Genomic DNA, 57,671 nt, shown 5'->3' on the forward strand with positions numbered 1-57,671 from the left:
TAAAAATCCACACAAGTTGTTCTTCATAATCTCTTAATGATCTTCTTGCTGACTCGTCATCAGCAAGCTAGGTCGGCTATATTACGCTTTCTTTTCAGAAAGTCAACCAGTAATTTCAGATTATTTTTAAACTTTCTTTCTAAAACCAAACTCAATCAAGTCCTTGTTTTATCAGAAGTTTTAATCTTCATCACCGCCGATGGATGTGCATTCTACAGCATTTCACTTGCGTTGCAACACCCTTTTTTAAATTATTTCACCGCATGTCTCTTTTTTAAACAAACCAATGGCTTTTCGTATTATTATGAGTCCGTTTCACCTTATATTACCCGCAATTTAAATTAATTTATTATTCACACATATAGCCATATCCTGAAATGTTCCGAAAATTTAACTTAAAAGCCGTATGTTTCAGCGTACTTCTTTTCAGCAGTTCCTGTTTTGCTGAATCCGCATCCTCGCTGTACAGCACCGTATTTTCCATTTTAAGCTATGCCCAATGGAATAATGCCGCGCCTGCCATTTGCGTGCTGGATAATGCTTCGCTGGCCCAGAAATTTAAGGCCCACTCTCCCAATCCCGCTAATTTTAAAATTTCAAGCATTCATAGCACTGACATAAAAAACCATGAGTGCCAAGTTTTAGTGTTTTCAAGTTTCTCACCCCAAGCCGAGCAGCGGTTTCTAAATACTTCAGTCCGCTTTCCAGCTCTATCCATCAGCACCAACAATACTGAATGCGAATTAGGAAGCGCTTTTTGCATTTATAAGCGCAATTCAAACTATGCATTCAAAGTTAATTTAAGCAGCCTCTCCCAGGCGAAAGTCCATGTCGATCCGCGAGTTTTATTGCTCGGCAAAAACATGGAGGCAAATAAATGAAACCGCTATATAAGCCCATTACGCTGCATCAATTATTTACACGCTCCCAGCTGACTATTTTTGTGCTGACATTCAGCATTTGCTCTGCAATTTTTCTGGTTATTTCAACCTACACAATGAATGCTTATGCAAAAAGCAGCCTTAAAATTTTGACATCGGCATTGAATGAACGGATTCAGCCTGCGGTTGTGTTTAATGATCAGCTCACGATCAATCAAATTCTGAATGAATATATTCAGGAATACCCAATACGCACCATTGAAGTGGATACCGCTGATCATGATCTATTTGTGCATGTCCAGCAAAAAGACTTCCATCCGTTTTCCAGCCAATCATTTTTAGATCACTTGTTTTACAGCCAGCCGATCAATATGGATATCAGCCATAATCAACACAATTATGGCAAGTTAACGGTATACGGCAATTCCTCCGAATTGGTTGTGTTCTTCCATAAAATTTTGATTGCCTTGGCCATAGGCTTTGTTTTATTGCTGGGCACTGCATATTGGTCTGTAAATTCGGTCTATCAATACCTGATGCAATCCATCCGCACAATTGCCGAATCCGCCCAAACCATCAGTGTTAAAAAAGACTACAACATGCGGGTGTCCAGTTCAGACATTCAGGAACTGCAAGCCTTGAGCACGGCATTTAACGGCCTGCTCAGCGAGATTGAACAGTCCAACTACAGCCTGATGAATGAAAACGACAAACTGCTTCATCAGTCCAAGCATGATCCGCTGACACATTTGCCGAACCGCAATTTCTTTTATCAAGAGTTATTCAAGCTCTTTGAAGGTCAAGAAACCCAGCATGCAGCCGTTTTATTGCTGGACTTAAACGATTTTAAAAGCGTCAATGAAAAATTCGGCCATTTGGCCGGCGATGCAATACTTCGGGCTGTTGCTTACTGCATTAAACAAATTCTGCCTGCCGATGCTTTCTTCTCACGCTTAGGCAATGATGAATTCGCCATTATTATTCCAAACATCAATGTTTCGGCCGAAATTGCTCAGCATTGCCAGCAAATTCAAGACTGTTTCTCATCCACTTTTATTTTTGAACAGCATCAAATCTCTCTGAGCGCAGGCATAGGCGCAGCATTTGCTCATAAAGCCAAAACACCGGAAGAGTTAATTGCCAATGCGGATCACGCGCTGTTCAAGTCAAAGCAAGACCATGAAAAATGGTATATTTATCCTAAACCCGACCATAAATAGGCTTTTTATGTTAAAGAAAACAGCAGTCATTTGCTTAATTTTTACATTAAGCGCAGTGTTAAGCGCATGCATGAGTTTAGGGAACTTAAGCTACAAACAAGCAAAAATGCTGAAGAATGAAGGTTTTGTATTAACCAATGACGGATGGACACTGGCCTTGCCAGAACGCCTTCTGTTTAATTTTGATGATGCCCAGATCAAAAAGCACCAGCAAACCAACTTAATTTCACTGTCTAACCAATTGCACAAATACAATTTAGAAAAAGTAAAATTCGTGGGCCACACCGATAATATCGGTCAGGCCAGCTACAATTTACAGCTTTCTGAAAAACGCGCGCAAAGTGTAGCGAATATTTTCTTAAACAACGGCTTCAAGGCGAACAATATCCAAATTATTGGCCGCGGTTCTGAATTCCCTATCGTCAGCAATGACACCGAAGAGCACCGCGCTCAAAACCGCCGAGTGAACATCACCATCATTCCTTAAACGCTTCACGCATAAAAAAAGCCTCCAATCATTGGAGGCTTTTTTATAGCAAAAATTCTTTATCAGCGAACGCGTACTGAATACCACCAAATTTCAGGCATAAAAAAACCGCTTAACGCGGCATCTTTATTTGACTACTTCTTAGAGAAGTGGTCGGAGCAGTAGGATTCGAACCTACGACCCCCTGGTCCCAAACCAGGTGCACTACCAGGCTGTGCTATGCTCCGAATTGGGGTGAATGATGGGATTCGAACCCACGACAACCGGAATCACAATCCGGGGCTCTACCAACTGAGCTACATCCACCGTCACATCGCTTTCAGATTCTATATATCAAGCCCACCAAATGGCGCGCCTGACAGGATTCGAACCTGTGACCATCCGCTTAGAAGGCGGATGCTCTATCCAACTGAGCTACAGGCGCATGCTCGATGATACAAAATATCATGCGATTATATTGCCTTGAAGAATTGGTCGGAGCAGTAGGATTCGAACCTACGACCCCCTGGTCCCAAACCAGGTGCACTACCAGGCTGTGCTATGCTCCGATTCATCTCAGCTTTCGTATCGAACATCTCGTTCGGTACGGGGTGCATTTTAGGCGCGACGCCCAAGGACGTCAACACCTATCTTTAAAAAAAGTTAAAAAAACGCTTCAACCGCTTATTTATCAAGCATTTTACGCGTTTTTTAATCAATAATCAGCGTTTTAATCCAGCACTGAAGTTCAGCATGCGGTCTAAAGGCAATTTTGCCCGTTCAGCCAGCTCAGGATCGACGAATATTTCTTGATCGCCGCGCTGCAAAACCTGCAAAATGCCATCCAGCTCATTCATTGCCATCCATGGGCAATGCGCGCAGGAACGGCATGTCGCCCCTTCTCCGGCCGTAGGCGCCTCAATCAAGGTCTTATTCGGCACCGCCTGCTGCATCTTGTAGAAAATGCCGCGGTCTGTCGCCACAATTAAACGCTCATGCGGCAACGTCTGCGCAGCTTTAATCAATTGCGAGGTGCTGCCCACCGCATCCGCAATCTCCACTACCGATTCAGGCGACTCTGGATGCACCAGCACCGCCGCATCCGGATACAGCGCTTTCATATTGGCAATGCCGCGCGCGCGGAACTCTTCATGCACAATGCAGGCGCCATCCCAAAGCAGCATGTCCGCGCCGGTTTTCTTCTGAATATAGCGCCCTAAGTGCTGATCCGGCGCCCAGATAATTTTTTCACCCAAGCTGTCCAGATGCTCAACAATTTCAACGGCGCAGCTGGACGTCACTACCCAGTCGGCACGCGCTTTCACAGCGGCAGAAGTATTGGCATACACCACAACCGTATAATCCGGATGCGCATCGCAAAACTGGGTAAACTCATCGACCGGGCAGCCCAGGTCTAAAGAGCAGGTTGCTTCCAGCGTCGGCATCAGCACGGTTTTTTCCGGCGATAGGATTTTAGAGGTTTCGCCCATAAATTTGACGCCAGCCACCACTAAGGTTGTTGCTGGATGATCCCGCCCGAAACGCGCCATTTCCAATGAGTCAGACACGCAGCCGCCGGTCAGCTCCGCCAATTCCTGCACTTCAGGATCACAGTAGTAATGCGCCACCAGAACAGCATTGCGCTTTTCTAGTTCCGCCTTAATCAATTCAAATTTTGCAAGCTTAACTTCTTCAGTTAAAAGATGCTCCTTCACCTCACCCAAACGATCTAAATGCGCCTGCACAATGGATTTTGCTTCATTGGCAATTAAATTATTCGCATCATTCATAACAAGAACTTCTCTATCCTTATCGTCCAATCTCTAGAATGGACTTGACTCAACTTACTGATCAGCAATGGCTCATGGCTTTTTGACCAGTCATTCAAAAGTTTCAGCTGCAAAAAAGCCTCACGATGGAGGCTTAAAAATTAATGGTTAAGAACGGTAATCTGCATTGATCTTCACATAATCATAGGAAAGATCGCAGGTATATACCGTATCTTTTGCGCTGCCGCGCCCTAAATCAACACGGATGGTGATCTCCGCTTTCTGCATCTCGGCCGCGCCCGCTTCTTCGGTATAATCTGCAGCTGCGCCGCCATCTTTGCAAATCTGCACATCACCCAGCCAAACCTGAATATGTTCAACATCCAAATCAGGCACGCCGGCATAGCCGATGGCAGCCAAAATACGGCCCCAGTTCGGATCTGAAGCAAACAGCGCTGTTTTCACCAATGGCGAATGCGCAATGCTGTACGCCACATCGCAGCATTCCTGTGTATTGCCGCCGCCCTCTACAGTGACGGTAATGAATTTTGTCGCACCTTCACCATCACGTACAATCAGCTGTGCCAAACGCTTCATAATGCGCGTCAACACGTCTGCAACAGCGGCATAGCGCGGATCATCCTGCGAGGTGATCTCCACGCCGCCAGCCTGGCCTGTCGCTGCAAAAATGCATGAATCGTTGGTTGAGGTATCCCCATCAATGGTGATGCGGTTAAAGGACACATTGACCGCATCCTTAAGCAGCTGCTGCACCAGCGCGCGGCTGATCGGCGCATCTGTAGCGACATAGCTCAGCATCGTCGCCATGTTCGGGCGGATCATGCCTGCACCTTTAGAAATGCCGCTCATGCTATAAGTGATGCCATCCAGCACAAACTGCTCAGATGCGCCTTTCGGTGTAGTATCCGTGGTCATAATGCCCGCAGCAGCATCGGCCCAAGCATTGTCATTCAGTGAATCCAATGCCGGCTGCAAGCCTGAAAGCAAACGGTCAATCGGCAATTGCTCGCCAATCACGCCGGTTGAAAACGGTAAAATTTCTGAAGCCTGCACACCGGCCAATTCAGCCAGCTTGGCGCAGGTTGCTTCAGCATTGGCCATGCCGATTTTGCCTGTGCCGGCATTGGCATTGCCGGTATTAATCACCAAGTAACGCGGATTGCCTGCTTGCAGATGCGCTTTAGACACATGAACTGGGGCAGCGCAGAACGCATTTTGGGTAAAGACGCCCGCAGCTTGAGTATCTTCTGAAAATTCAAAGATGACTAGGTCACGTCGGTTCTGATAGCGGACATACGCTTCTGCCGAACCAATTTTTACACCTTTCACCGCATGCATGTGCGGCATAGATACGTCACCAACTGCCATTTTTCAAATTTCCAATTCAGTTTGATAGAAAAAATACAGCTTAGAGCAAAATACATAAAAAATCGAGCGTCAGCCTAGTTTTAAGCCGTTTTTATTGCGCCGGTTATTTCCATAAAAAAACCAGCCTGCCGGCTGGTTTTTTACATGTTCATGCAATGCATCACTGCATCTATCAGTTGCGCGCCAATTGGCCTGCGCCATCCAAGAGCGCCTGTTTTGCGCGCTGCTGACTCGCTTCAGACAATGCTGGATTGGATGCCACAATACGGTCTGCATTGGCTGAGTTTGCCGCAGCAATTTTTGCAGTCTGCATGACGATTGGACGGTTTGGATTTGCAAAAGTGTAGCGGATGCCGGTACGCGGGCTGGCAACAGTCACTTGGCCGTCAGCGCCCACTTGAACTTGCGCGGTCTGCGCACCCATAGCCTGCTTCACTTTTTCCGGTGTCGTCGTTTGGGTATTCGCAAATGCACATACAGGCATTGCAAGCATCGCAATCATGAACGGCTGTAATACTTTTTTCATTGTCTGTTCCGTTTTCCAGTTCTCATTCAAACACTAAATAACACTTAATCCGGCGAACTGCAAATACAATTCGCAGCCATCCAAATCCTGCTGCAGCATCCATCACGGCCAAATGGCCCTGATGGATTGAAACAGAACTTAGATTTTACCGTGGCACTGCTTGTATTTCAGGCCTGAACCGCAAGGACATGGTGAATTTCGGCTTTCCGGTGCGATAATTTGATCATTGGATACCGGAGTAAACTGCGCATCCACTTCAGCAGCAGAAGAATCTTCAGCCAATAAGCTGTCAAATTCAGCATGCGATAAGTTCAGCTGCATAGCGTCAGCCTGAGCCTGCTTCTGCGCTTCCATTTCCGCCAGCTCTTCAGCAGTCGGCACATGAACACGCGATAGATCGGTTACAACATCCGATTTGATGACCGCCAGCATATTCACAAACAAGTTGAAGGCTTCTTTTTTGTATTCCTGCTCCGGGTTCTTTTGCGCATAGCCGCGTAAATGAATGCCCTGACGCAGGTAATCCATCGCCGCCAAATGCTCTTTCCAGTGACGGTCCAATGCGTTCAATACAAAGTAGCGTTCCAGCTGAGCTGATGACTCTTCACCCATCTGCTCACGGCGCGCATGATAGCGCGACAGCACTTCATCGGTAATGCGTTCGACCAGGCCCTCTTCATCCAGACGGCGGTCCTGCTCCAGCCATTCATTGATCGGCAGATCAATCGACAAATCTTCACGCAGCGCGGCTTCCAGGCCTTCGATATCCCATTGATCATGAATAGACTCTGGCGGCACATAAATTTCAATCACGCCTTTCATCACATCACGGATCATTTCTTCAATGTATTCCTGCAATGAATTTTCCGCCAGCACATCATCACGCTGTGAATAAATAATCTTACGCTGCTCGTTGTTGACGTCATCGTATTTCAGCAAGTTTTTACGGATGTCGAAGTTGCGGGCTTCCACTTTGCGCTGCGCATTTTCAATTGAGCGCGACACCATTTTATGTTCAATCGCTTCATCTTCTTTAAGCCCCATTGCGCGCATCATGGCCACCACACGGTCGCCAGCGAAGATGCGCATCAAATCATCTTCCAAAGACAGATAGAAACGCGAAACGCCTGGGTCACCCTGACGGCCCGCACGGCCGCGCAGCTGGTTATCAATACGGCGTGATTCGTGACGTTCAGAACCGATAATATGCAAGCCGCCAGAGTTCAGCACCATGTCATGGTTTTGTTCCCACTCCGCTTTCAGGCGCTGTTCATCTTCTGCTGTCGGTTCTTCAATTTTTGCCAGCAAAGCTTTCCAGTTGCCGCCGAGCAGAATATCGGTACCGCGGCCCGCCATGTTGGTCGCAATGGTGACTGCGCGCGGTGAACCGGCTTGCGCGATAATATCCGCTTCACGTTCGTGCTGCTTCGCGTTCAAGACTTCGTGCGCAATACCGGCTTCTTTCAATTTATCAGACAGAATTTCCGACGCTTCGATGGTGGCGGTACCAATCAGAATCGGCGCAACACCGTCTTCATGCACACGCTGAATTTCTTGAATAATGGCGTTGTATTTGCCATTGCGGTTCAAATAAATTAAATCGTTTTCATCTTTACGGATCATTGGGCGGTGGGTTGGAATCAGCACCACATCCAAGCCGTAAATTTCTTTCATTTCGGCCGCTTCAGTATCAGCTGTACCGGTCATGCCTGAAAGTTTTTTGTATAGACGGAAATAGTTCTGGAAAGTAGTGGTCGCCAGCGTTTGGTTTTCCGGCTGGATTTCCAAGCCTTCTTTGGCTTCAACTGCTTGATGCAGGCCTTCTGACCAGCGGCGGCCCGGCATGGTACGGCCGGTGTTTTCATCAACAATAATCACTTCACCCTCATGGATGATGTAATGCACGTTGCGCTGATACAGATAATGCGCGCGGATCGCGGCAGAAACGTGATGCACCAAGTTCAGGTTGGCGGATGAATACAGGCTTTCACCTTCGGCCAGCAAGCCCATTTGAATCAAGGCATCTTCTACAGTTTCGTAGCCGATTTCGGTCATTTCAACGGTGCGCTGCTTTTCATCAATCCAGAAATGGCCGCCATCCGGCACTTTCTCTTCTTTTTGCGGATGCAATGTCGGCGGAATAGAATTAATTGCGGCATACAGCTGCGATGAATCTTCACTTTGACCGGAAATGATCAGCGGGGTGCGCGCCTCATCAATCAGGATCGAATCGACCTCATCGATGATGGCATAGGTTAAGCCGCGCTGTTTTTTTTCGGCCAGCGAGAACACCATGTTGTCACGCAGATAGTCAAAGCCGAATTCGTTGTTGGTGCCGTAAGTAATGTCCGAGCGGTAAGCCTGCGCTTTTTCTGTCGGATCCTGCATTGAATAGATAATGCCAATGCTCAGGCCTAAAAATTCAAACAGCGGACGGTTCAGCTCAGCATCACGCTGCGCCAAGTAATCGTTCACAGTAATGACGTGGACGCCTTGACCGCTGATGGCATTCAGATAACACGCCAGCGTCCCCATGAGGGTTTTACCTTCACCGGTACGCATCTCTGCAATTTTACCTTCGTGAAGCGTAATGCCGCCGATCAGCTGTACATCATAATGGCGCATTCCCATCACGCGCTTCGCCGCTTCACGGCAGACAGCAAATGCCTCTGGCATCAGTTTATCTAGGCTTTCGCCTTTATTATAGCGTTGTTTGAATTCTTCAGTTTTAGCAGATAAGTCTGCATCGCTGAGTGCAGATATCGTCGGCTCGAGCGCATTAATCTTTTCTACGATTTTACGCATGCGTTTGAGTTCGCGCTCATTTTTTGTACCGAAGATTCCTCCGATCAGACTTGCCAACATGAATAGACTCTCTAAATCTTGCTTGTCAAATGAATATGTTTTCTTAGTCGTTATTATGGTGCTAGAAATTCGAAGTACAAGGGCTTTGCACAAAAAGCCATTAAAAAATCTGGTCTTTCATTCTAGCCCGATGGACATAAGGCAAAGTAATGTAGCAAATTTTATACAGCCTACATAGTCAATGCCCGATGACTCTCAGGATTTTTTTACGCTTTGGCGATGTCTGCTTTTTCACTTTATTCATAAAGAAATCAAAAAACAGTATTTTCCAGAGTAAAGAAAATCCGCCATATTAAATCGACATCAAAATACAACAATGCATTATGAGGCTTGAAAATGAGTTTACGCTTAGGAGACACCGCACCGGATTTCACTCAGGATTCCAGCGAAGGCAGCATCCGTTTTTATGATTTTTTAGGCGACAGCTGGGGCATTCTGTTCTCGCATCCTGCCGACTACACACCCGTCTGCACCACAGAGCTGGGCTATACCGCAAAACTGCAGGATGAATTTGCCAAGCGCGGCGTAAAAGCCATTGCGCTGTCGGTGGATGATGTCGAATCTCACAAAGGCTGGATTAACGACATTAATGAAACGCAAAACACGACTGTGAATTTTCCAATCATTGCTGACAAAGACCGTAGCGTGTCTACGCTCTATGATTTTATTCATCCGAATGCCAGCGAAACACTGACAGTTCGCTCACTGGTAATTATTGACCCAAATAAAAAAGTCCGCCTGATCATTACCTACCCTGCATCAACAGGCCGAAACTTTAATGAAATTCTGCGGGTGGTTGATTCATTGCAGCTGACAGACAATCATAAAGTTGCTACACCTGCCAATTGGCAGCAAGGTGACGATGTAGTGATTGTGCCATCACTCAAAGATGAAGAAGAAATTAAGCAGCGCTTTCCAAAAGGCTATAAGGCAGTTAAACCCTACCTTCGCTTAACACCCCAGCCTGAGCAAGGATAAGCAGAGCACTGCTCTGCCCTTGCGCAAGACGAGAAGCTATGCTTCGAGTAACAATCCTCAAAGCACTGCTTTAAGTATTCGCAATACAAACGAAGTGCATAGTCACTAAACGAAGCACCGCTCCATCCTCAAACAGATTAGGAGAATATATTTATCGAACAGCCAGTTATGAGATTTTCCACTTTTAAGATGGCATGACGAGCCACGTCTTAAAGATCTTCCCAGCCTGTCTTTAGACAGGCTTTTATATTCTACAGACAACAGCATCGAGCAAATTCAAATTGTTGAATTGATCCGCCTCAGTTATAAAGGAGGCAACAAATGCATAAAACTGAATACCGATAAAGCTTAATCATGATCTATAACATTCATCATTTGCATTGCGGCACTCTGTGCCCCTTATGCGGCCCGCTGTTCGGGCAGCGCGGCATGCATGCACAGGTGATTTGCCACTGCCTGCTGCTGGAAACAGATCAGGGCCTCGTCTTGGTCGATACCGGATTAGGCCTGCAGGACTATCTGCATACCAAAGCGCGCCTCGGCAGCTTGGTTGCTCGGACTGGGCGCATTGAACATAACTTAGAATTGTCTGCAGCAGCGCAAATTCAACGGCTGGGCTTTCAAGCCAAGGATGTCAAACATATCTTGCTGAGCCATTTGGATTTTGATCATGCCGGCGGTATTTCCGATTTCCCGCACGCCATGGTGCATGTGCTGTCCAGTGAATACAATGCCGCGCAAAACTTAAAATCCTTAAAAAATAAAGCCCGCTATAAGCCGCAGCAGTTTCAGCAGCACCGCTACTGGAATTTCATCGAGCCGCTGCAGGGTGAAAGCTGGCATAACCTGCACCGCGTGCAAGGCTTTGCGTTGTTTCAGGATGAGATTCTGATGATTCCGCTGCCGGGCCATACCCTCGGTCATTGCGGAATTGCCATTCGCAAGCCAGACGGCTGGATTTTTTTCTGCGGAGATGCCTACTACTCACACCTGCAGTTAACGGGCCAGCACTCGTTAAAAGCGCTGAATCAGCTGGAACGCTTTTTTGCGGCAGATAATGCGCAGCGGCTGGCCAATTTGGAAAAGATTCAGCATTTGGCGCGAACCGAACCGGCCATTGAATTCATCTGCGCGCATGACCCCGCTGAATTTAAAAGGTATCAAACATGATGAAATCTACCGCATTGATTCTCGCCTGCACGCTCAGCCTCTCCGGCTGCATGACAGCGAAGGCTTGGCCAGATCAGCAGCGCCCTGCAGCGTGGGGCAGCGTGCTGAACAAGCAGGCGAATTTCTATCAAATCAGCCCTTTCGTTTACCGCAGCGAACAGCCGGATGCTGAACTGCTGCCTTTGCTGAAAGCGCACGGCATTCACATGGTCATTAATTTAAGATCAGGCAACGCGGATGAACGCATCCTGCCAGCTGAAGACTTTCAACGGGTGCATGTGCCCATCAATACATGGGCAATTTCAAGAGAAGACCTGTTGCAGGTCATGCAAAGCATTCAGCATGCCCAGCGCAATAAGCAAAAGGTGCTGATCCACTGCTATCACGGTTCAGATCGGACGGGTGCCAGCATCGCCATGTACCGGATTATTTTTGCAGGCTGGGACACTACTGATGCGCTAAATGAAATGAAATATGGCGGTTATGGCTTCCATCCCATTTGGAGCAATATCGAAAAATTATTCAGCGCCGAAAATATAAAATGGATCCGCCAGCAGCTGGCGGATCCATCTTAAAGTCTTGCTCATTAAGGCTTTTTGATAAGGTTTGTTTAATTTCGCTTGTCTAGCGGCACCCAATCAATTACCCAAGCTGATTTCATGCCTAAGCTGGCGTCAGAAGTGATTTTCTTACGCGCAGCATCAGCTGCTTCACGGTCTTTTGACGGGCCGACCATAATCCGGATGCCTTTAGAAGTCGGGCTCTTAGTCACACGGTAGCCTTTGGCTTTCAGCTTGGACGCCACGGCATCCGCATTGGCTTCATTGGCGGCCAGCGCCACTTGCACCATCCACTGCTTATCGCCATGCTCCAATAAATCGCGGGCTTTTTCAGCATCCGCCTTTTTCTTCGCTTCTTCTTTGCGTTTTTCTTCCGCTTTGCGCTTAGCCTCAGCCGCCTGCTTTTCTGCAGCCTGCTTATCCGCAGCTTTCTTCTCGGCAGCTTTCTTCTCGGCAGCTTTTTGCTCTGCGGCTTTCTTTTCAGCCGCTAAGCGTTTTTCTTCCGCTGCCCGCTTCTGTGCATCAGCGGCTTTTTTGGCAGCGTCCTGCTTCGCTTGATCAGCCTTTAGCTGCGCTGCTGTCTGCTGTTCCTGCTTTTTTTGAGCCGCCAGTTTATCCTCAGCAATATGCTTTTGCTTAGCCGCTTGATCTTCAATCAGCTCAGGCGGGATATTGTCTGAACTTTGCTGCGCTGAACGGCGCGCATTCAGCTCCGCATATTCTTCAGCCGCTTTGCGGGCAGCATCAGCTTCGGCCTGCTGCTGCATCGCCAAGAACTCGGCAGCGCGCGCTTCCTGTTCAGCAACGGACTTTTCGCGGGCTTGACGCTGCGATTCCAGCAGGCGCTTTTCAGTTTCAACATCGACTGTTAAGCCCGCTGCGCTGTTTGAATTTTTTTGCGAGGCTTCCGCCGCTGTTTCTGGCACTTGCAGCTGATTTTGATGAATCTCTTCTTTGCCTTTCAGGAGCAAAGCTGCCAACAAAACACCGCCGCTTAATAAAACAACACCGCCCATCCAGCGCTGTTTGTTATTCATTGACATTCTTCCAAATACTCCCATACCGCTTCTAAGGTATGAAATGAACCGCACACTAAAATCAGCTGATTATTCTTTGATTCATCTAAGGCCGATTTAAAAGCTAATTTCACACTGTCGAAGTGCTGCACTTCAAGCCCCTGCAGTGCAGCATCCAATTGTTGGATCTCAGCAGCGCGCGGAACAGTTAATGGTGCAATTTTCCACATTAAAACAGTATCTTTCAATAAGTTGGCGACAGAATTTATATCCTTGTCCGACAGCATCGAGAAAACACTGATCACTTCTGTGTACTGTTTATTGTATTCTAAGAATTTTCGCAATTGCTTTAACAAAAAATCAACGCCATGCGGATTGTGTCCCGCATCAAAAATGACGGTTTTTTCAGCAATTTTCCGTATTTCAAAACGCCCTTGCAGCTGGGCATTCTGAATGCCCTGCGCAATGGCTTGCTGGGAAACCGCCAGCCCGCTGACTAAAATCGCCGCCACTGCAGTCGAGATATTTTCCAGCGCCAAACTGCCCAATGGCAGCTTTAAAGTGATGCCTGGAGATGCAAACAGCCAAGATTGGCCGTCATCGGCATATTGATAAAAATAATCACGGTTCACCGCATGCAGCTGAGCATGGTATGCATCGGCTTTCTCTTGAATCGCCTGCGGCAACGCCTGCTGGCCGCCAAAAATCACAGGAATCTCTGGACGGATAATGCCGGCTTTTTCGAAGGCAATTTTTTCAATAGTATCGCCCAGCCAGTCGGTATGATCCAAACCGATATTGGTAATCACCGCCACATCAGGATCAATCACATTGACCACATCCAAACGTCCGCCCAGACCCACTTCGAGCACCCAGACATCGCACTGCTGCTGTTTAAAAATCACCAAAGCAGCCAGTGTGGTGGCTTCAAAAAATGATAAAGATAAATCACAGCTGCGGCGCGCGTCATCGACCGCTGCAAAAGCATCAATCAGCGCTTGATCACTGACTTCAATGCCTTTGAGCTTTACCCGTTCATTGAAGCGGTAGATATGCGGTGACTGATACAGCCCAACCTTATAGCCCTGCGCATTTAAAATCGCCGCTAAAGCTGTGGTGGTTGACCCCTTGCCGTTGGTTCCCGCTACTGTCAGCACTTTGGCTTCCGGACGGGTCACCCCAAGCTTTTCAGCCACAGGAATGACACGCTCCAAGCCTAAATCAATGCCCGTAACATGAACATGGCTCCAATAATCGAGCCATGTGTTTAAAGAATCGGTTGCAAGAGGTGCTGTGTTCAAGACAAGTTCATCAATTTACTGATAATGCGGTATACAGTATCACGTAATGCGTGACGGTGAACAATCTGATCGATTACACCATGATCAAGCAAATATTCAGCGCGCTGGAACGGTTCTTCCAGTTTTTCGCGTACAGTCTGCTCAATCACGCGCTTGCCGGCAAAGCCGATCATCGCTTTAGGCTCAGCAATATGCACATCGCCCAGCATCGCCAAAGATGCCGTTACGCCGCCGTATACAGGGTGAGTCAGCACGACCACATAAGGCAAGCCTGCTTCTTTCATTTTTTGAATGGCTGCAGAGGTGCGCGCCATTTGCATCAATGACAGCATGCCTTCCTGCATGCGCGCGCCGCCGGAAGCCGCAAAACAGATCAGCGGCTGTTTCTGCGCAATCGCGCGTTCAGCGGCCTGTACAAAACGGTCGCCAACCACTGAACCCATTGAACCGCCCATGAAATCAAATTCAAACGCGCAAGCCAGCATTGGAATATCTTTCAGCAAGCCCTGCATCACCACCAGCGCTTCAGTTTCGCCGGTTTTTTGCTGCGCTTCGCTCATGCGGTCAGGATAAGCTTTGCTATCGACAAATTTTAGCGGATCTTTTGCTTTGAACTCTTGTCCCAATTCACTTTGCACTTGGTCAAAGAACCAGTTTAAGCGGTCACGCGCCTTCATGCGCAAATGCTCATCGCATTGCGGGCAAACATAGGCATTGAATGACATGGCTGTACGGGTCACTAATGCATGACACTCAGGGCATTCAATAGTCGGCTCTGTAAAAGTGGCTTTCAGCGCCTGCTGCTGATCCGGCATGTGAATGCCCGGCACAGTGCGCTCCGTCCACGGTGTAGACGGGCTTAGAATTTTCCCTGATTTCGCGTCTTGACTCATACTAACTCATCGAGCGCTGCTCGAAGCTCCTTAACTTTATTCACCGTTGCTGTAACGGCTTGTTCTGGGGCTAAGCTTGCAAACTGTTTGACAAATGCGCTGCCGACAATCACAGCATCCGCAGCGGCGCCCATGGCTTTGGCAGAAGCCGCATCACTGATACCAAAACCGACACCGACTGGAATGTCAGTATGCGATTTGATTTTCTGGATGCGCTTAGCCGCTTCAGCCACGTCTAAGGTCGCTGCACCAGTCACCCCTTTCAGGGAAACATAGTAAATAAAGCCGCTCGCCTGCTTCACAACATGCTGAATGCGTTCATCTGTAGATGTTGGCGCCAGCAGGAAGATTTGATCCATGCCGTATTTTTGCAGCACTTCATCCAAATCTTTTGCCTCTTCTGGCGGCAAGTCCACCAAAAGCAGGCCATCGACACCGCATTCATCCGCATATGCCACAAATTTTTCGTAACCAATCACTTCAACAGGATTCAGGTAGCCCATCAAAACCACAGGTGTTTCTGTGTCTTTTTGACGGAATTCTTTCACCATGTTCAACGCATCCAGGGTATTGGTGCCGCCAGCCAGCGCGCGTTCAGCCGCCAGTGCAATCACTGGGCCATCCGCCATTGGATCTGAAAACGGCAAGCCCAATTCAATCACATCAACACCCGCATCAACCATGCCGTGCAGCAGAGGGACGGTTACTTGCGGATGCGGATCGCCAGCCATAACATAAGAAACCAAAGCTTTACGCTTCTGAGATTTAAGTGCTTCAAAACGTGTGGCTAAACGTGACATAGGGCTTTACTTTCCTTGAATGGTTCAAAACGAGAGCTGGCTCGTGCAAAAATACAAGCCGCTGCAATACAAGACACTGCATTGTAACGCTATTTTTCACCCATTGAACAGGGTATGAACATTTCTGCCGGTATTTGTACAGTTTGCAAATCTTTCAGAACAATCCGAAAGCCACATTTACGGCTATTTCAGCATTTTTCACAATGATCAAAGATGCCTAATTTCACTCAATTACAAAATGTTAAGCTTTGAAACAAACCCAACCATGCGCACAAATAAATCATAAAAATAAAATACTTATACCAACAAATGTTTTTTCATCGACTTTGCAAAAGCTGTTTGATCTGCCGCTTGGCGCAGCGGTTTTTGCTGAGGCTACGCGCTCAGGCGCCCTCAGCGCAGTTCCGGCCCGCGCCTGCATCCGCCTGGAAAAGATCGGCTAAGCAAGCGCTTTGCTGCATCAAATCTGCCGATGCAGAATGGCTTAACTTGTAGCAAAGCGTTGCGGCGCCCGCCAGCAATCCGCTGATTTAAATATTCAGCTTCAGCTGTTTTTTGCGCTGCATCAACGTTTGCCCTGCCGAAGCCTTATATGCCCGCGCTAAGGCAGACTGATCGGAATACCCCAGCTGCCGGGCAATTTCCGTAAACGCAATGCCTTGCTGCAGCAGCTGTTCACAGCGCTTCATGCGCTCTGCATCTAAAACCTGCTTAAAAGAACTGCCCTGCTCCTGCAATTTGCGCTGCAACGTCCGTACAGACAAATGCAGCTCATCGGCCATCTGTTCTATTTTAGGCGCTTGCGCACTCAGCCGCAGAGACTCTGCAACCTGCTGATGCAGGTGCTGCAAAGCATTTTCATAACGCGGCTTAGAGGCAATCGCCTCTTCCGCCTGTTTCAGCAGCAGCTGCATCAAGGATGGATCCGCCAATTCGGACTTTAAATCCAAACTGTCAGAACTGATGACAAATGAATACTGCGGATAACCGAAGATGACACTGCAGCCGAAAAACTTTTCATAATGATAGTGTGCCATTTGCGGCGCATGCGCGAATTGAATACGCAGCAGCTGCAGCGAAGCGGGAAAAATCTGTTTGGCTAAACGCGCCATGCAGGCCGTGGTCAGCTCATTGACCAGCGCATATTTTTCATCATGCAGCGGCCAAGACAAATGAATTTCCCCATCCTGATGGCTCATGCGCATTGGCGACACTTCCGCACCGTCAATCACCAGCCGGCTGAAGCGCACAATATAGCGCAGCGCCTCCGCCACGCTGCTGCAGCGCGTCGCCATATAGCCCAGCACGCCAAAATGCTCTGCCCGAATAAACTGCGCCATTTCAAAAATCAGCTGCGGGCAATCCAAATGCTGCCGGGTCAGCTCCATCACCGCAGAAAAAAAAGAATACGGCGACTGCGAGTCGATCGGCAGGGACAGCACATGTTCCAGCTGGCTCTGATATGGCGTCAAAAATGCCAGCTGGCGCCAATTCAGCTGCTGTTCGGTTAAATACATGTTCCACAGCTGAAAATAGCCATTGAGGATATGCAACTCCTGCATCCTGCACCTCGCACTTATTCTTTTTGGCTTTTAATTTTGACATGAGTAATTTTCACATTGGCGTTAAATGTATAAAAAATGGCAATAACTGTCAAAACATTTGCCTGAATCTTCGACATACTGCAAGCATCACCGGCAAATGAAGTAAAATAAAATGAATGCCTCTGTTCAATATTCTCAGGCCAGCCCTGTGGTGCGCACCAAGCTGAATTTCAAGCTGGATGAAGCGCCCCGCTTCTGGTTTGGCGGCGATCCTTATCTGACCCGCATGTTTGATGCCTTAAGCCTGACTTTTCCGGATGGCGAACGCTATTTTATTGAATCTGTACGTTTATTCCGTGATCAAATTCAAGATCCGGATCTCAAGCAGCGCGTTGCAGATTTTATCCGTCAAGAAGCCCAGCACGGCATGGCGCATGACAAAATGAACCAAGTCATGCGCGATCAAGGCATGCCGGTCGATGCCTTTATCCGGCGCCTGAATAAAATTTTTAAATTTGAACTGAGCAGGCGTTCGCCGCAGTACAACATCGCCATGACCGCAGCGGCCGAACACTTAACTGCCTTAATGGCAGAGACCTTTTTTAGTCAAAAACAAACCTTACAGAATGCACATCCTTATGTCCGTGCCCTATTTGCGTGGCATGCAATTGAAGAGATGGAACATCGTGATGTGGCCTTTGATGTAATGAAGCAAGTCGGCCATGTCCCAGAAGCAACCCGGAAATTTGCCCTGGCGTTTACCACCGCCATGATGCTGGGCTTCACCACCTACCGCGCCGATGTGATGCTGAAATATGACGGCTTTAATCGGATTGAACGCTTGCAAATGATGGCCAAAGGCTTGCCTTGGTTTTTTGGCAAAAAAGGCGTTCTATCGCGGATGCGCCAGCAATACCTGGATTGGTTTAATCCAAGTTTCCATCCAAGCCAGCATCCAATCATTGCTCAATACGACGTGTGGGTCAAAACCTTGGAAGAAACCGGCGATCCGATTCAAGCAGGCGACGCTTTTTGGCAGGCGGCGCAATAGGCGGATGCTTAAAGCAAACCTGAAAAGCTAAAACCTGCTGGCAGCGGCAACTTATTCGTTCTCAAAATGTTGCAAAACAGGCAGGCATAAAAAAACCAAATCTGAAAACAGCTTTGGTTTTTTATGCCTTGAAGCCAAGGCATGTCCATGCGCTCAATGCGAGCGCTTACCATTTTGCATAGTGCTGCTCCAGCAGGCCGTATTCATTCAGCAGGATAATTTCTTTATCCCCTTGCTGGATGGTGCCGCTGATTTTCGCTTGCCACTGGCTGAATTGGCTGCCCACCAGCCTCAAATTCAGATTTTCATAACGGCGCCATCCGGTGCTGACCATCAAATTCAGCTTATTGTCCAAAGAGCGGATAATCCACTGATGTTCATTTTCCTGCAAAAACAGCACATCTTCTAAGGGATACAAAACGCCATTCAGCCACAGGCAATTTTCATTGCCAAAGCTTTCATTGACGCCAGAGGCTAAATTCAAACCGATGCGGTTGTTTTCTGTATCCCAAAAGTTGCAGGACAGCCAAAACCATGCCGTTTCTGGACGCAAGAATCCGCAGGTATCATCCAAGGAGGCAAAGGTGCGCTCATTGAATTGAATCAGCTCGCCGCGCTTATTTTTAAAGAAGCCTTCACAGCCCAGCGTGGTGAGTTTTTGCGTATAGGTCCAGCCATTGATGCCCGTCGGGCTGCATAAGCTGAGCGGATCTGTGCCGGCGCAGAAAATGCGCGCGCTCAGCTGCAGTTCACCATACTTACTGACCTGAATATAGCGCACGCCATTAGCATGCTGAATATCCAGCTGAATGCCTGACTTAATAAAATGGCTTTGATTGTACTGCGGCTGTTCATCCAGCACAGTATTCACGGCCAGTACATTAATGGCGTTCCATTCAGTCACTTCATTGTGCATGTGGTCATAAACATACACAAAAGCATGCCCTGCCCAAGCGATATCGGCAATGGCTAAGCCTATGGTGTAATACTCATGCTGAATGCAGCAGAATTTGAATTTTTTGTATTTTAATTTTTTGCGCCAGCCATTCAGCTCTTTGCCATACGGGGTTTTATACACGTATTGATTTAAATCGATCTTCTGCGGCAATGCACTGAAACGGCCATAATTCGGCTGTCCATTCGGCTGTATTAAATCCATTTATTCGTATCCGTAGAATAAATTTGTCTGAAATTCCTTATACTTATTATGCCTATAATTTTTCAGCAAAACAGTTCCATACGTCTAATTTGCATAAAAATTCACAAAAATATTGCAGCAGGACAGCAAAACATAACATTCAGCACGGCCCCAATCCGGTGTTTGATCCAGATTCAGCAAGAAATGCTTCAGTGCTGCCTCATTCACCAATCGTAATATAAGTGTTTTCCCACTGCGCCGGCGCAAAATCTCCAGCAGCCAAATGAATATAGCGGCCGTGCACGCAATCAACCGCGATGCAGTCATCCACATCCAGCACGCGGTCTGTGTGCTGCTTCTGCCAGTCTGCGCCGAAAGAGGCTTTTCCGCGCTGTTTGGCCTCAGCGGCCTCTTTGCCAATCACCAGCACATAGCGGTGCTGTTCGCCATATTCACTGGTGATATAGCCGCCCAGATTAATCAGCCAAAGCTTCGGCTCCGACGGGTTGGGCGCTGCATCGCTGAATTGGATTTGATAGTTTTTTCCTTCAGAAACCACACCGCCGATTTTTGCCCAGGCATCGATATGCAGGCCTTGCTGTTCGCCAAACCATGCATTTCTGAGCTGCGGATAGACCGTTTCAAGTGAATCGCCAACTGCAAGAATGACATCATGCACTTCTACATTTGCGCGCGCATGCCGGCCGCCGAGCATCACCATGAATAAACTGGACACGATCTCCCCCTCAATTTCAAACAGCGCCAGCTGTCTGCAAGACTTTCAATAGAATAATGCCGCCCAGCGATAGTAGCGCATTATTAATAAAGTGAATCAGCAGGACATGCCAAATATTGCGCGTCCATAAATAGATTAAGTTCAAAAACAGCCCGGCAGTCATAAAACTGATTGTGGCGATAAGATTGCCGTCAAAATTATGATAATGAATCAGGCCGAATAGAATCGAGTTCAGCAGCACCAGCACAGTACGCCACAGCCAAGGCGGTACGAAGAGTTTTTGCAATAAGGTGTAGCGGAAAATAATATCTTCCAGCAGCGCGGTAAACAGCGGCCCCAAACTGATGATCAGCAGACTGATAAAGGCAATCTTGTCTGGATCAATCAGTGATTCCTTTTCACTGCTCTCACCATCAGGCAAAATACTGCGCGTCAGCGAAATCACTACTTGCAGTAATACAGCCCCGATAATAACTAACAGACTGGAACGCCAAAAGGCTTGTTTATATTTTTGCCAATGCTCGATCAGCATACTTTTATACAAGCAGCACACCACGATAAATAAGCCGCCGCGAAAAACAGCATCACCCAACGCAAGGTTGACTGAAACACCAAAGAATTGATTCAACAACCAGCCATTCAAAAAGATCAGCGGTAAAATGCACAGTGCAAAGGTGTCGCGCCATTGCCATGAAATGGTTTGAGGAAAAGGTTCAGCACGAACCAGTTGAGTAAAGGTCATTCTTTTCAAATATTTTAAAGTCTAGTGCTTAAAGATTATTGTCACGCATTTAACATTTTAATTCTGCATTGTTTTTGTAGATGGACGGGACAATCCAGTTCAGCGCAATAAAAAAATCGCGCGGAATGGCTTCTGCGCGATTTTTTAAATCTTCCCTTGCGGATTCAGAATATATTCTGAAGTCCTCACCTTTAACAAAGGAGAGCTTATCCCCCTCTTTGATAAAGAGGGCTGGGGGAGATTTTACATATCCACCATTTCCACGCCATCAATGCGGGCAACAGTCATCAAGTCTTTATCACCGCGGCCAGAAACGGTCGCAATAATGATTTGGTCTTTATCCATGGTTGGCGCAAGTTTGGTCACATAAGCCATCGCATGCGAACTTTCCAGTGCAGGAATAATCCCTTCAATATGAGTTAAATCACGGAAACCTTGTAGTGCTTCAGTATCATTAATCGGCACATAGTTCACACGGTGCATATCTTTCAAGAAGCTGTGTTCAGGGCCTACACCCGGATAATCCAGACCGGCAGAAATTGAATGGGTTTCAATGATCTGACCTTGTTCATCCGACATCAAATAAGTACGGTTGCCGTGAAGCACACCGACATGACCTGCATTCAGTGGTGCAGAGTGTTTGCCTGTTTCAATGCCGTAGCCTGCTGCTTCAACACCGTACATTTTCACATCTTCATCATTCAAGAATGGATAGAACAAGCCCATCGCATTTGAACCGCCGCCGACACAGGCCACCAAAGCATCCGGCAAACGGCCTGCTTGTTCTTGAATCTGTTTACGCGCTTCACGGCCAATGATCGATTGGAAATCACGAACCAACTGCGGATACGGATGCGGGCCTGCCACTGTACCAATCACATAGTAAGTCGAATCAACGTTGGTTACCCAGTCACGCATCGCTTCGTTCATCGCATCTTTCAATGTTTTTGAACCGCTTTCCACTGGTACAACTGTCGCGCCAAGCAGACGCATGCGGTAGACGTTCATGGCTTGACGTTTAACGTCTTCTGCACCCATGAATACCACACATTCCAGGCCTAAACGTGCTGCAATTGTTGCCGTTGCCACACCGTGCTGACCTGCGCCCGTTTCCGCGATAATACGTTTTTTACCTGAAAGCTTCGCCAATAAAGCCTGACCAATCGTGTTATTCACTTTATGTGAACCGGTATGGTTCAAGTCTTCACGTTTAAGGTAAATTTGCGCGCCACCGAGCTCTTTTGACCATCGTTCAGCATAATAAAGAGGACTAGGACGGCCTACATAGTAGGCGAGATCACGGTCGAATTCTGCCAGAAACTTAGGATCATCCTTCATTCGGAAATAAAGTTTTTCTAAGTCTTCTAATGCTGCCATTAGAGTTTCTGACACAAAACGTCCGCCATGGATACCGAAATGCCCGTGTTCATCCGGGAATTGGGTATAGTCAATCTTATTTTGCTGATCCACGTTGGACTCCTTGCATAAACTGTTCAATGAGTTTTTGATCTTTGATACCTTTTGCGGACTCTACGCCTCCGCTGACATCAACTGCATAAGCATTGGTGGTCTTTATAGCGTCTTCAATATTGTCAGGCTTTAAACCGCCTGCCAAAATTAATGGAATATCAAGTTTTGGAAATTGAGCCCAGTCAAAGCTGTGCCCTGTCCCGCCTTTGAGTTCAGGATGCCATGCATCTAACAGCACTGCACTGGCTCCTGCCTGCTGATAATGCTGAATTTCCGCAATGACGTCGAGCTCTGGTTTGACCTGAATAGCTTTATACCAACGGCGACCCACATGCTGTGCAATCTGCTGACATTGTTCAGGTGTTTCATCACCATGGAACTGCAAAATATCCACTGGCGCTTGCTTTAAAGTTTCAGCAATTTCATCCAGTGATGCATTCACAAACAAACCCACGGTCTGCACATAAGCCGGTACATGCTGAATCAGCACTTGCGCTTGCGCTGCAGTCACGCTGCGCGGGCTTGGCGCAAAAAATACAAATCCAATTGCATCTGCTCCTGCATCAACAACCGACGAGATATCTTGAATACGTGTAATTCCGCAAATTTTGGCACGGGTTCGCATATTTTTGTGGCTCTAGCTCCGCCCTATTCATAGCCTGTCTATAAATATAAGGGCGAATCATTGTAATGCAATTTATTCAGCTTGCGTAAAGTTCATCCTGAATATTTATTGGCATCCGTTGTTTAAGTCGCATACAGACTTTATACTGCGCCCAACTTGCTGCAAGTCGAGCTTAGGCTTAGGGAAGCTGGTGGAAATCCAGCACTGCCCCCGCAACGGTAAAATGAACCGCATATCTTGATAAACGCCCCAAGCGATTGAGGAATTTACACCACTGCATTTTTTGCGGGAAGGTGGATATGCCAGTATTGTTTTGACAATATTTATATTTAAGTCCGGATACCTGCTTGCTGCGTTCTTCAACTCAATCATTCACGTGGGGTGAATGTATGGAGCAAAGTATGTCACCTTTTTTCCAGCCTACAGCTTTAGTGGGCGCAATCGCGATTGCGATGGGTTTTTCCTCTTTTGTTCAAGCCGCAGATCAGACAACTGCAACGACAAAACTCGATACCATTGTCGTGACTGCATCACGTTCTGAAGAAAAAATTCAGGATGTTCCTGCGCGCATTTCAGTGATTGATGAAAAAACCATTGATCAAAATCCAATTCTGAATCTTTCTGATATTATTCAGCGAGACCCTTCCGTATATATCAAACAAAGCGGTGGCATGGGCCAAATTACTGAAATTGGATTACGCGGCACTAAAGCTGTCCATACTTTAGTGTTGAAAGACGGCGCCCGCCTCAACAGTCAAAATGAACTTGGCCCACTTTATCCAGCATTCTTAGATACGACAGATGTCGATCAAATTGAGATTTTAAAAGGTCCTGCATCCGTACAGTATGGCAGCGATGCGATTGGTGGCGTAGTGCAGCTGATCTCTAAAAAACCAACAAAAAATGGTGCTGAGCTAACAGGCATCTATGGTGAAAATAATACTTATAAAACTATTGCTAAAGCGAACGTAGTTACAGATCAGGGCTTTTACGCTCAAGTCGGCGCTCAACGCTTAGAAAGTGATGGTACACGCATCTTCGAAAGCCAAGATAAAGGGGAAAGAGCGGGCTACGATCAGAAAGGCTACAATGCTAAAGTTGGCTATTATCAAGAAAACCAAGTCGATGCTTCTGCATCAATCAGTGAAAATAAAGGCACTGGCATTTTCAGCAATGATTATGTAAACAATACATCACCTCGAAACTTTGTAAATCGCGTGATTAATGCCAAAGTCGATTACAACATTTTGTCTGATTTAATTATAGGTGCTCACTTTGCCAATGTTCAAGACAAACAAGATGTGCCTGCCTATGGGTCAAAATATGATACAGAAAATAATCAAGCTGATCTAAACCTGAAGTGGAAATTCACTCCGCATCAAAATATTCTGATCGGCGCGACTTACAATGATGCAAACTATCAAACCAATACCATCAGCAATGGTGATCAAAGCATAGAAAGCACTGGCTACTACCTGCAGCATCAATTTAAAAATGAGCTCTTTGATACTCAAGTTGGTGTCCGAGTAGAAGATAACGAGCGTTTTGGCACACATACTGTTGGCCAAGGTGCCGTACGCTATCACTTCCTGCCTAATGCAAGTGTTTATGCAAATATCGGTACTGCATTCCGTGCACCGACACTTAACGAATTGTATTCGCAATGGGGCGGCAATATTAATTTAAAACCTGAAGAAAGTACTTCTTATGAGCTTGGTTTTGATTATGACTTGACTCCGAACCTCTCAGCAAATCTGTCCGTCTACCATAATGAAATTGAAAACTTGATTTCATACGCGACTAATCCAGCAAGCAACATGAATGTTGATAAAGCCCAATTCACTGGCGGCGAAGCGGAAGTTAAATGGCATCAAGACGACTTATTTCTTTCTGCGGGCTATGCTTATGTAGATACGGAGAATAAGGGCACGGGCAAGGAAATTCAGTACCGTCCACGCCAAACAATGACATTGACTACAGGGCTAGAAAATGAAGTTTATGGCATCAGTGCATCTTTAGTTGCTCGTTCAAAAGCTTATGCCGACACAGCCAACACCTTGCGTGTTCCTGGCTATGCTACTGTCGATTTAAATGCATATTGGAATGTTCATCCTAATGTAAAACTGTTCACCAATATCCAAAATGTCGGTGATGTTGAATACCGTGAAGTGCTGAACACATGGCCGTCAACAGACTGGTACATCAATACTGGCCGTCAAGCATCAGTAGGTGTAACGTTTAAATACTAAGCTGCTCTTAGATCCATTCAAAACTTTGAGGATAATGTCATAACTATGGCATTATCCTTTTTTATTACAGACCCTAAATTTTCATCATTTTAAGGACAAACTATGGGCCACCGTTTAAGTAAAATTTACACCCGTACAGGCGACTCTGGTACAACAGGCTTAGGCGATGGTTCGCGCGTTGCCAAAGATGACCTGCGCATTGACGCATTAGGCGATGTCGATGAGCTGAATTCGAGCATCGGCATATTACGTTCGCAAATTGCTGTCAGCGCCATCGAAGATAAGGCCGTTTGGGATAAATCGCTCAGCCTCATTCAACATTGGCTTTTCGATTTGGGCGGTGAAGTCTGCATTCCAAACTTCCATTTGGTACAGCCTGTGTCGATAGAGTTTTTAGAAAATGACATTGACCGTATGAATGAAGCATTGCCAATGCTGAAAGACTTCATTTTGCCTGCGGGTACACTGGCCTGCAGCTTTGCGCATCAAGCCCGCGCTGTTTGCCGCCGTGCAGAGCGCAGTCTAATGGCGGTACATAGCCGAGACCAAAATATTCAAGCGCCTTCTTTACAGTTGCTGAACCGACTTTCAGACTGGTTATTTGTTGCATCACGTACTTTGCAGCGGGCAGAAGGCGGATCTGAAGTGCTTTGGCAAAAGAATATCAATGAGACGATTGAGCAATAAGTTAATTTTTTTAATAACGAACATCAAAGCCTTTGACCAATTAATAATCGATTTTTCATTGAAATAAATCGTCCGATCATTCTTGTAATTCAAAATGATCGGCTCAAAATAATAGTGTCATCCCCCTGTCATTTTTACAGGACACTATGCTGTTAACTCTCCTTTTCGCAGGCCTTGTATGCGCATAATCGGACACCGTGGCGCTCGCGGTGAAGCCCCCGAAAACACGCTGGGCGGTTTTCAATATATTCAGGATTTAGGCATCCGCGCGGTTGAATTTGACGTCCGCCAGCTTAAAGACCGTGCCTTAATTGTCATGCATGATGATCACTTCATGCGCACAACGGGCCAAGACAAATCTCTGTATGAATGCAGTTCGCAAGAACTTGAACCTTATAACCATGCCGTGACATGGTCAAAGTGGAATAAGGCCGAACCCACACCGCTGCTGGAGCAGACCCTTAAAATCATTCACAACTTTGAGCATATTGAAGTTGAAGTCAAAGCCGTAAAAACCCAAGAAGATGCAGACCAGCTGACCGAAACCTTAGAACAGCAGCTCCAAGGTTTTGAACAAGTGGCGGTCATTACCAGCTTTGACCCCAAAATCCACTGGGCCTTGCAGCAGAGAAAGTCAGGCTTCAAACGCGGCCTGCTGATTGAAACCGATGTGAAACTCCAAGCCATTGAGCAGGCCTTAGAACTCGGCTGCTGTCAAATTGGCTGGATGAACCAGCTGGCCAGCCCCGAAATGATTCAAGCAACCCAGCAAGCTCAGCTGGGAATCAGCGTCTGGACAGTCAATGACATTGACCGCGCCAAGCAGCTGCGGGACTTAGGCATTAACGGCTTGATTACCGATTTTCCAAAATTGATGATGCAGCATCTGGGTTAAGCCTGATGCTGTCTGGCAGACTCAGTCCATTGAAATTGAAAATGCTAGCTCAGCAGACCTTGTTCAAGCACAGCAACGAAAAGGATTGATCTTCACCAGCTGCGGCATTATTTCTACCGAACCCTAAACATTATTTTTTGGTGGCTTGCAGCAAGACTTGGCCGCTGCGGCTGCGCAAGGTTAAATGGCGGCCTTCAATTTGAAATGCGGCTGTCTGACCCAGCACATCCATCAGCATGGCTTCTTGCGCTAAAGCAGAATCGCAGCTGTCATAGCCCGCACGGGCCTGCATGCTCAGGGTGTGCGCAGCCACATTCATTTCATAATGTCCAGACAGCGCATTGCAGCCCGTACTGCCCTGCAGCTGCTTCAGCTGCGGATTGAACAGCAAGTAAGGCTGACTGTGAAAATACTGGGCTTTTTCACCTTGAATTTTATTCAGTTCCCAGCGGATGTCCTGCACGCCATCCATGCTCTGCATCAATTGCAAAGGCTGTTCTGCACTTGAAATATTTTTTGTGACGCGCCCTGCTGTTTCAACTGTATTTTGACAGGCGCACAGCAAAACAGCAGTGAAAAACATGACTGCAAATCCACTTTTTTGTGTATATTTTTTCTGCTTTTCCCTGCAGTATCGAACAACTGTCATGAACATGTCTAAACCTTCGATAAAATCGATAATTTGTCAGTCTTATTCTGTTACCGTTTAGAACAGGACAACTGTACAATAACTACTGTGAACAGATTTTAGCGCGTGCTATTATGCTGTGGCCTAAATCCATAATGTGTGTATGGATTAATTTTTTACTTAAGCCTCCCAAAGGTTCTAGGAGTACTGCTGGAGATGACCGCTCCCCTACCCAAAGCCCCAATCAACTGGATTGCTATATTCGCATTGATCTTTTTGCCCATTGTAGCAATCATTGCAATTCCGTTATATGCCTATCATCATGATTTCAGCTTAGCTGCCTGGATCAGCATGTTTGTATTGCTGGGCGTCAGCAGTTTGGGCATCACAGCAGGCTACCACCGCTTATGGGCGCACCGCGCGTATGAAGCGACATTGCCTTTGCAAATTATTTTAATGATTATGGGTACTTTTGCCGTGCAGAACAGCATTCTGTTTTGGGCGTCAGGCCACCGTACCCATCACCGCCATGTCGATGATGTCGATCAAGATCCATACTCCATTAACCGCGGCTTCTGGTTTGCGCATATTGGCTGGATGCTTCGCGACTATCCGTCTGGCGCGGCCAATTACAAAAACGCGCCGGATTTGCTCAACAGCAAACTGGTGATGTTCCAAGACAAATACTATGTGCCTTTAGTGATTGTCGTGCATGCCGCAATTTTGCTGCCGATCGGCTGGGCTGTAGGCGACATGTGGGGCGTATTGCTGCTCGGCGGCTTAATGCGCCTGATCCTCAGCCATCATGTCACTTTTTTCATCAACTCACTGTGCCATATGTGGGGTTCACGTCCATATACTGACGAGAACACTGCACGCGATAACTTTATTTTAGCGATTGCAACTTGGGGTGAGGGTTATCACAACTACCACCACATCTTCCAATATGACTACCGCAACGGCGTGAAATGGTGGCAGTACGATCCGACTAAATGGCTGATCTGGTCTTGCTCAAAATTAGGCTTAGCGAAAAATCTGCGCCGCATTCCAAGCTTTAATATTAAAAAAGCGGAATTGGCCATGCGGTTTAAATATGCGGAACAGGATCTGGCTATTTACGGTTTAAATGTCACTGACGATGTTGCCAATGTCAAATTGCGCATCTCTCAAGAATATGACGCTTTCTCGCAAACCTTAAATGACTGGGCCAAACTGAAAGAACAGGAAATTCAAGCCAAGAAAACAGCGGTAGCGGAAAAAATCCATCAAATGGATGACAAGCTGAAAGTTGAATTCCAGCTGGTTGAACAGCGCCTGTCTCATCACCGCCAAACCTTGAATCTGCTGGTCGACAACTTTAAAAAGAAAACCGTCAACTGATTCAAAATGGTCAAAAAAAAGCTCCCGATGGGAGCTTTTTTTTGCTTGAAATTCGGGAGGCCGATGCAGGTCAAAAGGACAACACAGCGCAAGAGGATAGAGAGGATAGAAATGCGCAATCCCCCTTTAGGCCTGACCAGCTTGAGGATAGACCAGCGGAGATGAAGTCGAAACGGAACGCTTTGAGGATGAACATGGTTTTGCCATTTGGCGCATATAGCGCTTTGGCACCATCCGCGCCCGAATCTTAAAATGTTCTGCAGGCTATAGGGCCAACCATACCGAACCGCACCTCTCTCATGCAGACCATGGCGCACGCCTATTCATTGCAGATTGATTCCACACCGCTGAGCACGAACTTAGCCCCCAAAGCCGATTAACGATTTACTGCATTTTGACGCACATCGCCATCTGCAACTTTGCTATAGTTTCAGCATACTCAGTTTCTGCCGTCCTCCTATGCACTTCAATCCGCGCTATGCCTCCCTTCCCGCTAAACTCTATCATCATCAAATGCCGGTACCGCTTAAAGGCGCAAAAGCGGGGCATTTTAATCAGGCCTTAGCCGATGAGCTGCAATGGTCGGCAGAAGATCAAGCGGCATGGGTGGAAATTTGCAGTGGTCAAAAAACCTTTGCGGAGTTTGAACCTTTAGCCATGGTTTATGCAGGCCATCAATTTGGACAATGGGCTGGCCAGTTGGGCGATGGCCGTGGTCTGCTGATTGCGCAAATTGTCGATCAAAACAATCAAACCATCGATCTACATTTAAAAGGTGCAGGTTCAACCCCGTATTCACGCATGGGTGATGGCCGTGCGGTGCTGCGCTCGGTGATTCGTGAATATCTTGCAGGTCATACCCTCAATGCCCTCGGTATTCCGTCTAGCAATGCCGTGGGCTTTACCAGTTCAGAGCAAAGCGTACAGCGTGAAAAATTAGAGCCCGGCGCCATGATGCTGCGCACCTCCGACTGTCATATTCGTCTGGGACATTTTGAATGGATCAATCAATATCAAGGCGATTTGCTGCCAGAATTCACCCAAAAATGCATCGAATGGCATTATCCAGATTGCCTTAACGCTGAACAGCCGATTTTGGCATTTGCTACACAAGTGATTCAACGCACAGCGGTGATGATTTCACATTGGCAACTGGTTGGTTTTGCACATGGCGTGATGAATACCGATAACCTGAACATTACCGGTTCAACGCTGGATTTCGGGCCGTATGGCTTTATGGAACGCTTCCGCCCGAACTGGATTAATAACCATTCGGACTATCAAGGCCGCTATACCTATCAGCAGCAGCCTAGTATCGGGCATTGGAATTTATGGAACTGGCTGAATAATCTGGTGCCACTCTGCCCTGCGGATTATGACAAATCCCAGTGGAAAGAGGATTTAGCCCAATGCCTCGAACATTTTGAGCCGACTTTCTTAGAACATTACAAACTTGGCTTGAACCAGAAAATGGGCTTGCCAAGTTTCCATAAAGACAGCTTTGACTGCGCGATGGCCTTTTTACGTATCCTGCAATCTGAACAGCTAGATTACACCCAAAGTTTTTTGCGCCTGCAACAGCATGACTATGAAGCGATCTTAGATGATTGCCTTGATCGTAGAGCCTTTGAAAATTTCTTAGCACAGTATCAAAGCATTCGTGAACATCAGGATACCGATGCGTTAGATACCGACATGGCAAAAGCCAATCCACAATATATTTTGCGCAATCACATGGCGCAAAAAGCGATTGAACTGGCAGAACGCAATGATTTTTCAGAAGTCCAACGTTTGTTTACGCTGCTCAGCCAGCCTTATACCAAACAGCCTGAATTGGAACAACCAGAAGATTTAGCGCCATTGCCAAATGATGTGCCTGAAGTCATGGTCAGCTGTTCGTCTTAACATTTATCCACAAATGCAGCGCTAAATCTGACTCAAATTGTGGATAATTTAAACATTATCCACAATGCCATAATGGATGAGCTGCAAATGCGCCTTATCCCAAAAATTAAAATGACCAGAAAACAAATCCTCTTCTTCAGTGGCATAGCTTCGCTCTGCATTGTTGTAGCCTGTGTAAGCTATCAAAAAATTGGAAAATTTCTGCCGACTTCTGCTCATGCGCTGTCATTTCCTACGGCATTAGGTGATCAGGAAATTCAGCAGATTCGTAGCGCGACACCCATCGACAGTATTCAGGTGTATAAAGATCAACGCTATTTGGAGTTAAAGCATCAGGATCAAGTCATCCGCCGTTATCCGATCCGCCTTGGTTTTGCACCGCTAGGACATAAAGTCCAAGAAGGTGATGGTAAAACCCCGGAAGGTTCTTATGTGATTGACTGGCGCAATCCACAAAGCGCATTTTATAAATCACTGCATATCTCCTATCCCAATGCAGCCGATCAGCAAAAGGCAGCGCAGCTGGGTGTTTCTGCAGGCGGTGACATCATGATTCATGGTTCTGCCAACAGCCTGCAAATGAAAGCGGCACCTCAACTTAAGACCTATTTTCCACAAAAAGATTGGACTTGGGGCTGTATTGCGGTGCGCAATATTGATATGGATGAAATTTGGCAATTGGTAAATAATCATACCGCCATTCACATTCATCCTTAGACGTGGAATCTGATTTGTTATTTTTTGGGTGATTTCCTATGATTTCTTTACATGCTAGCGCAGCCAAAACAGCGCTTGCCCTACCTGAAACCACATGCAGCCAGCCCTTTGGTGACGGCTGTGATGTGTACAAAGTCATGGATAAAGTCTTTATGCTGAGTTTTCATTTAGAAGGCAAAGCGGCAATCAATCTAAAAGTTCTTCCAAACCACGGTGCGATGCTCAGAGACATTTATCCCTATATCCGCACAGGCTGGCATATGAATAAACTGCATTGGATCACCGTCTTTGCAGATGAAGAACTTGAGGAAGATTTATTGCAAGATTTGGTGCTGAATTCTTATGAATTGGTGGTATCAAAATTAAATAAGGGGCTAAGAGAGCGAATTACACTACTTCGTACACTAACCACCAAAAATAAAAAACTCCCTTAAGGGAGTTTTTTATTCAATATTATTTACGCCGAGGCTCCTCCGCCCAGCGTGAATACGCCTTTGTCGATTGCAACATAACCTGAGCTGTTTTTGAATATTGCGCTTTGCTTAACTGTGATGCCTCTGTATCTCCATCTTCTCCGCCTGAATTGACAGTCTCATCAAACAGCGGAAAAGTCCCTATTTTTTTCTGAATGACAATATCATCAATCATCCAGCCGCGAAAACCATTATAGAGATGATCTATCGTTTGGAATTGGAACTTAATCTGTACTTTAGCATTTCCTGCATATTCATCCAAAGAAATTGCTTCCTGCTGCACTGCAGCTGGCGCTAGGTTAAAGCCCATATTGCTGTAAGGAATCGGTGCGCGCTCATATTCAGTAGATGGATCAGCAAGCGGGTTTAATCGTGCAACTGTTTTAAATGTCTGACCACCATCGGTAGATACTGAAATATTCATCAGATCAAAACCTTGATTATTTGGATTCACAGACTCGATTTCCCACCACGTTTTAAAACTTAGGCTTAGAGGTGCTTTCTGCTGGCTTAAGTCTATAACTGGCGATATGAGTTCGCCCATATTTTCTTGTTTTGACCGTCCTCCATCAAAACTAGAATCCTCACTCCCACTTACAGCTAATTCACCAACGAAATTGCCATTTACCTTATCCCCATACCAATAAGCATAATTCCCTTGCAGCACTTCTGGCACTGCACCTTGGCTTTGGTCATTTGGCGCGAGATGGACTGTTTTTTCTATTTGACTGTTAATAATGCCGTGACCTTTGCTTAGTAATTGCCAATTCACATTTTCTACCATTGGAATAGCGACAGTCCAAGCATTGCGGGTTGCTGAATCAACTTCAAAAGTTTCTCGCCATACAGCATCCATTTGTGATGTTTCAGGCAATACTTCAAACTGATAGCCCGATGCAGATGATGCAATCACTTTTACTTTTTTGATAATGGTTTGATAGCCTGATCCACTAATCGTAAGGGTTGCATTTTTTAGTGCATTCAGCAATTCATTAGACACGTTGAAGGACAGTGTAAAATAGCCATTCACATCAGTAATAGCACTTACAAAAGCGCCATTAGTTGCCGCACCACCTGACAGTGATACCTGCACATTAGGGGCAGGTTTTCCTTTAAAAACAATCTGCCCAGAAAGTGTTCCAATGACTGCATCATTTACTGGATTAGCACTTAGGGTCTGGCACTGTGTATCCAGACAATTGAGCGCTGTATTAATTACAATTTTTTTATTCGTATTCAATGAAGAAATTAGAAATGCCGAAACATTTGACTGTCCATTTTTCGTGATTAATACATAGTAATTGCCGGCAAGCAATTTTGGCAACTGGACGATCCCTTGAGCATTGCTCATATAGCTAGGCCCTGTAAAGGCCTGTGCAGTTGGTAGATTGGAAACGGATGGAAATAATGATTCTCCTTCATCGCTAACCATCAACATGGCCGCTTTAGGCTGAGCAGCTTGAAGCTTTTGCCATTCTTCCTCAGTTAAGATTTGGATAGATGCCCCATTTAATGGAATGTTATTGACATCTAAAATAGCAACTTCTTCCACATTCTTTTGTACAAGCGCCTCCGTAGATCCTGATGTAGAAGATGAGTCTTTATCACTTTCGCCACATGCCGTTAAGCTTAAAACTCCAGCTGCAAGCATTAATTTAACTATTTTCATGTTTCCCTCTGCTCGGTTCTTAAAATGTTTTAGTAATTATTGTGTTCGCTTTAAAATTTAAATTTGCACTCTTTTAGAGCCTATATTTTAAATGATATAAATTTAATTTTGTCATTTACTTGATTATTACACTTTTAAAATGAAATTTTTCCGCTGAATAAAAAATTCAATTTCACTTAATTTACCCATTGCGGTGATACATGCTTCCAGACCATGGCGCGATGCTCAGAGACATTTATCCCTATATCCGCGCAGGCTGGCATATGAATAAACAGCATTGGATCACCATCTTTGCAGATGAAGAACTTGAAGAAGATTTATTGCAAGATTTGGTGCTGAATTCTTATGAATTGGTGGTTTCGAAATTAAATAAGGGACAACGGCAAAAGATTGAATTACTGAGGAATATTAAGAAACTTGAAAAATAATACTTTTATAAAATTTTAATCAATATGAAATCCATTTGATCCAAGATTCATCATTAGACGGCTTTTAATAACAAAAAAATAAATATAGAATAAAAAAAACAATCAATAAAATTTATATAATAATTTTTACGACATCAAGGATCGGTATTTAAATGTTAAAAAAATATAAACTCAGCCACTACCTCGTTTCATTCATGCTCGGCTATGCGTCCATGGAGACTATGGCTGCGATTAATATCTATGGTCCTGGCGGGCCAGCACCTGCAATGCATGAGGCCGCAAAACAATTCGAAAAGAATACGGGGATTGAAGTCAATGTTACGGCTGGGCCCACACCGCAATGGGCTGAAAAAGCCAAATTAGATGCAGACATCATCTATAGCGGCTCTGAGGCTATGATGTCTGATTTTGAGTCTGTTTTTTCTGAACAAATTATCAAAAATTCAGTTGAGCCGCTTTATTTGCGTCCTGCTGCCATTTTAGTCAGAAAGGGAAATCCAAAAAAGATTAAAGGCTTTAAGGATTTGGCGAAACCAAATACCAAGGTTTTGGTTACGCATGGCGCGGGGCAAGTCGGGATGTGGGAGGATATTGCCGGCAGAACGGGGAATATTGAATTAACCAAGGCATTTCGAAAAAATATTGTGATGTATGCGCCCAATACCGGCGTTGCCAAAAAGAACTGGCAGGAAAATAATGATTATGACGCATGGTTAGTCTTTAATATTTGGGGAATCAGTAATCCCAATATTGGACAAATCATTCCGATCGAACCTCAATTGGTGATTTACCGTGATACGGGTGTTGCATTGACGCAACATAGCTTAAAGAATCCTGAGGCCCAAAGTTTCATCACTTTCTTAAAATCCAAGCAAGGTCTGGCGATTTTTAAAAAATTCGGTTGGAACAAATAGGTCATTTTTCTAAGATCGGATGTAAATAATCTGTATAGATACCATCAGTCAGCAGCTTTTATTGCGCCGTAAAAAAGGACTCATTTTTGAGTCCTTTTTTAATAACAACTAAGCTTTTCTTGCCTGCATAATTTTAAACAGCACAAACAACAGTAAGATCCATACAGGCTGCATCATTACCGACAGCTTAAAGCCTTGCATCCACATGATGTATAAAATCATCAGCATGAAAGCCAAAACCAAATAATTGGTAAATGGTGCAAATAATGCGGGGAACTTGGTCTGAATACCCTGCTGTTTCATAGCTTGTCTAAACTTCAAATGAATTAAGCTAATCAAAATCCAGTTCAATACTGCGGCACTGACCACGATATAAATCAGATAACTCAAGGCTTTTTCAGGCAGGAAATAATTTAGCAGCACACAGCCGAAAATCAGCACGGCAGAAAATAAAACCGCCGCAATCGGTGTACCGTGTTCATTCACTTGTTTAAATAGCTTCGGCGCATTGCCCTGCTCGGCCAGACCCAAAAGCATACGGCTATTGGCATACATCCCGCTATTACAGACCGACACAGACGCCGTCAAAATAATAAAGTTCAGCAAATGCGCGGCCCAATCAATACCAATCTGCTTAAAAATCAGCACAAATGGACTATGATCCAAACCACCCAATTGCAGCTGATTCCACGGCACCAATGACAGCAGCACCGCCAAAGAACAGATATAGAACAGGAATACGCGAATCACGGTTTGATTCACCGCTTTCGGAATATTTTTATCGGGATCTTCTGTTTCTGCCGCCGCCATGCTGATCAGCTCAATACCGCCAAAGGCAAACATCATAAAGGCCAACATATAAAATAGACCTTCAAAACCATGCGGGAAGAAGCCACCATGCGCCCATAAATTGCTGATCGATACCGATGAACCTACCTCTGCCGTCAACAGCAAATACGCCCCGAAAATAATCATCGCGACAATCGCCAAGACCTTAATCATCGACAGCCAAAATTCAGATTCGGCATACAGTTTGACATTGGCTAAATTGGCCAAGGTAATCACGGCAAAGAACACCAAAACCGACACCCATGCCGGAACATGCGGCCACCAGTAATTCACATATTTACCAATCGCCGTCAGCTCGGTCATCACCACCAGAATATATAAAATCCAGTAATTCCAGCCGGTTAAAAAGCCGGAAAATTTGCCCCAGTATTTAAAAGCAAAATGGCTGAATGACCCCGTTACCGGTTCTTGTACAATCATTTCACCCAGTTGGCGCATGATTAAAAACGCAATGATGCCGCCGATCAGGTAACCTAAAATAATCGAAGGCCCTGCCGACTCAATAATATGCGCTGAACCTAAAAATAATCCTGTTCCAATCGCACCGCCCATGGCGATTAATTGGATATGGCGGTTCTTTAAACGTCGCTGCAGTTGGGGCGTTTCGCTGTTCAAAACAAACTCTCATCATGTATAACATGGAGAATTGTAAAGGCTTCATGCCTTCGAACCTAGCCCGTGAGCCTTCATCCGTCTATCTTTTCGTTCATGCATGTTTTTTATTTTGTGTTTAATCAATGAATAATGAGGAAAATTAGGCTTAAAAATAATTGAGCTTTCAATCTAATCATCCTAAAAAACATTCAACCTGCTTCGACTATTGGGTCGCATTAAAAGCCGCTGAATATTGAACATCGCCTTGCGGAAGGCTATCGACAAATGTGATGGCCTGAAAATATTCTTTCGGTACACCGGCTAAGTTCAGCTCTGGAAAAACTTGAAAGCCAAAACGCGCGTAATAATTGGGATCGCCCAATAAGACACAGCCTGTAGCACCGATATTTTTTAGAGCCTGCAACGCCGCTTGCATCAGCTGTGTGCCAATACCTAACCCTTGCTTACTCGGTAACACCGAAATCGGGCCTAAACCATACCAACCGGCCTCACCACTCGATAAACGAATCGGTGAAACAGCAACATGTCCCACAATTTCCTGTTGTTCCTCTGCAACCAACGAAAGCGTTAATTGATGATCTTTACGCAGTTGATTAACAATAAAATGCTCGGTATGGCTGCTATGTGCAGCATGTAAAAATGCAGCTTGAGTGACGGCTTCGATCGCTAAAATATCATCCAAGCGCTCATTTCTTATCTTCATTTTCATTTACAATTCCTCAGCTTCAGCGTCAATAAAAAAAGCGGATCAGTTCACACTCATCCGCTTTCATCCATTTCATCGAATATTCCTTATTCTTCAGGATATTCAAAACGGTAGCCCACACCATATACCGCCTGAATCCACTCATGGCGGTTGCCCGTTTCCGCTGCATCCGAAATTTTACGGCGCAGGTTTTTAATATGGCTGTCAATCACCCGATCCGCCACTTCAAAACTGTCCGGGTTGATATGATCAAGCAATTGCGCACGTGAATACACTTGTCCGACATGCTCTAAAAACAGCTCCAGCAAGCGGAATTCCGTCGGGGTTAAATTCAGCGATTTTTGCTGATACCAAATGCGCTGCTGGCCTTTGTCCATACGGAACAAATCATTGCTTTCAGGTTCAGTCTTGCGCTCTAAACGACGTAAAACGGCTTGTACACGCGCAACCAGCTCTTTCGGGCTGAATGGCTTACAGACATAGTCATCTGCGCCCATATTCAGGCCCAATACGCGGTCAATTTCTTCGGTACGCGCAGTCACCATAATAATGGGAAGATCTGACTGCTCACGGACTTTACGGCAAATGGTCAAGCCATCCATACGCGGCACCATCAAGTCCAAAATCATCAGGCTTGGTTTTCGTTGGGTGAAACTGTCATAGGCTTCTTGCCCGTCATGAAACATGCTGACCTCAAAGCCTGCCGCTTCCAGATAATCACGCACCAGTTGTGCCAATTCCACTTCATCTTCAACCAACATGATATGTTTCATGCATGCTTCCTTTTATTGTTTCATCTGTTTGGGGAAGGTCAATTTGCAGCGCAAACCGCCCAATGGAGAGTGCTCAAAACTCAATTCTCCGCCCATCGCTTTCGCCATTTTCACCGATAAGGCCAATCCTAATCCGGTACCGCCGGTTGCGCGCGTACGTGAATCATCCACCCGGTAGAAACGCTCGCCCAAACGCGCCAGCTGCTCATCAGTCAAGCCGTATGGACTGTCATCGACATAGACCGTCCACTGTGTATCATCCTGTGCTGTATGCACATGAACCTCGCCGCCAGCTTCGGTATAGCGAATGCTGTTGCCCAGCAAGTTGACCATAATCTGTTTAAAACGGTCTATATCTAATTGTAATGATGTGCCGTCACCTGCCGCAGTAATGTTCAATTGCGCCTGCTCAAATTTCGGCTTAAAGCTTTCCACTTCCTGCAGCACCACATCCCACGGATTTACCGCAGTGAAATAGCAGTTCAATTGCTGCGCATCGGCTTGGGCTAAATCGGCTAAATCTTTGGTCAGTTTTTTCAGACTGCTGACCTGATTCAGCATCGACGCAAAATGTTCAGGCGTTGGCTTGCGGATACCATCCTGCATGGCTTCAATTTGCGCCTGCAAGACGGCCAACGGGGTTTTTAATTCATGTGAGGTATCGGCCACCCATTGACGGCGTGAAGTTTCATGCTGATCCAGAATCACCGCCAATTGATTCAGCTCGTTGGATAAATCACCCAGCTCATCGTTGCGGTTCACCGTCACTTGATGCTGATAATTGCCTTGGGTCAGCTCGCGTGTGCCGTTCAGCAAGCGCTGAATCGGCTTTTTAAAATAAGTCGCCAGCAGCAAGGACACAATCAAGCTGGCAAAAAAAGACAGTCCGTAAACCAGCAGCAGATAGCGCTTTTGATTGCTGAAGAAGTTGATGCTCAGCGCATCGTCCTGATCCAAGACCGGTTTCAGCCCTAAATAGCCCACCACTTGATTATTCACCACAATCGGCCGATAGGACACCTGATCATCCGACTGCTCCCCCACCACAAACTGATGTTTGGCGTCATATAAGGATAAGCGTGAACTTAAGCCCAAACGGTCCGGCAGCTGAATAAACTGCTTCTTGCCCTTGCTGCTACGCACCATCGGCGCAGCAGGCTGCTCTTTTTTGCCGTCTTTGGCATTCGGCGGGCGGAACACATTCTGATTCTCGCTCAGCGGAAATTTCAAGCCGTCAAAAGGCTGAAATTCTGAGGGCAGATTCAGCTCCAGCAGCTTCAGTTCTTCAGGATCGGCTTGATGCTTATTTTCCCCGGCATCGATATTGTGCACCGTAAATAAAGGATTGGTATTGTCTTGAAAATAGCGCTGCTGCAAGGCAATATCATACTGCCGGCGCAGCCACCAGCGCGACAGGCGGTCATAATCATCCGGGCCAGCCTTGCCCTCGATCTGCAGAATCTGCGCCTGAATTGCATTGCCCCAGTCATCATAAACTTTGTAGACCTCTGCTAAATTCATAATCAGATGATCCAGTTTCTGCATTTCCACATCAGAAACATAGCGGGTAAAATTGCGTTGCATATTCCAATGAAGCACGCCCAAGCTGACCGTGGTGATGAGCAAAGTCGTCAGCAGTACAGTCAAAAATAAGCGCAAGGCGATCGGGATACGGCGGGTTTTCAAGAGCACAACTCTATTTTTCTTCTATATTCATTATTGTAGCGAACACTGAATCAAAAAACTCTCCATTGTTTCTTCATCTTTATTATTTAATCTTATCTGTATCGAACAGAATCTATCAGCCGTTAGGTATCATTATGAATAATATGACAAAAATTGCTTTAGTCGGCGCCAGTATTTTATCTGCAGGCGCGCTGACCGCATGCCAATCCACTGCTGCACCGAAAGATGCAGATCATGGCCAAATGATGAAACAGCATCATGGCGATCAAGAACGCAAAATGACGCCTGAACAGCGCGAGCAGATGAAGCAAATGCGCGCAGAACGCCATGCCATGATGAAGCAAATGCAGCAAGCCTGTGACGGCAAAGCGGTGGGTACCGCTATGCAAGTGAAAGCAGGCGATAAAACCATTGACGGCACATGCCTCATGACCTTCAAGGCGGATCACAAAGCCCGCGGCGAGCATAAGCCGATGCGCGGCGAACACCGTCCAATGCATGCTGGAATGCACGGCCAAATGCAGCGCGGCGAGCCGCTGACAGATGCAAAGCGCGCTGAACTGACCAAACAGTTTGATCAGCGTTTAGCTGAGCGCCAAGCCAAACAGCAAGCGATTGCCAAAGCGTGCCAAGGCAAAACAGATGGCACAGCCGTTGCATTTAAAGTCGGTGAGCAGCAAATCAACGGTAAATGCGCCGTCCGCTTCCAGCCCAATGTTGTTGCGCCAGCAGCAGCAAAATAAAATTAAATGATGTTTGCAATTCAATTGCAGCAAAAAGGCGCTCTCTGGAGCGCCTTTTTTATTGGACATATCTTTTTACGCTTTTAGACTATTTGTGTCATTCCAAATAGTCTAAAAGTGTTTACACTCAATACACTTAGCATTTCCAACAGATAATTCTTTGACTTTACAGTCACCAAGAAATACCCTTGGAATGCTTGTACCCAATAAGAAGATGTTGCACGATTAGAACCATTCAGACACGTGTCATTGAAGATACGTTCCAATGTTTATTTAGGATTATTAACGCTGGTAAAAACCAGTATTGAGGAAAACGATATGCCACAATACAAAGCGCCTTTACGTGATATGCAATTTGTTCTGCATGAACTTTTAAACGCAGAAGAACATTATTCAAAGCTTCCTGCATTTTCTGACAGCGTAAGTCGTGAGTTGGTTGACCAATATCTAGAAGCCGCTGCAGACTTCTGTGAAAATGAACTTTCTCCTCTAAACCAAGTCGGCGACCGCGAAGGCTGTACTTGGAACGACGGTGTTGTAACTACACCGACTGGTTTTAAAGAAGCGTACCAAAAATATATCGAACTCGGCTTCCCGTCCCTTTCTGCTGAAGAACAGTACGGCGGCCAAGGCTTGCCAGTGTCTCTAGGCAACGTGATCTCTGAAATGGTCGGCACCTCAAACTGGGCTTGGGGCATGTATCCTGGCCTGTCACACGGCGCTGTGCGTACTTTAGAGCACCACGGTTCACAAGAACAAAAAGACACTTACCTGCCTAAACTGGTTTCAGGCGAATGGACCGGTACCATGTGCTTAACAGAATCTCATGCAGGTTCTGACTTAGGCATCATCCGTTCTAAAGCTGAACCGCAAGCGGATGGCAGCTATGCCATTTCCGGCGAGAAAATCTTTATCTCTGCTGGTGAACACGACATGGCGGAGAACATCATCCACATCGTGCTTGCCCGTCTTCCTGGCGCGCCGAAAGGCACCAAAGGCATCTCGCTGTTCATCGTGCCGAAATTCAATGTCAATGCTGACGGTTCAATGGGCGAACGCAATGCTGTACGCTGCGGTTCGATTGAACACAAAATGGGGATCCATGGCAACGCGACTTGCGTCATCAACTTTGACAACGCCAAAGGCTTCCTGATTGGCCCTGAAAACCGCGGCCTGAACTGCATGTTCACCTTCATGAACACAGCGCGTATCGGTACTGCTGTGCAAGGCCTTTCTGCTTCTGAAGGCGCGTTCCAAGGCGCGCTTGCTTATGCTAAAGACCGTTTAGCGATGCGTTCACTTTCAGGTCCTAAAGCGCCTGAAAAAGAAGCTGATCCAATCATCGTTCACCCTGCTGTGCGCAACATGCTGCTGACGCAAAAAGCATTTGCTGAAGGCGCGCGTGCATTGGTTTACTTCTTGTCTCTGCACGCTGATGTGGTTGAGCAAGGCGCAACTGAAGAAGAGCGCAAAGCATCTGACAACATCTTGTCTTTATTGACTCCAATTGCCAAAGCATTCTTAACCGAAACCGGTTCTGAATCTGCAAAACACGGCGTTCAAGTCTTTGGCGGCCACGGCTTCATTTCTGAACACGGCATGGAGCAAATTGTTCGCGATACACGCATCTCTTGCTTGTACGAAGGCACCACTGAAATTCAAGCGATTGACTTGTTAGGCCGTAAAGTGCTGGGTACGCAAGGTGCAATGCTGAAAGATTTCACCAAGATCATCCACAAATTTGCCGAAGCCAACAAAGACAATGCGGCAATGAAAGAATTTGTTGAGCCGCTTGCTGCGCTGAACAAAGAGTGGGGCGATTTGACCATGCAGATCGGCATGAAAGCGATGCAAAACCCTGAAGAAGTGGGCGCTGCAGCAGTAGATTACCTGTACTTCTCTGGCTATGTGACGCTTGCTTACCTCTGGGCGCGCATGGCGCTTGTAGCGCAAGAAACCTTGGCTGCCGGTACAACTGACGTTGACTTCTACAACGCCAAAGTGACCACTGCCCGCTTCTACTTCAAGAAAATCTTGCCGCGCGTCCGTTCACACGTAGAAGTGATCGCTGGTGGTCTAGATCCATTGATGGCATTGGATGCAGAACACTTTGCATTCTAATGTGAATATCTAATGATATTTAAAAAACTGTACTCATGAGTACAGAAATAGGGAAAGGACGGTCATAGCATTGGCGGTCCTTTTTCTTTATAAAAGATGCAAGCATTCCCCTTTAGTTGTCTAATAACTTAATTTTTCAAGTATTGGACTCAACTCGACTGAATTGAATTTAAAAATAAACAGGTGACACTATGCCAATTTATAACGCGCCGCTCGCAGATATGAAATTCATCTTAAATGATGTTTTTAAAGCAGAACAATTCTGGCAAAACAACGAAAATCTTGCTCACGTTGATGCAGCGACTGCTGAAGCGATTCTTGAAGAAATGGCCAAATTTGTGCAAAACGTGACTCACCCTTTAAACCGTACGGGTGATGAAGAAGGCGCATCTTTCAGCAATGGCAGTGTTAAATCTCCTGCAGGTTTTAAAGAAGCATTCAAGCAATACGCAGAAGGCGGCTGGATTGGCCTAGGTGCCGACGAAGAATGGGGCGGCCAAGGCATGCCGAAAATGCTGACCGTTCTTTCTGACGAAATGCTGTTTGCCACCAACCCATCCTTCATGCTCTATCCCCTGCTTTCTGTCGGCGCGGGCATGGCGCTGAACAGCTATGCATCGCAAGAGCAAAAAGAAACGTACTTGCCAAAAATGTACACAGGTGAATGGTCAGGCACCATGTGCTTAACTGAACCGCATGCAGGTACAGATCTAGGCATTATCAAAACCAAAGCTGAACGCAATGAAGACGGCACTTACAACATTACCGGCACCAAAATCTTCATTACTGGCGGTGACCACGACCTTTCTGAAAACATCATTCACTTGGTATTGGCAAAAACGCCGGATGCGCCTGCCGGTTCACGCGGTATTTCCCTGTTCATCGTGCCTAAATTCTTGGTGAATGCTGACGGCTCTTTAGGCGAACGCAACCATGCAGGTCCAGGTTCAATCGAACACAAAATGGGCATTAAAGCGTCTGCAACATGCGTGATGAACTTTGACGGCGCCAAAGGTTACCTTGTAGGTAAAGAAAACGAGGGCCTGGCTGCCATGTTCGTGATGATGAACTACGAACGTCTGTCGATGGGTATTCAAGGTTTAGGCGCATCTGAGTTTGCGTACCAAAATGCGGCGCAATATGCGACTGACCGCCTGCAAGGCCGCAGTGCATCAGGTGTTCAATCACCAAGCAAACCAGCGGACAGCATTTTAGTTCACGGCGATGTACGCCGCATGCTGCTCAACGTGCGTGCGAACAATGAAGCATCGCGTGCATTTGCGGTATACGTGGGTCAGCAGCTGGATATCACCAAATTCTCTACGGATCCTGAAGCCGTTAAAGCTGCCAACAACCGTGTTGCCCTGTTAACCCCTATTGCCAAAGCGTATTTAACAGATACTGCATTCCAAGCAACCCTAGATGCGCAAATGTGCTTTGGCGGCCACGGCTTTATCCGTGAATGGGGCATGGAGCAATGCATCCGTGACTTGCGTATTGCGCAAATTTACGAAGGCACCAACGGCGTTCAGTCTCAAGACTTGATTGGCCGGAAAACCATTAAGTGCAATGGTGAATTCATTGCCGAATACATCCAAGAAATCCGTGATTTTGCCAATGGTTTAGACGCAAGCCTGAACTTCATTAAAGATGCCACTTTAGATGCTGCTGCAGAAGTTGAATCTGTGACTCAATATGTACTGGAAGCAGCACGTGAAAATGCAGAATTCTCTAACTCTGCAGCGGTTGATTACCTGCATGCTGTAGGTCTATTGAGCTTCGCTTATATGTTTGCGCGCATTGCCAATGCAGCCAAAGACAAAGATGGCGAGTTCTACCAAAACAAACTTGCACTCGCATTGTATTTCACTCAGCGCATCCTGCCTGAACTTGCGCTGCGTATTGCAAAAGTCAAAGCGGGTTCTGAAGTGATCATGAACTTCTCTGAAGATTACTTCACCAATCAGGCTTAATGCTTTATAGATTGTAAAAGAAAAAACGCCCGATGATTCGGGCGTTTTTTTATAGAATTTTTTTAATTTAATTTTCAATATTCGTTTTGGCACCGGCACATTGATGCACCCAAATACTATACTCACCAACAAAGTAAGTGTGTGTATTTTCAACTTCTAGGTTATACACCATTGTGGTGACATAGCCTTCACTCTCATCCCATTGAATGGTTTCAGGGTTCACCCAGTCTCCCTGACTAAAACCATGAAAATGTGCATTGGCTCTGTCTTCCTCAGAGAGCTGCTCAAGTAAATCTTCTTTCCAATGGATATTTTTACTATAAAGTTTATTTAAAGTTGGGTGATCCTTAACAACCTCATCAATTTCAATCCCTTTGATTAAATCAACTAAAACAGCATCAAAACGATCTTCAGATCCATAGTATGGCATTAGGCCATGATTACTCTGATTGATTTTATAAATATTTGCCTGCGCTTTGGCATTATATCCAGCAGCTGCCGCAATATATTTATTTCCATCTTTATCTACGACGATATCTTCTGTTGTTAGCTGGTTTGCAGTAACCCAACCTTTCCCTTCTACCCAAAATGGATGTTCAGAAGTAACAACATATTGTATATATGGAAGTCCAATACCCTCTATACCAAACTTAGCTCTAACCACATCTCTAGCCTTAAGTCTTTAAAAAAGCGATAGTTTTGAATCTATTTGATATCTAAACTCTATAAAAATAACAGGCTGATTTTCGGTTTTTATCACTTTCGTTACAGCTTGATAGCTTTGCTGCCCAGTTATTGGGTCTGCACTAAGTACTCGCCCCCCAATTTTAATATCTTGTAGCTGTACTAAACCTCGCTCAGCATGAACCAAAGCACCACCAACAAAACAACAGTGATCAAATTTATCGAATGCCTGTATTTTTTGATTATCCTTGGTCAAACCATGATTATTTTGCTGTTCTAACTCTTCTTTAAGCATCTGATTTAAGACCAGTAAATATATATTCACAATGAAATCAACAGAATTTTATGAATAAAAATAGCGCTATTTCCAGTCATGAAATTTTGTTAAATAAACCAAGTCATTTTATGATTTAGGATAATATTTCCGCACCGAATCTGCCATATCAGGATGCCCATTTTCCAAAGCCTTCGCTACCTTTTCAGCATCTGCAGCGCTGCGATTTTGACTGACTTTAAACTTACCCACAATTGAGTCTATTTCGATTTCTATCGCAACAATTTTTTCCAGCTGTTCTTGAATAAAATCTTCAGGTGCATCACCCATTTTCCAAGGCAAGGGTTGGCTAGCTTCATGTTGACGCGTCAAACGAGCCAGAATCCCCCGCAAATATTTTTCATCTGCAACTTTACGTATCTTACCTTTGACATGCACCACACGGTAATTCCAAGTCGGCACCACACGGTGGTGCTCCTGCTTTCCGGCATACCAATTGGGTGAAATATAAGTTTGGTCTGCATGAAACACCACATACACCTCACGCGCATCATTCAGCAGATCAAACATCGGATTGGCTTTGGCAATATGCCCGCGCAGCCGACCGAATTCACCTATTTTTGCATCATATTCCAAAGGCAGATGATTCACTTCCAATGCCCCATCGGGGTCTATCATCACCAGCGTCGCTAAGGGATATTGCTGGATAAGTTCAATCAACCCGGCTAAATCTTCATGCTGAAAATACGTAGGTAAATACATGTTTTTCTATTCATTTGGAGATAAATCAATAGCAACAACTTAACATTAAATGCGTGAGAAGCTGAGTAAAATATTTTGGTCATTTCCATGTCATGTGCATGAAATTTGCTTGTTCTTTAATGAAGAAGCTAATGATCTGTACAGGAGGAAAAAATGACCCGCCATAATCCTAAAATCGAAAAATTTGAAGCCCTCCTCGACCGTTTCGGCAATTTGGCCGTAGAAAGCTTTCATTACATTGCTTTATTTATTATTGGCTGTATGGTGATCTGGTCTGCTGGACATACTGTCTTTGAAATTCTGACCATAAAACAATTTGCCACCATTGACGATATTTTATTACTGTTTATATATTTAGAACTCGGAGCCATGGTTGGTATTTACTTTAAAACCAATCACATGCCAGTGCGGTTTTTAATTTATATTGCCATTACCGCCCTTACCCGCCTGTTAATTGCCGACATCCAACATACCCATAAAGCCAGCATGGATTTGGTCATTATTACAGGTTCTATTTTAATTATGGCTTTTGCTATTTTAGTAGTGCGCTATGCATCGTGGACCTATCCATCAGTAATCCGTGACAAGCATTCAGACAAACCGTTGCCTGAAGGCAAAACCCCACGTCCGCAAGATGATGAACTGGCTTAAAGTCTTAAACACAAATCCTCATCAATCCCCCTTGGCTCAAGGGGGAATCTGCCGAGGTTATAAAGAACTTATCGGTTCGGCACTAAAACATAGCGGCCATTTTCAAAAATCCAATACATGCCGCTAGGCGGCGCCGGCAAGCCGATACGGCGCCAGTCTGTAATCACGGCCTGTGTAGAACTTTCAATATAGGCCACATTCGGATCGCCATTCACCCAGCTGTAACTTTGCGAATTTTGAATAACCGTGGTTGGCGCCTGATAATGAATACTGACCCCGCTTTGCGGCATAGGCGGATACGGATGGTTTGGATACGGCGGATAAGGCCGGTTCGGGTAATGAGGATGATGCGGGTAAATTGGACGCTGGCTTGGATGCATCGGCCGATTGACAGGCGGCTGCGGACGGTGCTGTTTTAAGGTGTCAACACCGCGGTAATTGCCCCATTGATTGTCTGCCATGGCCGAAGCGCAAGCACCGAAAAACACCATACAGCCAGCAGCACATGCCACAATTGCTTTCATTATGCAGAACTCCAAACACGGAATTTATGCTTTATTGTAACGCTCAGTTTAAGATAAAAAATGAATGAAAATCCAGCAAATGCAAAGTTTTGTAAAGCAGATGAATTCACCCGACCTCTGCCGCGGCAAATGAAGAAATGCCGGCGCTTATGCTAGAATGCGGTTTTTGTGACTGAGTCATCCATTGTGGCAGAACTGAATTTTGATCGGCTATATGCATATTTTTGCAAAGTCCCGAGTGTGCAGAAGAATTTAATTGATGCTTATGGCACTGATGGCCAAAAAGCATGGTGGTTCAAATTTCAAATCAATGTTGAACATCCGCTGGCATGGCAAACCGTGCAGGAACTCGGCCATGTGCTGAACTACATTTCTAAAAATGAGCGCCTGCCGACCCAGTTTTTGCCGGTTTCTCCTCCGCCTTATATGAATGGCGAAGCCAAAGACTTTCTCGCTTGGGTGATTCAGTGCAATCATGCAGACTTTCCGCCAGATGTGGTCTGTGACTGGCTGGAAGCGCGCCTGCCGAATCCGGTGGAAGATGAAAGCAAATGGAAAATCAAAACCGATTTGCATGAGCTGGATAAAATCAGCGACAAAGATTTAGATAAGATGCTGCCGCCAAATCCCGAACCGAAGAATTAAAATTCATTAAATCCCTCCTAACCTCCCTTTTTAAAAGGGAGGAAAGTCCCTCTTTTTAAAAGAGGGATTTAGGGAGATTAAAACAACAATTCTAAAACGTCGACAGCCCGCTCCATTCCATAAAACGGTACAGCGCATATTTCAATTTTGATTCATCGGCATATTGACTGTACGGCACGCTGACCTGGCGGCCGTTTAAGTTGGACCATGCGCCGTTAAAGTACTGATTGGCATCTTGGAAAACTTGCGCATCCCGCGCGCCCAAGACGCGGAAATCTGTTTCCAGATTATAGTTTTTCAAATTGCGTGCAGTGAAATTGGCCGAGCCCAAAATCATGTCGGTTGTGTGCACATCCCGCTTGATGATCATTTTGCTGTGGCACTGTTCGCCTTGTGTATTGCACCAGCGCACATCTACCCCAGCATCATTGAGTTCTGAAGCCACAGGACGGTTCGGAATGCCGTTTTTTGTGCGGCCAAACGCATCTTTATTCGGATCGAGCAGCACCCGCACTTTTACTCCGCGTTTATGCGCGGCGATCAGCTCCTGGATGATTTTCCGTTCCGATAAATAGAACATGGCGATATCAATTTCAATGCCCGCTTTTTGCGACGAACTGATCATCTCCAAAACGTGGTCATAAATCGCTTTTTCGGTCAGCACCTGCACTTGCGGCAGATTTTTAGCGCCGTCAAACTCCCCCATAATCACTGCAGGCATATTGGCTTTGGACATAATGCCCACCGACTGCTCGGTTTTCAGCACATCCATCGCGGTATTGCCGGTCACGGTCAGTGCCACATTGGAATGGCGGGAACTGCCGTCATGCGGATTCATCGACGTGACCAGCGTTTTCCAGCCGTCGAGCGTATCCACCGTCAAAGTTTTACGGTGATTGGCCTTAAAATTGAATAAATTCAAATAACTGCGGACAGTAACTTTTTCTGCACCAAAGGGATTCGGCAGCCAGCCTTTTTCTGTGGTATTGCCAATGCCCTGGCAGCATAAATACCATAAACCCGACCATGCCGGATTCGACGCGCGCAGCGGGGTTAAATCGGTTTCAATCACATCAATGCCGGCTTGGCGCAGCTGATGGTACTGCTCGGCATAGACGCCGCCGTATACCGAGTTGATGGGATCGGTGATGAATTTAATTTCAATATTCGGGGTGTATTTGCGTTTCTCAATCAGCGCATCGGTCAGCTGCTGCATCAAAGCCTGATGCGGCACTTTGGAATCACCGATTTCTTTATTGAATAAGAACATATCCAGCACAATCGTGGTCTGCGCCTGTTCAATCAGCTGCAGCATTTGCTTGAAAATATGCTGATCCAGCTGCTGCTTGCCTGATGCATCAAGATAGGTCTGATCCGCGATAAACTCCACCTTGGCATGCCGTAACTTTCCAGTGTAGTCCAGCCCTTCCGGCAAGGGCTTATACATCTGATACACGGCAGAAGAAAGATAGCCAAGGGCAAACAAGCCCATCACCACACCAAAGTATTGGCGGCGTGACCAATTTAACTTGCCGTGAATTCGCTCAATAATACGCATAATAAAAAACCTAATCCAATGCGCTCAGACTAGGTTTTATCCTGTGAATTTTCAAGAGGATTTCTGTGATTCAGCCTGCTGCGCGCATAAACTCTGCCAGCGGCTTAGAAACCGAATTCCACCCCTACAGTAAAATTGCGGCCGACTTGCGGAATATTCGATAAGAATGACGCATGTGAATAGACCTGATCATCCAGCAGGTTATTGGCATTGAAATATACGCGGTAATTATTGCCTTGGGCGTATTGCCCTGCATAAGACAGGCCTAAGTTCACCATATTGTAGCCTTGCGTTTCGGCTTCATAAGCTGCAAATTGCTCCTGATTGAATACGTGATAATACTCCGCCATGCCCGACCAGCCGCCGCTGAATCCAGCATTCACCCGCATGCCTAAACGGCCGGCAGGAACACGCGGCGCATTGGCGCCCTCAATTTTACCGCGCACATAATCACCAAATAGGCTGACTTTATACACATCATTCAGCTGATAGCCGGTTTCCCCTTCCACACCGTAAAACTTCGCCTTGTCCTGTGTGTAGTCGACTAAGCGGAAGTTTTCATCTTGGTCGGTTGTAGCAGCATAAATATAGCTGTCGTACCAGTTATGATAGACATGCACATGATAATCCAGCCTGTCCGCTGCATAATGCAAGCCCAGCTCTAGATTATTGGATTTTTCCGCACCCAGATTTTCATTGCCGCGCTCATAGGTATTGGTGGCAAAATGCTTGCCGTTAGCATACAGCTCCTGCGCCAAAGGCAGGCGCTCTTGATGCGAAGCCGCCAAAGACAATTGATAATCCGGCGCAAAGACCCAGTTCAGCGCAGCGGAATAGGAAACAGCATGATCGTCAAAGTCTTTTTGAGCAGAGTCAATATCAATCTTCTGCTGATCGAAACGCGCGCCCAATTCCACATGCACATCGCCGAACTGCTTATGCTCAACACCAAACAGGCTCCACTTTTGCGTGGTGTTCGGATTCATCAATGACTCTTCGCCAGTGATGTTTAATTTTTGACGGCTGTATTGTGTGCCGACCACACCTTCCCAATCGGCAACCGGGTTATGAACCAATTCTAAACGGCCATCATAGCCTTTGCTTTTAAAGGTGGTTGCGGCTGTACCAGCTTCAATTTCGTCATGCTGATAATCGGTATAGCTGGCATGCGCGCGCAGTTTTTGAAAACCGGCAAAAGGCTCCGTCAGCTCGCTACGTAAATCATAACGCTTAGACTTTAAATCAACCCAAGGCCCAGCTTGATCTTCATCGTCATGGCCATGCCCGCCGCCTGCGCTGTGGTCGTGGCAGTCCAAAACATTGCCATGCGGGTGGCAGTTTTCATATTCGTGATTATGCCCCGGCAAGCCGTATTGATCTTCACGCTGGCTGAAAGACAGCCCGACAAAACCGCGGTCATGAATCCATGATCCGCCAATATTGACTGTCTGCCCTTCAGCAAAGGTATTGTCTATGCGTTTGGCTTTTTCACGATGCACTTCTTCTATGGCATTGCCGTTAGCATCTTCTTCATGATGCACATGTTCAGCATAGTAGCCCGCAGGCGCAATGTAATTATTGGCTTTGCGTTTTGACGCTTCAACACGGATGGCAAACTGATCGCCGAGCACAGCGGTCACGCCGGCACTGGCTAGCTTTTCATCACTGCCGGAGCTGTAGCGCAGCCCTGCTTGGCCTTCATAGCCTTTTTCCGGCATCTGGGTCGGAATTTTTTGATCCGTGACATTCACCAAGCCGCCCACAGAGCCTGCGCCATATAGCAAAGTCGATGGCCCGCGGATGATTTCCACCTGCTTGGCGAGAATCGGATCGACCGTTACTGCATGATCTGGTGACAAACTTGAGACATCTGCCGGCTCAGACGCATGCTGCAGCACTTTCACCCGCGGCCCATCCTGACCGCGGATGACGGGCCGGCTGGAACCCGCCCCGAACTGATTGGATGCCACGCCCAGCTCGCTGGCCAAAGCATCGCCAATGGTTGCAGGACGTTCAGCCAATTGCTGCTGATCGACTACATGATCCGCCGCACCAAAGTCTGCCGCCGTCTGTGCTAAAGGATGTACTTGTATTTGTATGGTTTCCAGCTGCTGAACCTGCGTTTTATGATCATCTGCAAAAGCGAAAGGCGCTGTTGCTGCAAGCAAGGATGCTGTAATTAAATTTTTTTTAAAAAGATGTTCAGAAGACATGGACAAGCTCAAGCTGGCTAATTTTTAGTTTCGTTATAATATAACATTTCATTTTATTTGCAATAAAAAACATTTTCTTGCCTGAATTTGATTTAGACTCAGATCCATTCCTTTGTATTTATTGAACAATTTATTTTAATTCAATGCCTTTTACTATTTCTCATGCCGTTCTTGCACCGCCGATTTCCAAATTGACTGGCGGCCGCCTGCCGATTGCAGCTCTAGCTATTGGAGCGATGGTTCCGGATTTATTCCGCTTATTTACCAATGCCGATTACAACGGCTCGCATCAATGGTCCGGCTTGATTATTCCCAATTTATTGCTGGGATTATTCTTCTGCTTGCTGTGGTATGTTTTTTACCGCCCAATGCTGCTGGCTTTTTTCAGCTTAAATAAACCGCTCAATCTTGACAGTGTGAACCGCTTTTGCGGCTTCATGATCGGTATGATTCTGGCCGTGATTATTGGCACAGCCACGCATCTTGTGTGGGATGGACTGACCCATGTCGATTTTCGGACCTTTGCCTTTAAAAATGTTCTATCGCAGCCCGTAACTCTGTTTCATCACACCTACCCTTTGCATCGGGTCTTGCAAATTGGCACCTCAGCACTGGCGCTGCCTGTCTTGGCATGGATGATCTGCCGCCATCACATGCATTACCGCAGCGCTGAGCCGGCCAATCAAAAGGTTAAAATTTATGTGCATGCGCTGTTCTGGCTGGCATTGCTGGCAGGCATCACCAGTTATGTTTATTTTGCGGAAAGCGTTTATTCAGAACAATTTGCACATGATTTGTATAGCTATGTCGGCAAATCGATTAATTATTTTTTCCGCGCATTTTTAGCCATGTTTACCGCAGGAAGCGTGGTGTTCCTGATCTTAAAATCAGCAACCGGTATTTTCTCAAAATCATCTCGATAACCGGCTTTGAAACAGCGAAAAGCCAATCAATTTACCGTTTTAGCTATAAGTCCTTGTGACAAAATAGCCAAAAAGAGGCATAATCTCCCATTCGAATAAAAGCGGTACGCTGTTTACGTATTCGCTGACCTTAACCCATATAGTTGGATTTCTAACGCTATGATGCGAACTCATTACTGCGGCTCACTTACTGAAGCCCAAATTGACCAAACCGTTACATTATGCGGTTGGGTTCACCGTCGCCGTGACCACGGTGGTGTAATCTTCCTTGACATGCGCGACCGTGATGGTCTTGTTCAAGTGGTGATCGACCCTGATACGCCTGAAGCTTTCGCGACTGCCGATAAAGCACGTTCAGAATTTGTATTAAAAATTACAGGCCGTGTACGTCGTCGCTATGAAGGCACAGAAAATGCCAATATGGTGAGCGGTCAAATCGAAGTTTTAGGTAAAGACATTGAAGTTCTTGCTGCGTCTGAAACTCCTCCATTCCCATTGAATGATGAGAACTCAAACATTTCTGAAGAAGTACGCCTGAAATATCGTTTCCTTGATATTCGTCGTCCAGAAATGATTGACCGTTTACGTTTCCGTTCTAAATTAACCAACCTGATTCGTAACTACTTCGAAGAAAATGGTTTCTTAGACGTTGAAACACCTGTTTTAACACGTGCAACCCCTGAAGGCGCGCGTGACTATTTAGTGCCAAGTCGTGTCTCTAACGGTAGCTTCTACGCACTTCCACAATCACCACAATTGTTCAAACAGTTGTTGATGGTGGGTGGTATTGACCGTTATTACCAAATCGCGAAATGTTTCCGTGACGAAGACTTACGTGCGGACCGTCAGCCAGAATTCACCCAAATCGACGTTGAAACATCGTTCATGAGTGACGATGACATTATGGATTTGATGGAAACGTTAACAGTCAAAATGTTCAAAGAACTGTTAAATGTTGAATTCGACAAATTCCCACGTATGACGTATGCAGATGCAATGCGTGACTATGCATCTGACAAACCAGATATGCGTATTCCTTTGAAACTGGTTGACGTTGCAGACATGATGCAAGACGTTGAGTTCAAAGTATTCGCAGGTCCTGCTAAAGATCCTAAAGGCCGTATCGTTGCGCTTCGCGTACCGGGTGCTGGCGCACTTCCTCGCAGCCAAATCGATGAATACACGAAATTTGTCGGTATCTACGGTGCGAAAGGTTTGGCTTACATCAAAGTCAACGAACTTGAAAAAGGCATCGAAGGTCTTCAATCGCCAATCGTTAAATTCATCGAGCCGATCGTGCTTGATCTGTTGAAACGTGTTGGTGCTGAAAATGGCGACATCGTATTCTTTGGTGCAGACAAAGCCAAAGTTGTAAACGATGCAATGGGTGCGTTACGTATCAAAGTCGGCCACGACATGAAGCTTGCGACATGCGAGTGGGCGCCGCTTTGGGTTGTTGACTTCCCAATGTTTGAAGAAACTGATGATGGCAAATGGACTTCTGTTCACCACCCATTCACACTGCCAAAATCAAGTGTTGAAGAAGTGAAGAACAATCCAGGCGCTGCACTTTCAGTTGCTTATGACATGGTGTTGAACGGTACTGAAGTTGGTGGTGGTTCACTGCGTATCTTCAATCTTGAAATGCAAAAAGCGATCTTTGAAGCGCTGGGTATTTCTGAAGAAGAAGCGGAAGAGAAATTCAGCTTCTTGCTCAATGCCTTGAAATTCGGTGCGCCTCCTCACGGTGGTTTGGCATTCGGTCTTGACCGTCTAGTGATGTTGATGACCGGTGCATCTTCAATCCGTGACGTGATTGCATTCCCGAAAACCAAAACTGCTGAATGTCCGTTGACTCAAGCGCCTGCACCTGTTGAACCTAACCAATTGCGTGATTTGGGTATTCGCTTACGTGAAAAACCAAAAGCAGAAGAAGCTAAATAATTTTTTAATTCCTTCTTTTTCTCCCAAAGGGAGAAATACAAAGAGGAAATAAAAAACCCTGCAATTGCAGGGTTTTTTATTGGATTATTGCTGCAAAATTTAATGACTAAAATGTAAAAAATGCTTAAATCGGATTTTGATTGATTGAGTTAATCTGTAAGATACAAACTGCGCTATGATGTAGCGCATAACAGTTATGTAAGCATAACTAAAATGATATTGCTGTATTTATTGATTTATTCTTATTTTTTGTTCTGTAGATTCTTATTCTTTTTGTGCCGTTTTTCTAAAAGTGCATAGTCTCTTGGCAAAATTTCCAACCAGTCACCTCTTAAAACAACCGAGACTCGCACACTGCAATGTATTTCATCTTCAAAACACTGGCGCTATTGCCTTTAAGAATTTTACAAGCCGTGGCTTTGTTCGCCGCATATGTGCTTTATGCATTCAATTCATCCATTAAACGCATCACCACAATCAATATTCGGTTGGCCTATCCCGAATTAACACAAGATGTGCAGCAGCAACTCATCAAAAAAAGCATGCAAAGCCAGTTCCTGACCTATGTGGAATTTATTAAATGCTGGGGTATGCCGCCCAGTTATAGCTTAAATTTATTTAAGCATATTCATGGTGAATCGGTTCTAACCGAAGCTTTAGCCAATCAAAAAGGCGTCATCGTTGTCGTGCCGCATTTTGGCAGCTGGGAGATGCTCAATGCTTGGCTGAATGTCTATACCGCACCGATGATTATGTACAAACCCAACAAAAACAAAGGCATTAACCGTTATATGCTTGAGGCGCGTCAAAAATTTCATGCGGCCTTAGTCCCGACCGATGAAACCGGCATCCGCGCTATCTTCAAGCATTTGAAACAAGGTGGATTAACGGTCATTTTACCGGATCATCTGCCCAAAGTTTCAGGCGGGATCTATTCTGAATTTTTTGGCCAAAATACCCTGACCGTGACTTTAGTATCAAAACTTGCTGCCAAAACACAGTGCAATGTGATTGGCTTAAGCTGCATTCGCAATGATGATTTATCCAGTTTTGACCTGCACTGCACCACGCTTTCTAATGATATTTTATCCAAAGATTTACAGCTTTCTGTGGATAGCCTAAACCTCGCGATGCAGGACATGATCAATCAAGCTCCGGAACAGTATATCTGGTCGTATAAGCGCTTTAGAAATTGCTATGGCGATATTAATCATTACCGTCAAAATAAACGTTAGATCCAATGATCAAATTTAAAAACATGCGAATGGGCTGACTAAAAACTATTAATCAATTGAATTTAATTGGATTATTCTTATTCAATTGAGAACAGTTTTCAACAGTGGCATAATAGCTGACACTTTCCACTTTGCTGTGAATCTCTCCTATGGCTATGCGTCCTGAAGTTCGCCGTCGTGCAATTGTCTTAATTATTTTTGCTATCGTGCAATGGATTTTCATGCGTTACATTGTGGACAATCAGCTGTTCAACTTAACCACCTATAACCGGATTTTGATTTTCTGTGTCAGCAGCTTAGGCGGCGCATTGCTGATCTTTGTTGGATTGATTTATATGGTGTTGAAGGGGAATGCGGATAAGGTAGATTAAACCATCAAACACTGCAGAATGTAGTAAAAACAGGAATAGATAAAATTCCTGTTTTTACATCATCTAATTATCTAGACTCTTCAGTAATAACATTTCTGAGATCGTGGATAAATTTTGGTACATTATGAATGTTTTTAATATACTCAATTGCTTCTATTGATGTTTTCTCTCGTTGATCATTATCCATTAATAAATGGTTAATTGCATTTACATATAAATCAACCTTATCAAAACCATCACCTAATACATCTCCCACGTGAACCCCAAATTTAGAAGTTAGATCTTCTGGATTTCTATTACTAACCAATAATGTTCCATAAGATAATGCCTCTAAAAATGAAATTGGCAAAGCTTCATGAATTGAGGTATTAACTAAAATTTTTGCCTCTTTTAAATATTTTTCCTTTTCCTCACCTTCTACATGACCTGCAAAATGTAAATTTGGAATAGCGTTATAATCAGACATAATCTGAGAGTTCCTACCCTCTTCTCGATGAGTCTTACCCAATATATAAAATTCATAATTAGGCATCTTTTTTGCAATTTCACAGAAAAGCCAACCACGTTTTACAGACTCTATTCGACCCAAGAAAATAATCATATTTTTCTTTGGAAATTTTTTTACATCAAAACTATCATCCACATTAATTGGGTTTGGCAAATATTGTATGCTTATATTTTGCTCTAAATTATATAAATCAATAGCCTTCTGATTTAAGAAATACCCTTGTGAAATAAACTTTACACGCCCATTCTTATACCAGTCATGGACTAAATCATAAATTTCCTGATTATAATAATTATATTCAGGAAATAATTTTACAGTTTCTATTTCATCCCATTCGTATTTAGGTCTAGGATCTTGTATCCATAAGATTAATTTCTTATTTTTATTTGGTTCATTTAACAGAATGTAATTATCTGTCAACTCAATGCTCAAATAAACATCATAATTTTGCTTTTTAAGCCACCTTCTTGCAAACCATTTTCTTCGAGGCAAACGAAAAGCGCGAATATTGTCAATATTATATTCTTCAACACAGAGTTTCTTCGAACCCTTCCCTAGCAAAACATCAATTTGTATATCCTTATTCGGAATGTACTTAGAGATGTATTCTCGCGCTAAAAAACCATAGCCACCAAAAGCAGTTCCAGCTCCACCAAAGAATTCGTCAATGATTAATCCAACTTTAAGCATACTAACATCAATCCCTATATTTTATTATTTAGCAATAAAGCTAAAGTAGACTTCGAATCAATACTTTCTAAATCTATACCTCGTAACATTTCATTATATAAATGAATAGCCAAAGTACGTGACGTTGTAAGCTCTTGA

Annotated in this window: 52 protein-coding genes, 4 tRNA genes, 1 pseudogene and 1 riboswitch (1 of these 58 running past the window's edge); of the genes and pseudogenes, 25 read left to right on the forward strand and 32 right to left on the reverse strand. The window is 45.5% G+C overall.

The window, feature by feature from the left end:
- Positions 1 to 377: 377 nt before the first annotated feature.
- From ACE3T3_RS04740 to ACE3T3_RS04750, 3 genes are read left to right on the forward strand one after another with little or no spacing between them, the layout of a single operon-like run.
- On the forward strand, positions 378 to 881 hold the full coding sequence (locus ACE3T3_RS04740; RefSeq protein WP_374664578.1) for a YfiR family protein: 504 nt from the start codon (positions 378 to 380) through the stop codon (positions 879 to 881).
- The gene (locus ACE3T3_RS04745) at positions 878 to 2,101 is read left to right on the forward strand and encodes a diguanylate cyclase domain-containing protein (protein WP_374664580.1); all 1,224 of its coding nucleotides are present in this window, start codon (positions 878 to 880) and stop codon (positions 2,099 to 2,101) included. Before ACE3T3_RS04740 ends, ACE3T3_RS04745 begins: the two co-directional genes overlap by 4 nt.
- A gap of 7 nt (positions 2,102 to 2,108) precedes the next feature.
- A complete protein-coding gene (locus ACE3T3_RS04750) occupies positions 2,109 to 2,588 on the forward strand; it encodes an OmpA family protein (RefSeq protein WP_374664582.1) in 480 nt (159 codons plus the stop codon).
- 150 nt (positions 2,589 to 2,738) lie between these two features.
- Here ACE3T3_RS04750 and ACE3T3_RS04755 read toward each other — a convergent pair.
- From ACE3T3_RS04755 to secA, 8 genes are all read right to left on the reverse strand, one after another.
- Positions 2,739 to 2,815: transfer RNA gene (locus ACE3T3_RS04755), tRNA-Pro, on the reverse strand.
- Positions 2,816 to 2,818: 3 nt separating this feature from the next.
- Positions 2,819 to 2,894, reverse strand: a tRNA-His gene (locus ACE3T3_RS04760).
- A gap of 41 nt (positions 2,895 to 2,935) precedes the next feature.
- A tRNA-Arg gene (locus tag ACE3T3_RS04765) sits at positions 2,936 to 3,012 on the reverse strand.
- A 47-nt stretch (positions 3,013 to 3,059) separates the two neighbouring features.
- Positions 3,060 to 3,136, reverse strand: a tRNA-Pro gene (locus ACE3T3_RS04770).
- A 153-nt stretch (positions 3,137 to 3,289) separates the two neighbouring features.
- Positions 3,290 to 4,357, reverse strand: coding sequence for a quinolinate synthase NadA (gene nadA / locus ACE3T3_RS04775; protein WP_374664584.1), 1,068 nt, complete (start codon positions 4,355 to 4,357; stop codon positions 3,290 to 3,292).
- Between the two features lie 147 nt (positions 4,358 to 4,504).
- Entirely contained in the window at positions 4,505 to 5,725 is a 1,221-nt protein-coding gene (argJ, locus tag ACE3T3_RS04780) for a bifunctional glutamate N-acetyltransferase/amino-acid acetyltransferase ArgJ (RefSeq protein ID WP_374664586.1), read from the reverse strand.
- A gap of 172 nt (positions 5,726 to 5,897) precedes the next feature.
- Positions 5,898 to 6,251, reverse strand: coding sequence for a hypothetical protein (locus ACE3T3_RS04785; RefSeq protein WP_374664588.1), 354 nt, complete (start codon positions 6,249 to 6,251; stop codon positions 5,898 to 5,900).
- A gap of 138 nt (positions 6,252 to 6,389) precedes the next feature.
- Positions 6,390 to 9,116: a preprotein translocase subunit SecA gene (gene secA, locus ACE3T3_RS04790; protein ID WP_374664590.1), complete on the reverse strand. Its 2,727-nt coding sequence runs from the start codon at positions 9,114 to 9,116 to the stop codon at positions 6,390 to 6,392.
- A gap of 336 nt (positions 9,117 to 9,452) precedes the next feature.
- Here secA and ACE3T3_RS04795 point away from each other — a divergent pair, with 336 nt between their 5' ends.
- From ACE3T3_RS04795 to ACE3T3_RS04805, 3 genes are all read left to right on the forward strand, one after another.
- Entirely contained in the window at positions 9,453 to 10,094 is a 642-nt protein-coding gene (locus tag ACE3T3_RS04795) for a peroxiredoxin (protein ID WP_374664592.1), read from the forward strand.
- A 354-nt stretch (positions 10,095 to 10,448) separates the two neighbouring features.
- A complete protein-coding gene (locus ACE3T3_RS04800; protein ID WP_374664594.1) occupies positions 10,449 to 11,264 on the forward strand; it encodes an MBL fold metallo-hydrolase in 816 nt (271 codons plus the stop codon).
- Positions 11,264 to 11,839, forward strand: coding sequence for a dual specificity protein phosphatase family protein (locus tag ACE3T3_RS04805; RefSeq protein WP_374664833.1), 576 nt, complete (start codon positions 11,264 to 11,266; stop codon positions 11,837 to 11,839). Before ACE3T3_RS04800 ends, ACE3T3_RS04805 begins: the two co-directional genes overlap by 1 nt.
- A gap of 35 nt (positions 11,840 to 11,874) precedes the next feature.
- Here the strand turns inward: ACE3T3_RS04805 and ACE3T3_RS04810 are convergent, their stop codons facing one another.
- The 5 genes from ACE3T3_RS04810 to ACE3T3_RS04830 all read right to left on the reverse strand — a co-directional run bounded on the left by ACE3T3_RS04810 (position 11,875) and on the right by ACE3T3_RS04830 (position 17,396).
- Positions 11,875 to 12,867 (reverse strand): SPOR domain-containing protein, encoded by a 993-nt coding sequence (locus ACE3T3_RS04810; protein WP_374664596.1) that lies wholly within the window; start codon positions 12,865 to 12,867, stop codon positions 11,875 to 11,877.
- On the reverse strand, positions 12,858 to 14,141 hold the full coding sequence (gene folC / locus ACE3T3_RS04815; protein ID WP_374664598.1) for a bifunctional tetrahydrofolate synthase/dihydrofolate synthase: 1,284 nt from the start codon (positions 14,139 to 14,141) through the stop codon (positions 12,858 to 12,860). The genes ACE3T3_RS04810 and folC overlap by 10 nt, the downstream gene beginning before the upstream one ends.
- On the reverse strand, positions 14,138 to 15,034 hold the full coding sequence (gene accD / locus ACE3T3_RS04820) for an acetyl-CoA carboxylase, carboxyltransferase subunit beta (RefSeq protein WP_374664600.1): 897 nt from the start codon (positions 15,032 to 15,034) through the stop codon (positions 14,138 to 14,140). Before accD ends, folC begins: the two co-directional genes overlap by 4 nt.
- Entirely contained in the window at positions 15,031 to 15,834 is an 804-nt protein-coding gene (trpA, locus tag ACE3T3_RS04825) for a tryptophan synthase subunit alpha (protein WP_374664602.1), read from the reverse strand. Before trpA ends, accD begins: the two co-directional genes overlap by 4 nt.
- Positions 15,835 to 16,364: 530 nt before the next feature.
- The gene (locus ACE3T3_RS04830) at positions 16,365 to 17,396 is read right to left on the reverse strand and encodes an AraC family transcriptional regulator ligand-binding domain-containing protein (protein WP_374664604.1); all 1,032 of its coding nucleotides are present in this window, start codon (positions 17,394 to 17,396) and stop codon (positions 16,365 to 16,367) included.
- A 154-nt stretch (positions 17,397 to 17,550) separates the two neighbouring features.
- On the opposite strand from ACE3T3_RS04830, the gene ACE3T3_RS04835 reads away from it, so the two are divergent.
- Positions 17,551 to 18,429: a metal-dependent hydrolase gene (locus ACE3T3_RS04835; RefSeq protein WP_374664606.1), complete on the forward strand. Its 879-nt coding sequence runs from the start codon at positions 17,551 to 17,553 to the stop codon at positions 18,427 to 18,429.
- A gap of 166 nt (positions 18,430 to 18,595) precedes the next feature.
- Here the strand turns inward: ACE3T3_RS04835 and ACE3T3_RS04840 are convergent, their stop codons facing one another.
- The 5 genes from ACE3T3_RS04840 to ACE3T3_RS04860 form a co-directional block, all read right to left on the reverse strand.
- Entirely contained in the window at positions 18,596 to 19,588 is a 993-nt protein-coding gene (locus tag ACE3T3_RS04840; RefSeq protein ID WP_374664608.1) for a DUF2804 domain-containing protein, read from the reverse strand.
- A 199-nt stretch (positions 19,589 to 19,787) separates the two neighbouring features.
- On the reverse strand, positions 19,788 to 20,303 hold the full coding sequence (locus ACE3T3_RS04845) for a DUF1543 domain-containing protein (RefSeq protein WP_374664610.1): 516 nt from the start codon (positions 20,301 to 20,303) through the stop codon (positions 19,788 to 19,790).
- Positions 20,304 to 20,319: 16 nt separating this feature from the next.
- Complete coding sequence (locus tag ACE3T3_RS04850; protein WP_374664612.1) at positions 20,320 to 21,045, reverse strand: CPBP family intramembrane glutamic endopeptidase; 726 nt, start codon at positions 21,043 to 21,045, stop codon at positions 20,320 to 20,322.
- Between the two features lie 243 nt (positions 21,046 to 21,288).
- Entirely contained in the window at positions 21,289 to 22,515 is a 1,227-nt protein-coding gene (trpB, locus tag ACE3T3_RS04855; RefSeq protein ID WP_374664614.1) for a tryptophan synthase subunit beta, read from the reverse strand.
- Positions 22,499 to 23,140, reverse strand: a complete 642-nt coding sequence (locus tag ACE3T3_RS04860) for a phosphoribosylanthranilate isomerase (protein ID WP_374664616.1) — start codon at positions 23,138 to 23,140, stop codon at positions 22,499 to 22,501. Before ACE3T3_RS04860 ends, trpB begins: the two co-directional genes overlap by 17 nt.
- Before the next feature lie 146 nt (positions 23,141 to 23,286).
- A riboswitch (cobalamin riboswitch) is annotated at positions 23,287 to 23,506 on the forward strand.
- A 23-nt stretch (positions 23,507 to 23,529) separates the two neighbouring features.
- Between ACE3T3_RS04860 and ACE3T3_RS04865 the strand changes: the two genes are divergently transcribed.
- From ACE3T3_RS04865 to ACE3T3_RS04875, 3 genes are all read left to right on the forward strand, one after another.
- Positions 23,530 to 25,389 (forward strand): TonB-dependent receptor plug domain-containing protein, encoded by a 1,860-nt coding sequence (locus ACE3T3_RS04865; protein ID WP_374664618.1) that lies wholly within the window; start codon positions 23,530 to 23,532, stop codon positions 25,387 to 25,389.
- 102 nt (positions 25,390 to 25,491) lie between these two features.
- The gene (locus ACE3T3_RS04870) at positions 25,492 to 26,076 is read left to right on the forward strand and encodes a cob(I)yrinic acid a,c-diamide adenosyltransferase (protein WP_374664620.1); all 585 of its coding nucleotides are present in this window, start codon (positions 25,492 to 25,494) and stop codon (positions 26,074 to 26,076) included.
- A 178-nt stretch (positions 26,077 to 26,254) separates the two neighbouring features.
- Positions 26,255 to 26,971, forward strand: coding sequence for a glycerophosphodiester phosphodiesterase (locus tag ACE3T3_RS04875; protein ID WP_374664622.1), 717 nt, complete (start codon positions 26,255 to 26,257; stop codon positions 26,969 to 26,971).
- Between the two features lie 130 nt (positions 26,972 to 27,101).
- Here ACE3T3_RS04875 and ACE3T3_RS04880 read toward each other — a convergent pair whose 3' ends face one another.
- Positions 27,102 to 27,554 (reverse strand): META domain-containing protein, encoded by a 453-nt coding sequence (locus ACE3T3_RS04880; RefSeq protein WP_374664624.1) that lies wholly within the window; start codon positions 27,552 to 27,554, stop codon positions 27,102 to 27,104.
- A gap of 261 nt (positions 27,555 to 27,815) precedes the next feature.
- On the opposite strand from ACE3T3_RS04880, the gene ACE3T3_RS04885 reads away from it, so the two are divergent.
- The 4 genes from ACE3T3_RS04885 to ACE3T3_RS04900 all read left to right on the forward strand — a co-directional run bounded on the left by ACE3T3_RS04885 (position 27,816) and on the right by ACE3T3_RS04900 (position 32,035).
- Entirely contained in the window at positions 27,816 to 28,979 is a 1,164-nt protein-coding gene (locus ACE3T3_RS04885; RefSeq protein WP_374664626.1) for an acyl-CoA desaturase, read from the forward strand.
- Positions 28,980 to 29,438: 459 nt separating this feature from the next.
- Positions 29,439 to 30,884, forward strand: a complete 1,446-nt coding sequence (locus tag ACE3T3_RS04890) for a YdiU family protein (protein WP_374664628.1) — start codon at positions 29,439 to 29,441, stop codon at positions 30,882 to 30,884.
- A gap of 111 nt (positions 30,885 to 30,995) precedes the next feature.
- Positions 30,996 to 31,601 carry a murein L,D-transpeptidase family protein gene (locus ACE3T3_RS04895; RefSeq protein ID WP_374664630.1) on the forward strand — a complete coding sequence of 202 codons (606 nt, stop codon included), beginning with the start codon at positions 30,996 to 30,998 and terminating at the stop codon, positions 31,599 to 31,601.
- 38 nt (positions 31,602 to 31,639) lie between these two features.
- Positions 31,640 to 32,035: an MmcQ/YjbR family DNA-binding protein gene (locus tag ACE3T3_RS04900; protein WP_374664632.1), complete on the forward strand. Its 396-nt coding sequence runs from the start codon at positions 31,640 to 31,642 to the stop codon at positions 32,033 to 32,035.
- A gap of 19 nt (positions 32,036 to 32,054) precedes the next feature.
- Here the strand turns inward: ACE3T3_RS04900 and ACE3T3_RS04905 are convergent, their stop codons facing one another.
- Positions 32,055 to 33,743 carry a carboxypeptidase regulatory-like domain-containing protein gene (locus ACE3T3_RS04905; RefSeq protein WP_374664634.1) on the reverse strand — a complete coding sequence of 563 codons (1,689 nt, stop codon included), beginning with the start codon at positions 33,741 to 33,743 and terminating at the stop codon, positions 32,055 to 32,057.
- Positions 33,744 to 33,949: 206 nt separating this feature from the next.
- Here ACE3T3_RS04905 and ACE3T3_RS04910 point away from each other — a divergent pair.
- Both ACE3T3_RS04910 and ACE3T3_RS04915 read left to right on the forward strand, forming a co-directional pair.
- Positions 33,950 to 34,171 (forward strand): annotated as a pseudogene (locus tag ACE3T3_RS04910) (MmcQ/YjbR family DNA-binding protein); the annotation flags it as partial.
- A gap of 152 nt (positions 34,172 to 34,323) precedes the next feature.
- Positions 34,324 to 35,085, forward strand: a complete 762-nt coding sequence (locus ACE3T3_RS04915; protein WP_374664636.1) for an extracellular solute-binding protein — start codon at positions 34,324 to 34,326, stop codon at positions 35,083 to 35,085.
- Positions 35,086 to 35,193: 108 nt separating this feature from the next.
- Here ACE3T3_RS04915 and ACE3T3_RS04920 read toward each other — a convergent pair whose 3' ends face one another.
- The 4 genes from ACE3T3_RS04920 to baeS all read right to left on the reverse strand — a co-directional run bounded on the left by ACE3T3_RS04920 (position 35,194) and on the right by baeS (position 39,714).
- Positions 35,194 to 36,549, reverse strand: coding sequence for an amino acid permease (locus ACE3T3_RS04920; protein WP_374664638.1), 1,356 nt, complete (start codon positions 36,547 to 36,549; stop codon positions 35,194 to 35,196).
- A gap of 202 nt (positions 36,550 to 36,751) precedes the next feature.
- The gene (locus ACE3T3_RS04925; protein WP_374664640.1) at positions 36,752 to 37,258 is read right to left on the reverse strand and encodes a GNAT family N-acetyltransferase; all 507 of its coding nucleotides are present in this window, start codon (positions 37,256 to 37,258) and stop codon (positions 36,752 to 36,754) included.
- 83 nt (positions 37,259 to 37,341) lie between these two features.
- Positions 37,342 to 38,028: a response regulator gene (locus ACE3T3_RS04930; RefSeq protein ID WP_374664642.1), complete on the reverse strand. Its 687-nt coding sequence runs from the start codon at positions 38,026 to 38,028 to the stop codon at positions 37,342 to 37,344.
- 12 nt (positions 38,029 to 38,040) lie between these two features.
- Positions 38,041 to 39,714: a sensor histidine kinase efflux regulator BaeS gene (gene baeS, locus ACE3T3_RS04935; RefSeq protein ID WP_374664644.1), complete on the reverse strand. Its 1,674-nt coding sequence runs from the start codon at positions 39,712 to 39,714 to the stop codon at positions 38,041 to 38,043.
- Positions 39,715 to 39,848: 134 nt separating this feature from the next.
- On the opposite strand from baeS, the gene ACE3T3_RS04940 reads away from it, so the two are divergent.
- The 3 genes from ACE3T3_RS04940 (at position 39,849) to ACE3T3_RS04950 (ending at position 44,551) form a co-directional block, all read left to right on the forward strand.
- A complete protein-coding gene (locus ACE3T3_RS04940; RefSeq protein WP_374664646.1) occupies positions 39,849 to 40,457 on the forward strand; it encodes a hypothetical protein in 609 nt (202 codons plus the stop codon).
- A 318-nt stretch (positions 40,458 to 40,775) separates the two neighbouring features.
- Entirely contained in the window at positions 40,776 to 42,578 is a 1,803-nt protein-coding gene (locus ACE3T3_RS04945) for an acyl-CoA dehydrogenase C-terminal domain-containing protein (RefSeq protein WP_374664648.1), read from the forward strand.
- A 191-nt stretch (positions 42,579 to 42,769) separates the two neighbouring features.
- Positions 42,770 to 44,551 carry an acyl-CoA dehydrogenase C-terminal domain-containing protein gene (locus tag ACE3T3_RS04950; protein WP_374664650.1) on the forward strand — a complete coding sequence of 594 codons (1,782 nt, stop codon included), beginning with the start codon at positions 42,770 to 42,772 and terminating at the stop codon, positions 44,549 to 44,551.
- 67 nt (positions 44,552 to 44,618) lie between these two features.
- Here the strand turns inward: ACE3T3_RS04950 and ACE3T3_RS04955 are convergent, their stop codons facing one another.
- The 3 genes from ACE3T3_RS04955 to ACE3T3_RS04965 all read right to left on the reverse strand — a co-directional run bounded on the left by ACE3T3_RS04955 (position 44,619) and on the right by ACE3T3_RS04965 (position 46,271).
- Positions 44,619 to 45,215 (reverse strand): hypothetical protein, encoded by a 597-nt coding sequence (locus ACE3T3_RS04955; RefSeq protein ID WP_374664652.1) that lies wholly within the window; start codon positions 45,213 to 45,215, stop codon positions 44,619 to 44,621.
- Positions 45,216 to 45,233: 18 nt separating this feature from the next.
- Positions 45,234 to 45,530, reverse strand: coding sequence for a hypothetical protein (locus ACE3T3_RS04960; protein ID WP_374664654.1), 297 nt, complete (start codon positions 45,528 to 45,530; stop codon positions 45,234 to 45,236).
- Between the two features lie 108 nt (positions 45,531 to 45,638).
- Positions 45,639 to 46,271 carry an FMN-binding negative transcriptional regulator gene (locus tag ACE3T3_RS04965; RefSeq protein ID WP_374664656.1) on the reverse strand — a complete coding sequence of 211 codons (633 nt, stop codon included), beginning with the start codon at positions 46,269 to 46,271 and terminating at the stop codon, positions 45,639 to 45,641.
- 153 nt (positions 46,272 to 46,424) lie between these two features.
- On the opposite strand from ACE3T3_RS04965, the gene ACE3T3_RS04970 reads away from it, so the two are divergent.
- On the forward strand, positions 46,425 to 46,922 hold the full coding sequence (locus ACE3T3_RS04970; protein ID WP_374664658.1) for a phosphate-starvation-inducible protein PsiE: 498 nt from the start codon (positions 46,425 to 46,427) through the stop codon (positions 46,920 to 46,922).
- Between the two features lie 68 nt (positions 46,923 to 46,990).
- Here ACE3T3_RS04970 and ACE3T3_RS04975 read toward each other — a convergent pair whose 3' ends face one another.
- Entirely contained in the window at positions 46,991 to 47,446 is a 456-nt protein-coding gene (locus ACE3T3_RS04975) for an RcnB family protein (protein WP_374664660.1), read from the reverse strand.
- Positions 47,447 to 47,632: 186 nt separating this feature from the next.
- Between ACE3T3_RS04975 and ACE3T3_RS04980 the strand changes: the two genes are divergently transcribed.
- A complete protein-coding gene (locus ACE3T3_RS04980; protein ID WP_374664834.1) occupies positions 47,633 to 48,091 on the forward strand; it encodes a hypothetical protein in 459 nt (152 codons plus the stop codon).
- Positions 48,092 to 48,182: 91 nt separating this feature from the next.
- On the opposite strand, the gene ACE3T3_RS04985 is transcribed toward ACE3T3_RS04980, so the two are convergent.
- Positions 48,183 to 49,649: a phospholipase D family protein gene (locus ACE3T3_RS04985; RefSeq protein ID WP_374664662.1), complete on the reverse strand. Its 1,467-nt coding sequence runs from the start codon at positions 49,647 to 49,649 to the stop codon at positions 48,183 to 48,185.
- Between the two features lie 104 nt (positions 49,650 to 49,753).
- A complete protein-coding gene (gene znuD, locus ACE3T3_RS04990; protein ID WP_374664664.1) occupies positions 49,754 to 51,862 on the reverse strand; it encodes a zinc piracy TonB-dependent receptor ZnuD in 2,109 nt (702 codons plus the stop codon).
- Between the two features lie 143 nt (positions 51,863 to 52,005).
- Here znuD and ACE3T3_RS04995 point away from each other — a divergent pair, with 143 nt between their 5' ends.
- The 4 genes from ACE3T3_RS04995 (at position 52,006) to ACE3T3_RS05010 (ending at position 56,335) form a co-directional block, all read left to right on the forward strand.
- Positions 52,006 to 52,785, forward strand: a complete 780-nt coding sequence (locus tag ACE3T3_RS04995) for a DUF4184 family protein (RefSeq protein ID WP_374664666.1) — start codon at positions 52,006 to 52,008, stop codon at positions 52,783 to 52,785.
- Between the two features lie 159 nt (positions 52,786 to 52,944).
- Entirely contained in the window at positions 52,945 to 54,729 is a 1,785-nt protein-coding gene (gene aspS / locus ACE3T3_RS05000; protein ID WP_374664668.1) for an aspartate--tRNA ligase, read from the forward strand.
- A 359-nt stretch (positions 54,730 to 55,088) separates the two neighbouring features.
- Positions 55,089 to 55,964 (forward strand): lysophospholipid acyltransferase family protein, encoded by an 876-nt coding sequence (locus ACE3T3_RS05005; RefSeq protein ID WP_374664669.1) that lies wholly within the window; start codon positions 55,089 to 55,091, stop codon positions 55,962 to 55,964.
- Between the two features lie 149 nt (positions 55,965 to 56,113).
- Positions 56,114 to 56,335 carry a hypothetical protein gene (locus ACE3T3_RS05010; protein ID WP_374664671.1) on the forward strand — a complete coding sequence of 74 codons (222 nt, stop codon included), beginning with the start codon at positions 56,114 to 56,116 and terminating at the stop codon, positions 56,333 to 56,335.
- Between the two features lie 67 nt (positions 56,336 to 56,402).
- On the opposite strand, the gene ACE3T3_RS05015 is transcribed toward ACE3T3_RS05010, so the two are convergent.
- Together ACE3T3_RS05015 and ACE3T3_RS05020 are read right to left on the reverse strand one after the other, a co-directional pair.
- The gene (locus ACE3T3_RS05015) at positions 56,403 to 57,533 is read right to left on the reverse strand and encodes a glycosyltransferase family 4 protein (RefSeq protein ID WP_374664673.1); all 1,131 of its coding nucleotides are present in this window, start codon (positions 57,531 to 57,533) and stop codon (positions 56,403 to 56,405) included.
- Positions 57,534 to 57,547: 14 nt separating this feature from the next.
- Positions 57,548 to 57,671, reverse strand: the end of a protein-coding gene (locus ACE3T3_RS05020; RefSeq protein WP_374664675.1) for a glycosyltransferase. 662 nt of this gene lie beyond the right edge of the window; 124 of the gene's 786 nt are visible here — the last part of the coding sequence; its start codon lies off the right edge, out of view; its stop codon occupies positions 57,548 to 57,550.

The organism is Acinetobacter sp., assembly GCF_041919735.1.
GTDB lineage: Bacteria > Pseudomonadota > Gammaproteobacteria > Pseudomonadales > Moraxellaceae > Acinetobacter.

What these genes read in the sequence shown, in the direction of transcription:
- ACE3T3_RS04745 (WP_374664580.1), top strand. Translation starts at nt 878, where the DNA reads ATGAAACCGCTATATAAGCCCATTACGCTGCATCAATTATTTACACGC.
- ACE3T3_RS04875 (WP_374664622.1), top strand. Translation starts at nt 26,255, where the DNA reads ATGCGCATAATCGGACACCGTGGCGCTCGCGGTGAAGCCCCCGAAAAC.
- ACE3T3_RS04930 (WP_374664642.1), bottom strand. Translation starts at nt 38,028, where the DNA reads ATGAAACATATCATGTTGGTTGAAGATGAAGTGGAATTGGCACAACTG.
- ACE3T3_RS04865 (WP_374664618.1), top strand. Translation starts at nt 23,530, where the DNA reads ATGGAGCAAAGTATGTCACCTTTTTTCCAGCCTACAGCTTTAGTGGGC.
- secA (WP_374664590.1), bottom strand. Translation starts at nt 9,116, where the DNA reads ATGTTGGCAAGTCTGATCGGAGGAATCTTCGGTACAAAAAATGAGCGC.
- ACE3T3_RS04940 (WP_374664646.1), top strand. Translation starts at nt 39,849, where the DNA reads ATGAATAATATGACAAAAATTGCTTTAGTCGGCGCCAGTATTTTATCT.
- ACE3T3_RS04750 (WP_374664582.1), top strand. Translation starts at nt 2,109, where the DNA reads ATGTTAAAGAAAACAGCAGTCATTTGCTTAATTTTTACATTAAGCGCA.
- nadA (WP_374664584.1), bottom strand. Translation starts at nt 4,357, where the DNA reads ATGAATGATGCGAATAATTTAATTGCCAATGAAGCAAAATCCATTGTG.
- znuD (WP_374664664.1), bottom strand. Translation starts at nt 51,862, where the DNA reads ATGTCTTCTGAACATCTTTTTAAAAAAAATTTAATTACAGCATCCTTG.
- ACE3T3_RS04870 (WP_374664620.1), top strand. Translation starts at nt 25,492, where the DNA reads ATGGGCCACCGTTTAAGTAAAATTTACACCCGTACAGGCGACTCTGGT.
- ACE3T3_RS04785 (WP_374664588.1), bottom strand. Translation starts at nt 6,251, where the DNA reads ATGAAAAAAGTATTACAGCCGTTCATGATTGCGATGCTTGCAATGCCT.
- ACE3T3_RS04810 (WP_374664596.1), bottom strand. Translation starts at nt 12,867, where the DNA reads ATGTCAATGAATAACAAACAGCGCTGGATGGGCGGTGTTGTTTTATTA.
- ACE3T3_RS04970 (WP_374664658.1), top strand. Translation starts at nt 46,425, where the DNA reads ATGACCCGCCATAATCCTAAAATCGAAAAATTTGAAGCCCTCCTCGAC.
- ACE3T3_RS04840 (WP_374664608.1), bottom strand. Translation starts at nt 19,588, where the DNA reads ATGGATTTAATACAGCCGAATGGACAGCCGAATTATGGCCGTTTCAGT.
- ACE3T3_RS04880 (WP_374664624.1), bottom strand. Translation starts at nt 27,554, where the DNA reads ATGTTTTTCACTGCTGTTTTGCTGTGCGCCTGTCAAAATACAGTTGAA.
- accD (WP_374664600.1), bottom strand. Translation starts at nt 15,034, where the DNA reads ATGAGTCAAGACGCGAAATCAGGGAAAATTCTAAGCCCGTCTACACCG.
- ACE3T3_RS04925 (WP_374664640.1), bottom strand. Translation starts at nt 37,258, where the DNA reads ATGAAAATGAAGATAAGAAATGAGCGCTTGGATGATATTTTAGCGATC.
- ACE3T3_RS04945 (WP_374664648.1), top strand. Translation starts at nt 40,776, where the DNA reads ATGCCACAATACAAAGCGCCTTTACGTGATATGCAATTTGTTCTGCAT.
- ACE3T3_RS05010 (WP_374664671.1), top strand. Translation starts at nt 56,114, where the DNA reads ATGGCTATGCGTCCTGAAGTTCGCCGTCGTGCAATTGTCTTAATTATT.
- ACE3T3_RS04900 (WP_374664632.1), top strand. Translation starts at nt 31,640, where the DNA reads ATGATTTCTTTACATGCTAGCGCAGCCAAAACAGCGCTTGCCCTACCT.
- ACE3T3_RS04965 (WP_374664656.1), bottom strand. Translation starts at nt 46,271, where the DNA reads ATGTATTTACCTACGTATTTTCAGCATGAAGATTTAGCCGGGTTGATT.
- ACE3T3_RS05005 (WP_374664669.1), top strand. Translation starts at nt 55,089, where the DNA reads ATGTATTTCATCTTCAAAACACTGGCGCTATTGCCTTTAAGAATTTTA.
- ACE3T3_RS04905 (WP_374664634.1), bottom strand. Translation starts at nt 33,743, where the DNA reads ATGAAAATAGTTAAATTAATGCTTGCAGCTGGAGTTTTAAGCTTAACG.
- ACE3T3_RS04915 (WP_374664636.1), top strand. Translation starts at nt 34,324, where the DNA reads ATGTTAAAAAAATATAAACTCAGCCACTACCTCGTTTCATTCATGCTC.
- ACE3T3_RS04835 (WP_374664606.1), top strand. Translation starts at nt 17,551, where the DNA reads ATGAATGCCTCTGTTCAATATTCTCAGGCCAGCCCTGTGGTGCGCACC.
- ACE3T3_RS04860 (WP_374664616.1), bottom strand. Translation starts at nt 23,140, where the DNA reads ATGCGAACCCGTGCCAAAATTTGCGGAATTACACGTATTCAAGATATC.
- ACE3T3_RS04960 (WP_374664654.1), bottom strand. Translation starts at nt 45,530, where the DNA reads ATGCTTAAAGAAGAGTTAGAACAGCAAAATAATCATGGTTTGACCAAG.
- ACE3T3_RS04890 (WP_374664628.1), top strand. Translation starts at nt 29,439, where the DNA reads ATGCACTTCAATCCGCGCTATGCCTCCCTTCCCGCTAAACTCTATCAT.
- argJ (WP_374664586.1), bottom strand. Translation starts at nt 5,725, where the DNA reads ATGGCAGTTGGTGACGTATCTATGCCGCACATGCATGCGGTGAAAGGT.
- aspS (WP_374664668.1), top strand. Translation starts at nt 52,945, where the DNA reads ATGATGCGAACTCATTACTGCGGCTCACTTACTGAAGCCCAAATTGAC.
- ACE3T3_RS05015 (WP_374664673.1), bottom strand. Translation starts at nt 57,533, where the DNA reads ATGCTTAAAGTTGGATTAATCATTGACGAATTCTTTGGTGGAGCTGGA.
- ACE3T3_RS04975 (WP_374664660.1), bottom strand. Translation starts at nt 47,446, where the DNA reads ATGAAAGCAATTGTGGCATGTGCTGCTGGCTGTATGGTGTTTTTCGGT.
- ACE3T3_RS04800 (WP_374664594.1), top strand. Translation starts at nt 10,449, where the DNA reads ATGATCTATAACATTCATCATTTGCATTGCGGCACTCTGTGCCCCTTA.
- ACE3T3_RS04805 (WP_374664833.1), top strand. Translation starts at nt 11,264, where the DNA reads ATGAAATCTACCGCATTGATTCTCGCCTGCACGCTCAGCCTCTCCGGC.
- ACE3T3_RS04830 (WP_374664604.1), bottom strand. Translation starts at nt 17,396, where the DNA reads ATGCAGGAGTTGCATATCCTCAATGGCTATTTTCAGCTGTGGAACATG.
- ACE3T3_RS04985 (WP_374664662.1), bottom strand. Translation starts at nt 49,649, where the DNA reads ATGCGTATTATTGAGCGAATTCACGGCAAGTTAAATTGGTCACGCCGC.
- ACE3T3_RS04995 (WP_374664666.1), top strand. Translation starts at nt 52,006, where the DNA reads ATGCCTTTTACTATTTCTCATGCCGTTCTTGCACCGCCGATTTCCAAA.
- ACE3T3_RS04850 (WP_374664612.1), bottom strand. Translation starts at nt 21,045, where the DNA reads ATGACCTTTACTCAACTGGTTCGTGCTGAACCTTTTCCTCAAACCATT.
- ACE3T3_RS04795 (WP_374664592.1), top strand. Translation starts at nt 9,453, where the DNA reads ATGAGTTTACGCTTAGGAGACACCGCACCGGATTTCACTCAGGATTCC.
- trpA (WP_374664602.1), bottom strand. Translation starts at nt 15,834, where the DNA reads ATGTCACGTTTAGCCACACGTTTTGAAGCACTTAAATCTCAGAAGCGT.
- ACE3T3_RS04895 (WP_374664630.1), top strand. Translation starts at nt 30,996, where the DNA reads ATGACCAGAAAACAAATCCTCTTCTTCAGTGGCATAGCTTCGCTCTGC.
- ACE3T3_RS04885 (WP_374664626.1), top strand. Translation starts at nt 27,816, where the DNA reads ATGACCGCTCCCCTACCCAAAGCCCCAATCAACTGGATTGCTATATTC.
- ACE3T3_RS04740 (WP_374664578.1), top strand. Translation starts at nt 378, where the DNA reads ATGTTCCGAAAATTTAACTTAAAAGCCGTATGTTTCAGCGTACTTCTT.
- ACE3T3_RS04950 (WP_374664650.1), top strand. Translation starts at nt 42,770, where the DNA reads ATGCCAATTTATAACGCGCCGCTCGCAGATATGAAATTCATCTTAAAT.